The 57,671-nt window shown below is 47.7% G+C and carries 54 protein-coding genes and 1 riboswitch (2 of these 55 running past the window's edge); of the genes, 36 read left to right on the forward strand and 18 right to left on the reverse strand.

All coding sequences use genetic code 11. From position 1 onward, the window contains the following. The 8 genes from MKZ13_RS03270 to MKZ13_RS03305 form a co-directional block, all read left to right on the forward strand. Positions 1-160: the final stretch of a GNAT family N-acetyltransferase gene (locus tag MKZ13_RS03270; protein WP_017690782.1), read on the forward strand. It extends 266 nt beyond the left edge of the window; 160 of the gene's 426 nt are visible here — the last part of the coding sequence; the start codon falls outside the window, past its left edge; it ends in the stop codon at positions 158-160. Between the two features lie 325 nt (positions 161-485). After that, complete coding sequence (gene lepB / locus MKZ13_RS03275; RefSeq protein WP_339181728.1) at positions 486-1,091, forward strand: signal peptidase I; 606 nt, start codon at positions 486-488, stop codon at positions 1,089-1,091. Between the two features lie 171 nt (positions 1,092-1,262). Next, positions 1,263-3,143, forward strand: a complete 1,881-nt coding sequence (gene queG, locus MKZ13_RS03280; RefSeq protein WP_339181730.1) for a tRNA epoxyqueuosine(34) reductase QueG — start codon at positions 1,263-1,265, stop codon at positions 3,141-3,143. Between the two features lie 15 nt (positions 3,144-3,158). Next, entirely contained in the window at positions 3,159-4,190 is a 1,032-nt protein-coding gene (locus tag MKZ13_RS03285) for an HD domain-containing phosphohydrolase (RefSeq protein ID WP_017690779.1), read from the forward strand. A 166-nt stretch (positions 4,191-4,356) separates the two neighbouring features. Next, positions 4,357-4,620 (forward strand): YneF family protein, encoded by a 264-nt coding sequence (locus MKZ13_RS03290; RefSeq protein ID WP_017690778.1) that lies wholly within the window; start codon positions 4,357-4,359, stop codon positions 4,618-4,620. A 232-nt stretch (positions 4,621-4,852) separates the two neighbouring features. Beyond that, positions 4,853-5,446, forward strand: a complete 594-nt coding sequence (gene folE, locus MKZ13_RS03295) for a GTP cyclohydrolase I FolE (RefSeq protein WP_036668229.1) — start codon at positions 4,853-4,855, stop codon at positions 5,444-5,446. Positions 5,447-5,637: 191 nt separating this feature from the next. Then, complete coding sequence (locus tag MKZ13_RS03300) at positions 5,638-6,492, forward strand: lipoate--protein ligase family protein (protein ID WP_339181732.1); 855 nt, start codon at positions 5,638-5,640, stop codon at positions 6,490-6,492. A gap of 70 nt (positions 6,493-6,562) precedes the next feature. Then, entirely contained in the window at positions 6,563-6,787 is a 225-nt protein-coding gene (locus tag MKZ13_RS03305) for a hypothetical protein (protein ID WP_036614132.1), read from the forward strand. Between the two features lie 147 nt (positions 6,788-6,934). Here MKZ13_RS03305 and MKZ13_RS03310 read toward each other — a convergent pair whose 3' ends face one another. Together MKZ13_RS03310 and MKZ13_RS03315 are read right to left on the reverse strand one after the other, a co-directional pair. Next, complete coding sequence (locus tag MKZ13_RS03310) at positions 6,935-8,215, reverse strand: Fe-Mn family superoxide dismutase (protein ID WP_339181734.1); 1,281 nt, start codon at positions 8,213-8,215, stop codon at positions 6,935-6,937. A gap of 152 nt (positions 8,216-8,367) precedes the next feature. After that, the gene (locus tag MKZ13_RS03315; protein WP_237178465.1) at positions 8,368-9,393 is read right to left on the reverse strand and encodes an alpha/beta hydrolase; all 1,026 of its coding nucleotides are present in this window, start codon (positions 9,391-9,393) and stop codon (positions 8,368-8,370) included. Between the two features lie 359 nt (positions 9,394-9,752). On the opposite strand from MKZ13_RS03315, the gene MKZ13_RS03320 reads away from it, so the two are divergent. Together MKZ13_RS03320 and thiC are read left to right on the forward strand one after the other, a co-directional pair. Beyond that, entirely contained in the window at positions 9,753-10,496 is a 744-nt protein-coding gene (locus MKZ13_RS03320) for an IclR family transcriptional regulator (RefSeq protein ID WP_221818682.1), read from the forward strand. A gap of 148 nt (positions 10,497-10,644) precedes the next feature. Continuing rightward, positions 10,645-10,758: riboswitch (TPP riboswitch) on the forward strand. Between the two features lie 422 nt (positions 10,759-11,180). Beyond that, positions 11,181-12,965: a phosphomethylpyrimidine synthase ThiC gene (gene thiC / locus MKZ13_RS03325; protein ID WP_339185317.1), complete on the forward strand. Its 1,785-nt coding sequence runs from the start codon at positions 11,181-11,183 to the stop codon at positions 12,963-12,965. 383 nt (positions 12,966-13,348) lie between these two features. On the opposite strand, the gene MKZ13_RS03330 is transcribed toward thiC, so the two are convergent. The 4 genes from MKZ13_RS03330 to MKZ13_RS03345 all read right to left on the reverse strand — a co-directional run bounded on the left by MKZ13_RS03330 (position 13,349) and on the right by MKZ13_RS03345 (position 16,687). Next, entirely contained in the window at positions 13,349-14,035 is a 687-nt protein-coding gene (locus MKZ13_RS03330) for a hypothetical protein (RefSeq protein ID WP_339181736.1), read from the reverse strand. Positions 14,036-14,209: 174 nt separating this feature from the next. Continuing rightward, the gene (locus MKZ13_RS03335) at positions 14,210-14,377 is read right to left on the reverse strand and encodes a hypothetical protein (protein WP_167483866.1); all 168 of its coding nucleotides are present in this window, start codon (positions 14,375-14,377) and stop codon (positions 14,210-14,212) included. 467 nt (positions 14,378-14,844) lie between these two features. Continuing rightward, positions 14,845-15,663, reverse strand: coding sequence for a zinc ribbon domain-containing protein (locus MKZ13_RS03340; RefSeq protein WP_339181738.1), 819 nt, complete (start codon positions 15,661-15,663; stop codon positions 14,845-14,847). Positions 15,664-15,736: 73 nt separating this feature from the next. Next, positions 15,737-16,687, reverse strand: a complete 951-nt coding sequence (locus tag MKZ13_RS03345; RefSeq protein WP_339181739.1) for a YafY family protein — start codon at positions 16,685-16,687, stop codon at positions 15,737-15,739. 84 nt (positions 16,688-16,771) lie between these two features. On the opposite strand from MKZ13_RS03345, the gene MKZ13_RS03350 reads away from it, so the two are divergent. The 7 genes from MKZ13_RS03350 (at position 16,772) to MKZ13_RS03380 (ending at position 21,288) form a co-directional block, all read left to right on the forward strand. Continuing rightward, complete coding sequence (locus tag MKZ13_RS03350) at positions 16,772-17,467, forward strand: response regulator transcription factor (RefSeq protein WP_036614121.1); 696 nt, start codon at positions 16,772-16,774, stop codon at positions 17,465-17,467. Beyond that, the gene (locus tag MKZ13_RS03355) at positions 17,460-18,548 is read left to right on the forward strand and encodes a HAMP domain-containing sensor histidine kinase (protein WP_221818687.1); all 1,089 of its coding nucleotides are present in this window, start codon (positions 17,460-17,462) and stop codon (positions 18,546-18,548) included. Before MKZ13_RS03350 ends, MKZ13_RS03355 begins: the two co-directional genes overlap by 8 nt. A 99-nt stretch (positions 18,549-18,647) precedes the next feature. Further along, on the forward strand, positions 18,648-19,511 hold the full coding sequence (locus tag MKZ13_RS03360; protein WP_221818688.1) for a M15 family metallopeptidase: 864 nt from the start codon (positions 18,648-18,650) through the stop codon (positions 19,509-19,511). A gap of 28 nt (positions 19,512-19,539) precedes the next feature. Next, positions 19,540-20,100, forward strand: a complete 561-nt coding sequence (locus MKZ13_RS03365; RefSeq protein WP_221818689.1) for a VanZ family protein — start codon at positions 19,540-19,542, stop codon at positions 20,098-20,100. 13 nt (positions 20,101-20,113) lie between these two features. Beyond that, positions 20,114-20,323 carry a hypothetical protein gene (locus tag MKZ13_RS03370; RefSeq protein ID WP_076216726.1) on the forward strand — a complete coding sequence of 70 codons (210 nt, stop codon included), beginning with the start codon at positions 20,114-20,116 and terminating at the stop codon, positions 20,321-20,323. A gap of 216 nt (positions 20,324-20,539) precedes the next feature. After that, positions 20,540-20,938, forward strand: a complete 399-nt coding sequence (locus MKZ13_RS03375; RefSeq protein WP_221818690.1) for a hypothetical protein — start codon at positions 20,540-20,542, stop codon at positions 20,936-20,938. Between the two features lie 35 nt (positions 20,939-20,973). Then, positions 20,974-21,288 (forward strand): hypothetical protein, encoded by a 315-nt coding sequence (locus MKZ13_RS03380; protein WP_221818691.1) that lies wholly within the window; start codon positions 20,974-20,976, stop codon positions 21,286-21,288. A 108-nt stretch (positions 21,289-21,396) separates the two neighbouring features. On the opposite strand, the gene acnA is transcribed toward MKZ13_RS03380, so the two are convergent. Further along, entirely contained in the window at positions 21,397-24,111 is a 2,715-nt protein-coding gene (acnA, locus tag MKZ13_RS03385) for an aconitate hydratase AcnA (protein WP_076216727.1), read from the reverse strand. A gap of 377 nt (positions 24,112-24,488) precedes the next feature. Between acnA and MKZ13_RS03390 the strand changes: the two genes are divergently transcribed. The 14 genes from MKZ13_RS03390 (at position 24,489) to MKZ13_RS03455 (ending at position 40,695) form a co-directional block, all read left to right on the forward strand. Continuing rightward, positions 24,489-25,493, forward strand: a complete 1,005-nt coding sequence (locus MKZ13_RS03390; protein WP_036614248.1) for an amidase domain-containing protein — start codon at positions 24,489-24,491, stop codon at positions 25,491-25,493. A 137-nt stretch (positions 25,494-25,630) separates the two neighbouring features. Further along, positions 25,631-26,731, forward strand: a complete 1,101-nt coding sequence (locus tag MKZ13_RS03395; RefSeq protein WP_339181741.1) for a D-alanine--D-alanine ligase — start codon at positions 25,631-25,633, stop codon at positions 26,729-26,731. Between the two features lie 30 nt (positions 26,732-26,761). Further along, positions 26,762-27,085 carry a hypothetical protein gene (locus tag MKZ13_RS03400; RefSeq protein WP_036614107.1) on the forward strand — a complete coding sequence of 108 codons (324 nt, stop codon included), beginning with the start codon at positions 26,762-26,764 and terminating at the stop codon, positions 27,083-27,085. A gap of 155 nt (positions 27,086-27,240) precedes the next feature. Continuing rightward, a complete protein-coding gene (gene uvsE / locus MKZ13_RS03405; RefSeq protein ID WP_339181744.1) occupies positions 27,241-28,242 on the forward strand; it encodes a UV DNA damage repair endonuclease UvsE in 1,002 nt (333 codons plus the stop codon). A gap of 98 nt (positions 28,243-28,340) precedes the next feature. Next, on the forward strand, positions 28,341-29,213 hold the full coding sequence (locus tag MKZ13_RS03410) for an inositol monophosphatase family protein (protein WP_036614103.1): 873 nt from the start codon (positions 28,341-28,343) through the stop codon (positions 29,211-29,213). Positions 29,214-29,443: 230 nt separating this feature from the next. After that, on the forward strand, positions 29,444-29,734 hold the full coding sequence (locus MKZ13_RS03415; RefSeq protein ID WP_338590718.1) for a hypothetical protein: 291 nt from the start codon (positions 29,444-29,446) through the stop codon (positions 29,732-29,734). Between the two features lie 387 nt (positions 29,735-30,121). Then, positions 30,122-31,444: a stalk domain-containing protein gene (locus MKZ13_RS03420; RefSeq protein WP_339181747.1), complete on the forward strand. Its 1,323-nt coding sequence runs from the start codon at positions 30,122-30,124 to the stop codon at positions 31,442-31,444. Positions 31,445-31,693: 249 nt separating this feature from the next. Beyond that, the gene (locus MKZ13_RS03425) at positions 31,694-33,481 is read left to right on the forward strand and encodes a histidine kinase (protein ID WP_339181749.1); all 1,788 of its coding nucleotides are present in this window, start codon (positions 31,694-31,696) and stop codon (positions 33,479-33,481) included. Further along, entirely contained in the window at positions 33,456-35,009 is a 1,554-nt protein-coding gene (locus tag MKZ13_RS03430) for a response regulator (RefSeq protein ID WP_339181752.1), read from the forward strand. Before MKZ13_RS03425 ends, MKZ13_RS03430 begins: the two co-directional genes overlap by 26 nt. A 220-nt stretch (positions 35,010-35,229) precedes the next feature. After that, a complete protein-coding gene (locus MKZ13_RS03435) occupies positions 35,230-36,513 on the forward strand; it encodes a sugar ABC transporter substrate-binding protein (protein WP_339181754.1) in 1,284 nt (427 codons plus the stop codon). 145 nt (positions 36,514-36,658) lie between these two features. After that, positions 36,659-37,561, forward strand: coding sequence for a sugar ABC transporter permease (locus tag MKZ13_RS03440; protein WP_047841423.1), 903 nt, complete (start codon positions 36,659-36,661; stop codon positions 37,559-37,561). A gap of 2 nt (positions 37,562-37,563) precedes the next feature. Next, a complete protein-coding gene (locus MKZ13_RS03445) occupies positions 37,564-38,403 on the forward strand; it encodes a carbohydrate ABC transporter permease (protein WP_091039044.1) in 840 nt (279 codons plus the stop codon). Positions 38,404-38,476: 73 nt separating this feature from the next. Further along, entirely contained in the window at positions 38,477-39,718 is a 1,242-nt protein-coding gene (locus MKZ13_RS03450) for a rhamnogalacturonan acetylesterase (RefSeq protein WP_339181759.1), read from the forward strand. Positions 39,719-40,278: 560 nt separating this feature from the next. After that, complete coding sequence (locus tag MKZ13_RS03455) at positions 40,279-40,695, forward strand: sensory rhodopsin transducer (protein ID WP_339181761.1); 417 nt, start codon at positions 40,279-40,281, stop codon at positions 40,693-40,695. A gap of 86 nt (positions 40,696-40,781) precedes the next feature. On the opposite strand, the gene MKZ13_RS03460 is transcribed toward MKZ13_RS03455, so the two are convergent. The 4 genes from MKZ13_RS03460 to MKZ13_RS03475 form a co-directional block, all read right to left on the reverse strand. Further along, entirely contained in the window at positions 40,782-41,939 is a 1,158-nt protein-coding gene (locus MKZ13_RS03460) for a Ger(x)C family spore germination protein (RefSeq protein WP_221825750.1), read from the reverse strand. Beyond that, a complete protein-coding gene (locus MKZ13_RS03465; protein WP_339181765.1) occupies positions 41,936-43,405 on the reverse strand; it encodes a spore germination protein in 1,470 nt (489 codons plus the stop codon). Before MKZ13_RS03465 ends, MKZ13_RS03460 begins: the two co-directional genes overlap by 4 nt. Further along, the gene (locus tag MKZ13_RS03470; RefSeq protein ID WP_221825755.1) at positions 43,386-44,492 is read right to left on the reverse strand and encodes an endospore germination permease; all 1,107 of its coding nucleotides are present in this window, start codon (positions 44,490-44,492) and stop codon (positions 43,386-43,388) included. The genes MKZ13_RS03465 and MKZ13_RS03470 overlap by 20 nt, the downstream gene beginning before the upstream one ends. 167 nt (positions 44,493-44,659) lie before the next feature. Beyond that, the gene (locus MKZ13_RS03475; RefSeq protein ID WP_221825758.1) at positions 44,660-45,595 is read right to left on the reverse strand and encodes a DMT family transporter; all 936 of its coding nucleotides are present in this window, start codon (positions 45,593-45,595) and stop codon (positions 44,660-44,662) included. 168 nt (positions 45,596-45,763) lie between these two features. On the opposite strand from MKZ13_RS03475, the gene MKZ13_RS03480 reads away from it, so the two are divergent. Beyond that, the gene (locus MKZ13_RS03480; RefSeq protein WP_313771533.1) at positions 45,764-47,149 is read left to right on the forward strand and encodes a PLP-dependent aminotransferase family protein; all 1,386 of its coding nucleotides are present in this window, start codon (positions 45,764-45,766) and stop codon (positions 47,147-47,149) included. A gap of 137 nt (positions 47,150-47,286) precedes the next feature. On the opposite strand, the gene MKZ13_RS03485 is transcribed toward MKZ13_RS03480, so the two are convergent. After that, a complete protein-coding gene (locus tag MKZ13_RS03485; RefSeq protein WP_339181769.1) occupies positions 47,287-48,606 on the reverse strand; it encodes a glutamate-1-semialdehyde 2,1-aminomutase in 1,320 nt (439 codons plus the stop codon). 131 nt (positions 48,607-48,737) lie between these two features. Further along, a complete protein-coding gene (locus MKZ13_RS03490) occupies positions 48,738-49,781 on the reverse strand; it encodes an LCP family protein (RefSeq protein WP_237178444.1) in 1,044 nt (347 codons plus the stop codon). 215 nt (positions 49,782-49,996) lie between these two features. Between MKZ13_RS03490 and MKZ13_RS03495 the strand changes: the two genes are divergently transcribed. Genes MKZ13_RS03495 through bcp form a run of 4 tightly spaced genes read left to right on the forward strand, consistent with a single transcriptional unit; the run spans position 49,997 to position 53,140 of the window. After that, the gene (locus MKZ13_RS03495; RefSeq protein WP_036614079.1) at positions 49,997-51,043 is read left to right on the forward strand and encodes an ABC transporter ATP-binding protein; all 1,047 of its coding nucleotides are present in this window, start codon (positions 49,997-49,999) and stop codon (positions 51,041-51,043) included. Position 51,044: 1 nt separating this feature from the next. Continuing rightward, entirely contained in the window at positions 51,045-51,839 is a 795-nt protein-coding gene (locus MKZ13_RS03500; RefSeq protein ID WP_036614077.1) for an ABC-2 family transporter protein, read from the forward strand. Between the two features lie 5 nt (positions 51,840-51,844). Continuing rightward, a complete protein-coding gene (locus MKZ13_RS03505; RefSeq protein ID WP_221825763.1) occupies positions 51,845-52,630 on the forward strand; it encodes an ABC-2 family transporter protein in 786 nt (261 codons plus the stop codon). 45 nt (positions 52,631-52,675) lie between these two features. Then, on the forward strand, positions 52,676-53,140 hold the full coding sequence (gene bcp / locus MKZ13_RS03510; protein WP_339181776.1) for a thioredoxin-dependent thiol peroxidase: 465 nt from the start codon (positions 52,676-52,678) through the stop codon (positions 53,138-53,140). A 93-nt stretch (positions 53,141-53,233) separates the two neighbouring features. Here bcp and MKZ13_RS03515 read toward each other — a convergent pair whose 3' ends face one another. The 5 genes in view from MKZ13_RS03515 to MKZ13_RS03535 are tightly spaced (at most 54 nt apart) and all read right to left on the reverse strand, a layout consistent with a single transcriptional unit that may run on beyond the window. Beyond that, on the reverse strand, positions 53,234-54,331 hold the full coding sequence (locus tag MKZ13_RS03515) for an endospore germination permease (RefSeq protein WP_339181779.1): 1,098 nt from the start codon (positions 54,329-54,331) through the stop codon (positions 53,234-53,236). Positions 54,332-54,385: 54 nt separating this feature from the next. Further along, positions 54,386-55,510, reverse strand: coding sequence for an endospore germination permease (locus MKZ13_RS03520; RefSeq protein ID WP_339181782.1), 1,125 nt, complete (start codon positions 55,508-55,510; stop codon positions 54,386-54,388). A gap of 20 nt (positions 55,511-55,530) precedes the next feature. Then, positions 55,531-55,767 carry a hypothetical protein gene (locus MKZ13_RS03525; RefSeq protein WP_221825770.1) on the reverse strand — a complete coding sequence of 79 codons (237 nt, stop codon included), beginning with the start codon at positions 55,765-55,767 and terminating at the stop codon, positions 55,531-55,533. A gap of 7 nt (positions 55,768-55,774) precedes the next feature. After that, positions 55,775-56,977: a Ger(x)C family spore germination protein gene (locus tag MKZ13_RS03530; RefSeq protein WP_339181785.1), complete on the reverse strand. Its 1,203-nt coding sequence runs from the start codon at positions 56,975-56,977 to the stop codon at positions 55,775-55,777. Positions 56,978-56,997: 20 nt separating this feature from the next. Further along, positions 56,998-57,671 carry the 3' end of a spore germination protein gene (locus MKZ13_RS03535; protein WP_339181789.1) on the reverse strand. The gene runs 841 nt beyond the window's last position, so the window shows 674 of its 1,515 coding nt (coding positions 842-1,515); the start codon falls outside the window, past its right edge; the stop codon is at positions 56,998-57,000.

Consider the following 57,671-nt stretch of genomic DNA (forward strand, 5'->3'; position numbering starts at 1 on the left):
GGCTATGGAACAGCGGTTCCAGCAGCGTAAAGTCAGCCAAGTATGGGTGGCGGGTGATGAGCACAACAAAGTAGCCATGCCTCTATATGAAGCAATGGGTTACGGTGCCAATCAGATTATGAGCGCTTTCCAGACTCTTAGTATTTTGTCCAAAGCTTAGTTTGCATGTTTAAAAAGAAATAAAAAAAGATTTTCATTTCATATTAGGCATATCTCTTTAACGTGTAAGAACGTGAGGGATGTGCCTTTCTATTTATATGAGTGTTCTTCGCGTCATATTCCTCTGATTTCCTCATTTTATGAACATGCTTCAAAATCTCCGAATTTTATTTAAATCACCACGACTATCCCGGCTGTATTCACGCTAACCAGGGTATTGGTGCTCATAACCAATTGTTTCACTCTCCCAAATGAAGTAGACTGAAAGGGAGTATGGTCACCAGGTTACAAGTTTAATTTAACTATTTAATAAATGAGGTGTCCCTTTGAATTCCAATAATCATTCAATGGAACATGTGACTTCCGAGCAACGTAATGAACCTTCAAAGCCTGAACTACCGGGGAAATCCTGGGTTGTCGAGCTGTGGGACTGGGTCAAAACGATTGTTGTTGCTTTTGTAATTATGATGCTGCTGAACCTCTTTGTGTTCAATCTGTCGATGGTCAAGGGACAGTCCATGCAGCCGACACTGGTTGAGCGAGATCGCCTTTTCGTCAACAAAATTGTATACCATCTGGGTACTCCTTCCCGATCAGATGTGATCGTACTTCGTGATCCAAGTGAAGGTGTAGAGAAGAAAGATTTTCTGGTGAAACGGATCGTTGGACTTCCGGGAGATACAATTGAAGTTAGGGATCACCATCTATATGTGAACGGCGAGCAACAAGCGGAAACGTACACCGATATTGAGGTGCAGGACCCGGATTTTGGTCCAATCACACTGGAGCCGGATCATTTCTTCGTGATGGGGGATAATCGTCATGAAGGCAAAAGTAAGGATAGCCGAGTGTTTGGCAGTATTACATCCGATCAGATTGTAGGCAAGGCTGAATTTATTTTCTGGCCGTTTTCTGAATTGAAGAAATTGTAAAATGCTGACAGGACAACAACTTCAGACTGCATTTTGCGTTAAACCATATAGACTCGTTCCGTTTGAATTCAAGTATGTAAGGCATATATAGAAATTAGCGCCTGTCCTCTTACCGTGAGGCGGGCGTTCACTATTTACGGAATAAGTGTCGGAAGAAGAGAGGGAAGAGAAATGACGAGCGTACAGACCGGGGCAGCACAGGATGCCTCCGTATGGGAGAAGTTAAAACAGGAGATCAAGGCAGCTGGCCCCGGACTGGGCATTGATGATATCGGATTTGCTTCGGCTGATCCCTTTGTTTCCCTGAAGTCGCTGCTGGAGCAGTCGCGGGATAAGGGGTATGCTTCAGGTTTTGAAGAGCCGGATATTGAAAAAAGGGTGCACCCTGCCTTAAAAGATGGCGAACCCGCTTCACTGATCGCAATAGCTGTGGCATACCCATCCAAAATGGTAAATCCGCCGAAATCGGAGCCTGGTGCATATCGGGGTATTTTTGCCCGTTCGGCTTGGGGCCAGGATTATCATCAGGTCCTGCGTGCAGCGATGGACAAGCTGGTGAACTTTATACGTGAACGTGTACCTGAGGCCATGATCGAAAGCATGGTAGACACCGGAGCACTGGTGGATCGTGCGGTGTCCCAGCGTGCGGGGATTGGTTTTAGCGCCAAAAACTGTGCGATTATATCACCCAAATTCGGTTCATGGATTTTTCTCGGAGAACTGGTAACGAATATTCCTTTTCAACCAGACACACCTGTGACCGAAGACTGCGGTGAATGTACAAAATGTATCGATGCCTGTCCTACAGGAGCATTGGTGGGGCCTGGGCAGTTGAATGCACAGCGTTGTATTTCTTTTGTAACCCAGACGAAAGGGTTCGTGGATGAAGAATTTATGCTGAAAATAGGCAACCGTCTGTACGGTTGTGACACGTGTCAGATTGTCTGTCCGAAGAACCGGGGCAAGAACTGGGATCACCATCCTGAGTTTCATCCCGATCCGGAGATTGTGAAGCCACTCCTGCTGCCGCTACTGGACATTGGTAACCGGGAATTCAAGGAACGTTTCGGTCAGAGTTCCGCCGCTTGGCGGGGCAAGAAGCCGATTCAACGCAACGCCGTTATTGCCCTGGGCAATTTCAAAGACAAAAGTGCTGTACCCAAACTTACAGAAGTACTAAAACGTGATCCGCGCCCCGAGTTGCGGGGAACCGCAGCTTGGGCGTTAAGCAGAATTGGAGGAGAAGACGCCATGAGAGCAATTGGGGAAGCTGCCGCTAACGAACAAGATGGGAACGTACTAAGCATGCTGCAGAAGGCCGAGGAGCGACTGAGTTCGTCCGAGACCTTACCCAAACAGCCACAGGCTGGGCAAGTGAGTGAGAAGCAGCAAGAGGAACAGAATAACGAGAACAAGGCCTTACGTGCGTTACAACAGGATTTGAAAATGGAAGCCGGGATTGAACCGGGTAGTGAGCAGTCTGCACAACCTGCCAAACCGGAAGCCGCAGCGTGGAAACCTTCAGCCGTTACGGGTCTTCATGGCAAGCCCGTATACTACGATGAGATACTGACACCGATTGGTACTCTTACGTTATGCGCGACGGATGAAGGACTGTGTCACATTGATTTTGGCGCCTTCCACGTGCGCGAAGCTCATCTGCAACAATGGGCCCGCATCTGGATTGGCGAGTATCGATATGAGAAGAATGAAGAGAAGCTCAGCGAAGCTGCAAAGCAGTTAAAGGAGTATTTTGCAGGGGAGAGAAAAACGTTCGACTTGCAGCTTGATCGGCTTGGAACACCATTCCAGCTACAAGTATGGCAAGTTCTGTCCGATATATCTTATGGAGAGGCCTCATCACACCAACAGGTTGCGGAAATCATCGGCAGACCCAAGGCTGTTCGTGCAGTTCTGGACGCCATTAGCAAGAATCCGATTCCGATTATTATTCCCTGTCACCGTATCAGTGGTAAAGACGGTACCCTGGTGGGTTATGTAGGCGGTCTGCAAACCAAGGAGCAATTGCTCGCATTGGAGCAGCTATCGTAAGAGCGGGGGACGTTCATGAAGTATGTAAACGTGGAGAGCGTGGAAGCGGGGGAGCTTCTGGGCAAGACGGTATATTCCAGTAACGGCACAGTATTGCTGTCTGCCGGAGTCCAGCTCACCGTATACATGGTCAATACGCTGAAGCGTATTGGCGTGACCATGTTATACATCCAGGATGAAGCGTATAAAGATGTGGATGCAGAAGACATTCTGGATGAAACCACGAAACGGGCAATAATTAACGAAATGAGTGTCACACTCGAATCCATTCGATCCGGGAAAGACTGGAGTCCGAGAAAAGTTGCCCTCAGTATAGAGAAGTTGCTGAATGATGTACTGAACGGGCGTGAAATGCTTGTGCAGCTCACCGATATTCGTACCAAAGACAATGCACAGTATGTTCATGCGATGAATGTATGTTTGTTGTCTTCGGTCATCGGACTGAATATGGGACTCAATTATAATCAACTGAAGGACCTTGCTGTGGGGGCATTATTGCATGATATAGGCAAAGTGGGGGAACCTCCGGGCAGTGGCTCTGCTGCGAATTCTTCGCTGCACCATACATGGCGTGGATTCGAAGTGATTAAGAACAAACGGGAGTTCAGTCTGTTGGTCGCTCATACAGCCCTGCAACATCATGAGCATGTAGATGGTACAGGCATGCCGAGAGGGATCAAGGGGAGTGACATTCATCTGTTTGCGAGAATCGTTAGTGTGGCTAATATCTATGATAATCTCATTAATGGTTTATCCAAGGACAGTTTGATGCCACATGAGGCCTGTGAAGAGATGATGGCGTTGTCTGGTACAAAGCTGGATCGGGACATTCTGATTGAGTTCAACAAGAGTGTATCCGTGTATCCCAATGGTACAGCGGTACGACTGTCCACCAAAGAGACTGGAGTCATTGTGCGTCAACATCGGGGATTGCCCGGCAGACCTGTAATCAGGGTGGCGCGCGGAAGTACGCGTTATTCTCTGGATGTGGTTGAAATCGATCTGGCTCAGCATACAACCGTTTTCATTGAAGCTGTCATGACGTAGCTTGTGTACGGTTCAACTGGAAAATCCGTTTGCTCAAGGCGTGCGGAAATGCTATGATACTTTCAGGAAATCCGGTCTGTGTCAGGCTTGCAACATATGTGTCGAACATCATGAAGTTTACACGGATTATCAGGCTTTTTAGAATGCATACAGAGGTGTCTAAGAGATGGATATTGTTATACCGATTATTACATTGATTGTTGGTCTGGTCGGGGGATTTTTCATCGGGGTGTTCTACTTGCGTAAACAACTTGAGAAAATGCAAAGCAATCCGGACATGCTTCAGAAAATGGCGAAGCAAATGGGCTACAACCTGAATGGCAAGCAAATGCAGCGTGCCCAGCAGATGATGAAGAATCAGCAGCCAGGAGCGAAAATGCCTCAGCCGCAACAGCATCCTGCGCGTAAAAGTTCGGGCCGCCGAAAATAATAGCAGGGAATAACTGCTTAAAGTGCGTGTTCAAAAAGTTGGGTTTTCAGTACCGAGAAGATGGGATGAAGCTAGAAATGGAGTAGCGGAGCGTAGTGAACTACGTGAGCAACGGACATTTCGGCTGAATTTCATATTCGACGTTGATGATGCCGCTAGGCATCCTTCGTAATCAAAAGCGGACTTTTTGAACAACCTCTTACAGTAGTGGTTCGAAAGGAGGCGTTTGGCAGTGGCTGGCGTTAAAGATTATTTGAATTCAAAAGTATCCGACAATCGGGAAAAGATCGAGTATCATGTAGAGCAGATCCTGAAATTGATCGGAGAAGATAGTACACGTGAAGGGCTGCTTGAAACGCCTGCACGTGTGACCCGAATGTATGAAGAAATTTTTGGTGGATATGAAGTAGACCCGCGCGATGTGCTCGGTGTCACGTTTGACGAGAATCACGAAGAACTGGTTATCGTCAAGGATATTGTCTACTACAGTCAATGTGAGCACCATATGGCACCGTTCTTCGGTAAGGTGCACATTGGATATGTACCAAGCGGCAAGATCGTTGGTCTGAGCAAAATGGCTCGGCTGGTCGAAGCCGTAACACGTCGCCTTCAAGTTCAGGAACGTATTACTTCACAGATCGCTGACATTCTGACAGAGGCCGTTGAACCTCATGGAGTTATGGTCGTTGTGGAAGGCGAGCACTTGTGCATGTGTTCCCGCGGCGTGAAGAAACCGGGAAGCAAGACGGTAACGTCTGCTGTACGTGGTTCTTTCCGTGAGAATCCGGCACAACGTGCGGAGTTCTTGTCTTTGGTGAAAGATTAAGGTCAGGTATGTCCACTCGCTGGACAAGCCGGATGAGTAAGTTCCTTTGGTTTTGGAAGCAGCAGTTTCTAGGCCATAGGATATGATATGAATAAGCCGTGTTCCCTGGGGAACCGGCTTATTTACATATGGCATTGTCATTCCTGTATACTGAATACATATGAATTCGTTAAGCCGGAGGTAATGGAACGATGAGTGTACCTTCCCATTCAGATCAACCGGTTCAGCCGGAAAAGGGACTACAGGCAGATCAACAGGCTACATTGCGTCTGCAAATCTGGGAGACACCACTCATGCGACAAGGTAGTAGTGTACTCGAAGCTTTTGCTTGGGAAGAAGTTATGTGCAGGCGGGTTGGGGCAGGGCATCTGCCTGTTGCACATATATGGAGGCACCCAGATGCCTTTGTAGCGGGTCTGCGTGACCGCAGGTTGCCACAGGCTGTAGAAGCGATGGAACGGATAAGAAGCCAAGGGACAGCGGTCTGTGTTCGGCCTTCCGGTGGAGCGGCAGTACCCTTGAATCCAGGGGTAGTTAATGTGTCATTGATTCTGCCTAATCCCGGACATGCCATCAATATTCATGATGATTTCCGGGAGATGGCTTCGATTATTGCCGAGTCGCTAACGCCGTGGTCGAATCAGGCGCAGACAGGCGAGGTTCATGGTGCTTTTTGCCCGGGAGATTATGATGTCAGTGTAGGTGGGCTGAAATTCTGTGGTATTGCCCAGCGCAGGCAGGCAAAGGCATATATCATTACGGCTTTTATCATCGTGGACGGTCAGGGTGATCAATTGGCAGCAGATGTGCGACAATTCTATCAGCATGCAGCAGGCGGGGCGAGTGAAGGATATCCCGATGTTCAGCCCGGCACGATGGCAAGTCTGAAAGAATTGGCAGGTGTACCTTCAGCTGCGGCATATACTGCGGCTTTGGTTCGAACACTGCGCGATCGCTATCCGCAGGCGGAGACCAGCAGGGTGCTTAGCGTTGGCTCTGAAGAAGTACGCCTGACAGCTGAGCAGATGAAGCTGCGCTACGATTAACACTTTTTACTAGGGCTTGGAATTGGTTAATAGAGATGATATGATGTGATTTCGGAAGGAGAGTGTTAGGATGGACACATTGAGATATACGTATTTATATGAGGTTGTATCAACAGGCGAAAAATCCGAGTTCAGCCAAATGGCAACAAGCAAGGAAGAGGCTGCTGCACTGATCGTTGCACGTATAGCCGATCTGGAGTTTACAGATGAGTCTGATATCAAGCTGGGCGATCTGATCTCCATTAGCAAACAGGTTGGCGACAACTATGTGGCGTGCGAGGGCTGTGCTTCTTAAGTGAACATTTAGAAATAGGAAGTCTCTCAAAATACAAGCAAGTCTCTTTTTACAAGAGGCTTGCTTTTTTGTATACACCAAAAGAGATATCGTTCAGTCATTCGGCTGGAGATATCTCTTTTCTCTCTAATCCATCTGACTCCAAGTTTAATAAGGCGGCCACAACAACTTGCGTGTCGTTTCGTAACGCTCAGCCACAGCGGGCCAGTAGACAACGTTCCACCAATCCTCGATATACTTTTTGCGTTCATTCTGATGTTTCAGATAGTAGGCATGTTCCCACACATCCAGTGGCAGAAGCGGTACGATATCGGACTGGGACAGGTTCTGGTGTTTCTCCGCCTGCAAAATCTCCAAACGATGTGCTCTCGGGCTCCAGACAAGCATCGCCCAGCCACTGCCTTCCACCTTGTTCGCGGCTTCCGTGAATTGATTCTTAAACGCTTCATAACTCCCGAAATCTCGCTTGATCTGCTCTGCGAGCATACCGGAAGGTTTACCGCCGCCAGCAGGGTTCATAATTGTCCAGAAGATCGTATGCAGGTAGTGGCCTGCCCCGTTGAAGGCGAGTTCACGTTCCCAATGTTTGATGAGTTCAAAGTTATTCTTTTTTCGCGATTCCGCCAGCTTCTTCTCTGCTACATTTAGTCCGTCCACATAAGATTGATGGTGTTTGTCATGATGGATACGCATCGTCAGCTCATCAATATGTGGCTCCAGCGCATTGTACGCATAGGGAAGGGGAGGCAGTGTGTGTCCTCCAATGGGAACCGGCTTTTCTTTTACATGAGGTGCTGTAGAGCTGGGTGTGGCTTGTGTTGTTCCGATAGAAGGCGGTTGAACGGTTGCGGATTGGATCTGAGCTGATGCGGCAGGTGCATTTACATTCCCCTCTGGAGAAGTTGGAGCTTCTGAAGCTTGGCGATGGATGCTTCCTGGCCCTGACGTATGCAGCGCATTTTCCAGAAAAAGTGATGGCTCCGAATCCGTTTCGCGCAAGATGCCAGGTTGGCCAAGTGTATCCAATACGCCTAGAAAATACTCCGACTCGCGGATAAAATGCAGAATAAGTACTTTGGCAAGCGGAACAGCTTGCACAGCAGCACTTTGCTCCAGAAGAACGTATAGCTGTTTGATGAACTCTCTCGATTGCTGCCGAGCTGCCAACACAAGTTGATCGATACAACGAACGATGTAGGGAGCAGGCGGATGGGTTCCAGGCAATAGTTGTTTTAAAAGCTGATTGGCTACTCGCTCACTGTTTGCAAAGGTAACCTCCCATTCCTCCAGTAGCTTGACGTATGGGGGCTCCAGATCAGGAACCAGGGCACGAATGACGAGTGTATGTTCTTTCTCCTGCTCTTTCCAGAAACGGATTTCCTCCAATGTCCGCAGAGGCAGCAGGTGACCATATCCATACCAGTTCATCTTTATTTTGAACCTCCTTCAGATGAAATTCATTGCATGCAGACCGTCTGTTCATGCGTCCCAAGAGTATATTCCGCGAGCTTGTTGTCCTATGAGTGCAAAAAAAAGAGCCCCTGAGGGCTCTGGAAAAAATTCGGATGATTGGAATTTGGTTATTCTCCACTATTCGTGTTCTGTACATCGTCACTGCTTGTTTTCGTTACATGACTCAGGAAAGTTGAGACACGGCGTAGATATTCCTTCGGATGCTCCCGGAAGATCAACTCATGATGCGCGTCCTGGACAATCCATTCATCGGAGTACGGATTGGTCTGGTTGGCGGCGAGTTGCTCCGCAATTGGATAAGGCGCCTTCTCGTCCTCTGTGCCATGGATGAAGAAAATCGGGAACGGATAATCTTCCTTTTTCACTTCCTGGTATGGAATCTGTTGTAATCCGGTACCATTCAGAACAGGGAACAACAGATTCATGATCTCGAGTGTCGGTTGACGCGGGAGATCGATCTGGTTATGAATGTTGTGGTACAGCGTATCCGGTTCAAGCAGGAACGTACTGTCCAGAATCATCGCATCCACTTCCTGGGTAATCAGTCCGGTTTGAAGCGCTGTACCGGCACCCATGGAGAAACCCCAGACAACCAGTTCCTGCGCACCTCGCTGCTTGGCGAACTGGATGGCACCCAGCAATTGCTGTGACTCAGCTTTGCCACCTGTGGCTACAGCTTTGTTCACCTGTGAGGCGAAGCCATAATCGAACATGACCACGTTGAACCCAAGTTGATGGGCATAGTGTGCCAGGTCATACATGGGTACCCATGTTTCTTCACGATTGGCACCATAGCCGTGACTGAAAATAATCGTTTTGCTTGCAGCATTGTCAGCAGGTATATACCATCCCTGCATCGTCCGGCTGCCATCTGCTGCCGGGAACGTGATGTCTTCGTACTTCATGTTCTTGGCCTGCATTGGATTGGAGAAGACCGGCGCTACCGTTGGATTGGATAATACCCATGCGATGTAACCATGCAGTGCAATAAAACAAAACAGTAGAAAAAATACAACGGAGAGCAGCAACGCTACGATAATATGTTTGAACCGAATCAGCCTCGGTGATAGGGAAGAGGGCAGATCGGACACTTTTGTTTGCAGCGGGGCTTCGCTCTGGGATGTTGGATACATGAATGCCCCTCCTTTGAAGTTCAGTTGAAGATAACAACGACATGAAAAGAGAATTGCGTCGATTTCAGAGCCTGCTTCAGAGCGATATCTTAATGTAATATATCTTTATCGTATGTTCCAATATAGTCAAAGTCAATTGATTGAGGGCATTTGTTACGCAATTGTTATATAGTTCTTAAGATATATGGGTAACATTACCTTAGTGTGTAAATTACAGGGGATTAAGTCTTATAAAAAGGAAAAATTTGCACGTTATACTATTTATATTTTGGCTCTTTTTGGTTTACAGATGAGACCGTTTCTCATATAATTTATGTAACCAAGTTTCATGTGATGAAACATGAGGAGGGCATTATGCCATGGAAGATCGCAAGTTAACCGTCCGGGCTGTGGAACGGGCGCTGGATATATTATTATGTTTTACCACACGCAGTGATCTGGGACTCACCGAAATTGCCAGCCAGATCGGCCTGCACAAAAGTACAGTGCACCGTTTGATGGCTACGCTGGAGGATCGAGGGTTCGTGATCCGCGATGCAGCAACAGAGAAGTACCGACTTGGCATCCGAATCTGGGAGCTGTCAGCTCATATGTCCCGCAGTGATGATCCCGCTATTCTGCTGCTTCCTGCGATGGAGCGACTGAGAGATCGATTGGGGGAGACCGTGAGTCTGTACCTGCGTGATGGCAGTGAACGGATTCGGATTCAGGCTGTGCAAAGTGATCAGGCAATTCGCCGAGTTGCTCCCGTTGGTGTTAGACTGCCGCTGTCTGTGGGTGCTTCCAGCAAAGTCCTGATGGCGTTTGCCACGGACGAGGATCGTGAAGAATTGATGAATGGTCCTGAATGGCCGGTATTTATCGATCCAGCGGTGTATTTGGCGCAAATGGTAGACATTCGGGATAACGGATATGCGACGAGTTATGAGGAACGTGAGCCGGGAGCTGCCGCGGTATCGGTACCGATTATGGATCGCAGAGGCAATATTGCAGCCGCACTCTCGGTCTCAGGGCCTGTCAGCCGACTCTCACAGGAGACATTGCATGAATACGCACCTGTGCTAAAGGAAGCTGCTACGCAGATGGGGCTCATGTTATCCTGATGTTGAGGTAAGGTTTTTCTCCAATTGAGTTGGTGTTCTGGAATATAAAGGTTGTTTTTATGTTCCGGTTGCGCTACTCTGTTATGGACGGCCCAGCGGGGCCAGCATCATTGAATATGAACTGCGGCATGTGTATGCCGCAACTTGTTAACGTTACTGGGGGAGTCCGAACTGTCCGGACTGAGACGGAATCGCATGAGATTCCGGACCCTTTGCACCTGATCTGGATCATACCAGCGTAGGGAAGTAATCGGCGATATGACCACAACCACCACATGATGTGACCCTTGTAGGGCTCCGTTAAGGAGCTGCATAAAGGTGCATTATTGGTGATGGACATTAAAAGTCGGTTCCTTCGGGGACCGGCTTTTTTATATACAGTGAACAGGCGGTATAGCGCGGATTCTATGGGCCTCTTTTTCAATAACCTGCGAAAGTGGGCTTGGATGAATAGAGAATGCACCATAGATCCATGATCTGTGGCAGCCTCCGTCTGTTGTTAACTGTACATGAAAACTGTCTCCCCTGGTCTGGAGTAGGATCGCTCTTTCTTCTCTGCATTGCGCATGATTTGGGACAGGTACGTAAGTGAGCTAATGATGATGCCAACCCAAAACCAAGCGAACGAACAATGAGGAGGAGACAAGCGACATGAGTGCAGGAAATCAAACGGGACAACAAGCGATGGAACAGGAACATACCAGTCATCAGGTGGAAAAGGAAACAGGAGCGGCCGGACGTGTTCAGCCCTTTCCGGGCAGCCGCAAAGTCTACATTCAGGGCTCACGGCCGGACATTGCTGTACCGGAGCGTGAGATAGCCCTTCATGACACGAATACTCCCCAAGGGGTGGAGTATAATGAACCGCTGCGTGTCTACGATACGAGCGGCCCCATGACCGATCCCGCATTTCATGCGGATATCCGTGCAGGTCTGCCATCCCTGCGCACCCGTTGGATCACAGAGCGCCGCGATGTGGAAGCTTATCAGGGCCGTACGGTTAAACCGGAGGATAACGGACTGAAGCCCGGAGGGAAGAGAGCTGGCGCCGAAGAGTACCCCGGATTACGTGGCAAACCAATGCGGGCACAGCCAGGACGCTGTGTGACCCAGATGCACTACGCGAGGCAAGGAGTCATTACGGCAGAGATGGAGTTTGCCGCCATTCGTGAGGGCGTGGAACCGGAATTTGTACGGCAGGAGCTGGCGAGTGGACGGGCCATCCTGCCGTCTAACATCAATCACCCGGAGAGTGAGCCGATGTTGATCGGTCGTCATTTTCATGTGAAGATCAATGCCAACATTGGCAACTCTGCTGTATCTTCTTCCATCGAGGAAGAGGTCGAGAAGATGGCCTGGGCGGTACGCTGGGGATCGGATACCGTAATGGATCTGTCCACAGGCAAAAACATTCATACCACCCGGGAATGGATTATCCGCAATTCACCTGTGCCGATTGGTACGGTACCGCTGTATCAGGCGCTGGAGAAGGTGAATGGCGAAGCGGAAGCGCTGACCTGGGAGTTGTACCGTGACACACTCATTGAGCAGGCAGAGCAGGGCGTGGACTACTTTACGATTCATGCAGGTGTACTGTTGCGATATATCCCGATGACGGCCAAGCGGATGACAGGCATTGTGTCTCGCGGTGGGTCCATTATGGCAGCATGGTGCCTTGCGCATCATCAGGAGAATTTTTTGTACACTCATTTTGAAGAAATCTGCGAGATTATGAAAAGGTATGATGTAGCGTTTTCGCTGGGAGATGGACTCCGTCCAGGCAGTATCTACGATGCCAATGACGAAGCTCAGATGGCGGAACTGGCTACGCTTGGGGAACTGACGCAGATCGCGTGGAAGCATGATGTGCAGGTGATGATCGAAGGTCCAGGGCATGTGCCGATGCATAAGATCAAGGAGAATGTGGACTTGCAGATGGAGATCTGTAAAGAAGCACCGTTCTATACGCTGGGGCCGCTGACGACCGACATTGCCCCGGGTTACGATCACATCACATCCGCCATTGGTGCGGCCATGATTGGCTGGTTTGGCACGTCCATGCTCTGTTATGTTACGCCAAAAGAACATTTGGGCCTGCCCAACAAGGATGATGTGCGGGAAGGGGTCATCGCCTACAAGATCGCAGCTCATGCCGCCGATCTGGCTAAAGGCCATCCGCGTGCTCAGCGCCGCGATGACGCATTGTCCAAGGCACGTTTCGAGTTCCGCTGGCGTGACCAGTTTAACCTGTCACTGGACCCTGAACGTGCGCTGTCCTACCATGATGAGACACTGCCAGCAGAAGGAGCCAAAGAAGCTCATTTCTGCTCGATGTGCGGACCGAAGTTCTGTAGCATGCGCATCACGCAGGACATTCGGGCCTTTGCCGCGGATAAAGGATTGTCCGAGAATGAGGCTGTAGCTGCCGGGATGCAGGAAAAGGCCGAGGAATATCGGACACGTTCCTAGGCGCTGATACAGCGCAAGCTGGGCAGTCTGAAATAGAGATAAAGCCGTTTCTCTCTGTCATTGCAGAGAAGAACGGCTTTTTTTAGTGTTATGTCATGTGTGTATTCTTAACCGTACTCAGCCTTTATCAGAATTAGCTTTGTGACTGTGTGTGGTCCATATTTTATACAGAATTCCTGCGATAACGAATAAAAGAGCGTCACTGAGTTTTGGTGATCCTCCGTATAGAAATGCGGAACAGGAAAAACCTACTATAAACAGTAAAACAATATAGAGGAAACGCATATTAGTTCACCTCGTTAATTTGTGGTGTTACTAAGTAAGTGAGTTCATAGTTGCATAGTTCAGATAGAACCTGTTACTTCACTCCAAATCCGCTACTATTATCGAGCCACGCCTAAATTCTTCTCCAAATACGCCGCAAGCAATGCCAGCGGGCTATGGATTGGAATACCGCGATCTATTGTAACCTGTGCAGCAGCGGGAGCCATAGACAGTTGGGCTGCCACTACCGTTTTACCCGGATAATGCTCAGCAATCTGCTGTAATCCTTCACGTACTGCTTCGAGATACCCTTGCTGATCTCCACGCATAATCAACTCAAATGTCCCAGGGATGCACACCGCATCCGTCTGAGATGTCTTGGCAACGTGTAGTTGCCCATTCTCATCCTCTTGCTGTAATGCCTGATTCACCCGTGCCATCGTTCCTTCAATAGTTGCCGGGTTGGTGAATGCTATTATGTAATCTCCTGGTACTCGCCGCATCTCCTGCAATAACGGATCATCTATGCCGATCACAGGCACAGGGACCTGTGTGGCTTCCTGCTCCAGTACTGTCGCAAAGAGGGTACATGTGACCAGAATGGCATCGGCATGACACTCGGCGATCCATTGGAGCGTCTGGGCTACTTTCTGGTGAATGACGATCTCGGAAAAGTCAGCGTCATGTTTAAGACGGTCCAGACCTGGATCGACGTAATGGACCAATTCAACTTCATAAGGAGCAAGCGTCTCTTCAATTAAGGCGATGTTGGAATAATGAGCGTGAAAACAACCAATGATGATCATGTGCTAAGTCCCCTTTTACAGTTCGTATATGTCATGGATCTTGTAGATATTTAAACCATTATAGAAACACACCTGAGAACTGTACAGCTGTATATTGCTCAACGCCAATAACCGCCCTTCCGCCAAACTGCGGAAAGACGGTTGATAACCGTACTAATTGGTTCTGGTGTCATTTTATCGAAGGGAAGGAGAAGTGCTCTTCTTCGCCATTTTTTGCTGCAGAATTTCATGAAAGGATAGACCTTGAGTGTTCTCATTCTCCTTTTTAGGAGCAGTGGTCGCCGTGTTGCGCGGATATTGGTGGTGGTACGGGATCATTTGCTGAATAGGCATGCGGATCATCTTGGTTCCTCCTTTAATGCATTTTTTTTAAATTATGTATTTCGACTGGTTATGTTGCCAGGTGCACATATAGGTACATATGACTTGTTAGACGAAATAAATGACTTTAGAATATAAATCCAATTGGATTGTAGTGATTTTACCCGGTTTTAAGGAGATGTAAACGGTTTTAGGGAAATTCAGGAGTAAAGAACCTGATATGAGAGGTTTGAGATGGGAGGATCGAATCGGTTGTTATGTGAATAGTCCCAATTCTAAGGAAGTCAATGGTACCGACATATGAGGCATATTATCTGGTTAAATGATGCAAAGCATGCTAACTAACTTGGTACCATGGTCGGGTTGTTTAGGTGGTTATGTAGTTCCGGATATAACAAAAAGACTGCCGAGCGAACCCGGCAGCTTGCGTGATATGAAAAAGGATGCGAGGAAACTTTGATCCTGTCTGAGGTGGCATTGTGTTGGTTTTATCTATTTTGATGAACAGCGATGTATATATCTACTTGTACACTTTCGGGATTCAGGCTGCGTTCATCATACAATTCAAAATCCCCGGTGAACGTACGATCGCTTTGTTTCTCCCATGCCCACACGGCTCCCCAAGCTTCGCCAACAACCTTTGCCATCGGTCCTTTTCTGGAAGTGAATACGGCGTAAGTTGCAGGAGGGAGTAAAATGTCGTCCAATCCTTCAGGCAATGATTCGTTCGGACTGACCTCATGCCCTACCAGTATGGTGTATTCACCGGTTATGCCATCGGAGTAATCCGTGTAACAGCCATAGCGGGCGGCTTCAGGTGCAGGGAGGTGATCTGAGGCAAAATAATTGTTCCAGAGTCCCTGAATACAGCCTTTGCCACTGATCTCAATGGCGTTGGTTGTGCGGGCGGATACGCCAGCAAGACGTTTGCCTGGGAGCGTGACATAACGAACGGGCTGGGCAGAGAACGAATGATCTGTAGTTACCTGACCAGGATTAGCGGAAACAGTAGAGTTTTCCACAAGAGATTGAGCATGTTGATCCGTTGTATTCGTGCGCCAACGTTTCAAAAAAGGAAGCTGATTACGCAGCATCGAACGAGCGGATTCCTCGTCCATGCCCTCGTCCTTCAGAATGGCAGTGCACATCTCGGTCATGCCTTCCAGTGACATACCTGGCTGCTCGAACTGACCTTCTTTGTAACAATAAATACAGTACTCACGGGTTGTGCTTCCATCTGCTTCCGTTCCGAATTGGGCAGGGGTTGTGAGCGGCATGCCGCAGCTTTGACATACAGTGACGTTCATGATTAGTTCCTCCTTATATAGGTACTGATTGAATATATCTGAAGTATACGGGGAGGAACTGGACAGCTGTCTGTCAGGTTTGAGTCGGGGAGATATAATTTTGTACAATTTGCTCCGCGATACGGCAGATCTCGTCTCGAATATGCTGAGGTTCCAATACTTCAACGTCCGCGCCGAAGCCCAGGATGAACCCATATAACCAGCCATCCTCGGGAAAAGCAACTTGGCTAATATAATACCCAGTCCCATCAGGCATGACGTTCTCGATCCCAAACCATTCTTCCGCAATATGACGGACGCGAGGATGGAATTTCAAGGTTAACCTGGCTTGATTGTCCGGACGGCTCCATTCCTGTTGCCAGGGTCTGTCCTGTGGGTTGATGACTTTACGCTCGAATTGCTCATTAGCAAGCGTGACATCTTGCATACGCACAAGCTTGAACATGCGAAATTGATTCCGCTCGTGGCAAAAAGCATACAGATACCAGGAATGTTTCTTGAGTACGATGGTATGAGGGTCGGCAGTTCGGTGAGTCTGGATACCTTCCGCACTGCAGTAGGTAAAGGTTACGGGTCGTAATTGATCCATACCCTGTTCGATAAGTTCAAGCTTGATTTTCAGCGCTTCTGGATGCGTCCAGGTTGAATAATCCACGATGAATCGATTGGTATTGGCCTGAAAATCGTCATTTTTGGATTCAGGTACGATACTGCTGAGTTTTTCGACCAGAAGCTCTCGCGCCGCATTAGCATGGGAAGTGGATACACTGCGCAGTGCAGTGACGATAGAGGCGAGGTCCTTGTCTGTTAATACGTTTCGATCCAGACGGTAACCCTCTGCCAGACCAATCCCGCCGCTTGCTCCCTGATACGTCACCACAGGGATACCTGATTGACCCAATGTATCGATGTCTCGGTAGATGGTCCGGATCGATACTTCGAACATATCTGCCAGGTCTTTGGCTTGGACTCGCCCACGATTGATTAGCAGCACGACGATGGCTAATAAACGCTCCAGTTTCATATGTATGGATTCCTTTCATTGGTTTATCTGTTGGATTCAAATATGTTATATTGTTGAGCATCACACATAGGAGTGGAATAAGCAATGAAGCGAATTACGATTCTGATCGCAGACGATGAAGTTGAGATCGCTGATCTGGTTGCTTTACATCTACAAAAAGAAGGATATCACACCATCAAGGCCTTTGACGGGAAGGCGGCGGTTCAAGCTGTTCAGACCCAAGCGATAGATTTGGCGATTCTGGACATTATGATGCCCGGCATGGATGGGTATGAGGTGACCCGCAAAATTCGGGAGCAGCATCATTTACCGATCATTTTCCTGAGTGCCAAAACGTCAGATATGGACAAAATTACGGGACTTGTGATGGGTGCGGATGATTACATGACCAAACCGTTCAATCCGATGGAGCTTGTTGCCCGGGTGAATTCCCAGTTGCGTCGTTCTCTGCAATTCAGCCAGTCTGCGCCTGTTCAGAGGTCCATTCTGGAGAAGGGCGGGCTCATCATCACGCCAGATCAACATCGCGTTACACTCTACGGCAAACCAGTGGAACTAACACCGAAGGAGTTCGACATTTTGTATCTGCTCGCGAGCCACCCCAAGCAGGTGTTCAGTGCAGAAAATATTTTTGAACAGGTATGGGGAGAAGCCTATTACGAGAGTGGGAATACCGTGATGGTCCACATTCGAACCCTGCGCAAAAAGCTGGGGGAAGATGTGAACAAGAACAAGTTTATCAAAACCATCTGGGGCGTGGGGTACACGTTTAATGACTAAAAGAAGAAGTTTTCGCACAACCATGATTATGTTGTTAGGGTTAAGCATGCTTGCCTCTGGCGCAATCACTTATGGGATTTACAAGCTTTTACAAGCCTATTATTCGGGTGTCCGTGCAGAAGATCAGCTTGCTGAATATCGTCATTTTATGAAAAGTATCGGAGATATTTATTTCTTCCTGATTTTATTTATCCCACTGGCCATTCTGTTTTTCTTCTGGTTTACCAAGCCTTACGCGACGTATTTCAAGGACATTTCTACAGGGATCAGACATTTGGCCAATGGCGACTTTCAGCATCGTGTGCAGATCTCCTCGAAGGACGAGTTAGGTACGATTGCGGAGGATGTGAACCTGGCAAGTGAGAAGTTAAGGGAAGCGGTGGAACGAGGGGATTTTGCTGAAAATAGTAAGGACCAGCTTGTTGTCAATCTGGCACATGACCTGCGAACACCGCTGACGTCTGTGCTTGGATATCTGGATCTGCTCATGAAGGATGATCAGCTAACGGAGGAGCAGGTACGGCACTTTACGTCGATTGCATTCACCAAATCACAGCGTCTGGAGAAGCTGATTGATGATTTGTTCGAAATAACCCGCATGAATTATGGCATGCTGCCTATAAACAAGACACGGCTGGATCTTAGCGAACTGCTGAAGCAGATGAACGAAGAGCTCTATCCTGTATTTGAAAAGAACCAACTAGTCGCCCGACTAAAAATAGACACTGACCTTACGGTCTCCGGTGATGGCGAGCTGCTGGCTCGTGTGTTCGAGAATCTGCTAATTAACGCTGCACGGCATGGCAAGGATGGTATGTACGTAGATATTAATGGATATCGGGATGCAGAACAGGTCATCATTCAGGTAATTAACTATGGTGGACATATTCGTCCGGAGGAATTGCCACATATCTTCGATATGTATTACACCGGAGATCGTGCTCGGACTCCTCAGGAGGGTGGGACAGGCCTCGGCCTATTTATCGCTCGCAATATTGTGGAGCAACATGACGGTACAATTTCGGCCCAGAGCGACGTGGTACGGACGCAGTTCGAAGTTCGTTTGCCCGTATTTCAATGAGGTCTGATATCAAATTTAAGAAAAACTTTAAAATTGCCCTGCTTTTTCTTTAACTTGTGTTGTCTATCCTTGATGCATGAGGTAAAAGGAGGAGCAAGCATGAAAAAGTGGGGCTTTTTGATATGTATCATTTTGATCGGATATATCGTTACGCAATCACCGGGATGGATTCAGCAGAAGGATGAGTTGCCCATCGAGATTCAGAATACGCGTGAGAATCCCGCAGGTTACACCGTATCCGTCACCGGAAACATTCAGGATCAGGTACATAAGGGCAACTTGTTACTGGTGGATAAGCAATACCCCGTTCACCCGGAAGGGGTTAAATCCGATATTGTATATGTGGCACATGAGGATGATCTGCTTCGTGGATATGGAATACTGGATCAGAAAATCATGTTATCACGGCAGGTGGCGCAGGAATTTCAGAGGATGGTTGAAGCAGCAGGCGAAGAGGGAGTCAGATATTTTCTCGTCAGCAGCGGATACCGGGATTTTACGAAGCAGGACGAGTTATATCGGGAAAAGGGTTCAGACTATGCACTTCCTGCGGGTCACAGTGAGCACAATCTTGGGTTATCCCTGGATATTGGCTCCAGTCTGGCTGCGATGAATGAAGCACCAGAGGGTGCATGGCTGGAGAAGAATGCATGGAAATACGGATTTATTTTACGTTACCCAAAGGATAAAGTGCGCATCACGGGTATTCAGTATGAACCATGGCACTTTCGATATGTAGGGCTGCCGCACAGTGCTGTCATGTATAAGAATAATCTGGTGCTGGAAGAGTATCTCGATATGCTTAAAGAGAAAGAGAACATTACTGTGGAAGTAGAGGAAGAGCAGTATCACATCCGCTATTATCGGGCCACCAGAGACACAACCGTTTACATACCTGAGCAAGGCCAAACTGAAATATCGGGTGATAACATGGGTGGCGTCATCGTCACCGTAAAGAAATAACAGGGCAACACAAGGGAGGCGAAACAACATGAAGCACAACAACCAGAATAGAAGCAAACATTACATCCTTTGGATTGCCGTTTTCATTATCTATTTATATCTGCTGACTAAGCTGATCCTGTTCAAAGGAAACCCAGTCGATTTTGGCATCGTGAAGGATCGACTGATGGCGTTCTTGCAACAACCGGATCTGGTCCATAACCGAACCGTCAACCTGACACCATTTCAGGAAATCTCACGAGACTGGAACAGCCTGTCGTTACATCGTCCTGGCACCGCAATCCATCTGGTAGGCAATATACTGGCCTTTATCCCTCTGGGCATCTTCATCCCTGTGTTGACGGGCAACAAGTTATTCTCTGGAGTAAAGGTACTCTTGCTGTCTCTGCTGCTCAGTCTGGGTTATGAAGTGACACAATTATTGACTGGCATGGGGATATTCGATGTGGATGATCTGATGCTTAATACACTCGGCGGCTTCATTGGATATATTGTTTTCACTATGGCTCTGGGTCTGAAAAAGGTGTTGGTGGGAGGAGAATCCCGCATGACGACGAAAAAGTTAAATTCTAAGGAAAGTCACGTGTAAGGAGGGGAACAACTTGATTATAATGGCTGTACTGTTCATTAGCGCAGGGCTAATGTTTCTCGTTTATCCACACAAGGTAACGGATGCTTCGGAAAAACAGATTGCGGAGCGAGTGATCATGTCTAGATGGGTTGGAGGCTCGTTAATTGCTCTGTCGTGTCTGTTTCTGATCATGGGTACGATTCAACTGTTAGATCAAGCCTCACATCACATTGGGCATTAAAAGGAAGTTTGGCCTCGAAGCAACGGAGAATACACACATACTGAAACCATAGCTCCTCGTAACGTGCAGATTGCACGTTACGGGGAGCTTTTTTTATTGTTTCATAAGGTATCGAATTTAGCATAGGACCAGTGAACTTTGCGAGTAACATCGCAAATGAGGTAAAGTAGAGATGATGCGTTAGTACCTATCCCTTATAAAAAAGGAGGACATACATTGTATTCATTAGCTATACAACTAGCAGGAACAATGAAAGCCATTATGCAAATTGAAACTGAAATTGCTGAAGCTAAGATTGATCAACAGGCTGAAGAGATCATACTTGGTATGGAAAAGAGAAGATCAGCTTTAATAAATAGTGTCACACGTGATGAATTAATGGTCATCCAAACAGTGATGAACGTAGGAAGGTCAGAAAGAGGGTATCGTTATCATTTTAATTCGGAAGACGTTGAGATTATTAACCTTCCCATTGAGTTAGACGAGCATGAGTTGATGCAGAAATATTCCTACTATCTGATACATAAAACCAAAGAGGAATTAGCATATGGAATTGAATATCATACGCTTGTCTCATCATTTCTAAAAGAAGGTATAGAAATTTTGAAACTCTAGACCGTTACCCGACATACTGATAGGAGGTCTGCAAGATGATAATGAAAATTTCGTATTATACACCAGATGGATTCTACTATTATGTCCCCGATCAATATGCAGAGAAGATGGAAGAGTGGAGAATTGAATTTTCAGATTTTTTGCAGAGTATAGAGGGGAAACATCCATTCACAGAATACATAGAGTCCATTAATTATGAGGGTGAGCTGGAATATGCCGTTTTTGTAAGATGCTACGGAGGAGATGAGTTTGTAGACTGGATTAACGTAGAGAAACTAAACTGCAGAGGTATATATCGTATAGCTGAGCCACCTGATGATTCGGAAGTTGGCTTGAAAATTGATTTTTAAACGTATCCCGATTATAAAAAGCAAAGCCAAAAAAGCTCCCCACCACGTGCACTAGCACGTGGTGGGGAGCTTTTTTGGATAACTTCATCACATTAATGATTTATATCATTAAGCTTTTTTCATCATTTGACGCAATACAGTTTGCAGGATACCGCCGTTATGGTAGTAATCCACGTCAACCATGCTGTCCAGACGAGCGATAACAGGGAAGTCGAACTGTGTACCGTCTTCACGAGTTACGGTAACTTTCAACTCTTGTCCTGGCTTCACATCATTGCTGAGGCCAGTAATGTCATACGTTTCACGTCCGTTCAGACCAAGGCTGGACCAGCCGTGACCTTCCTGGAATTGCAATGGCATTACGCCCATGCCGACCAGGTTACTACGGTGAATCCGCTCGAAGCTTTCTGCGATAACGGCTTTGACGCCGAGCAGGAATGTTCCTTTTGCCGCCCAGTCACGGGAGCTTCCTGTACCATACTCTTTACCAGCGATAACGATCAGGTTCTGTCCTTCATCCTGATACTTCATGGAAGCATCGTAGATGGACATTTCTTCGTCCGTTGGCAGGTACTTCGTGATGCCGCCCTCGGTGCCCGGAGCCACCTGGTTACGAATACGAATGTTGGCGAATGTACCACGCATCATTACTTCATGGTTACCACGGCGTGAACCGTAGGAGTTGAAGTCTTTGCGCTCTACGCCATGTTCTTTCAGGTATAATCCAGCCGGGCTGGATGGTGCAATATTACCTGCTGGCGAGATGTGATCCGTTGTTACGGAATCTGCAAGCAATGCCATAACACGTGCAGAACGGATATCTGCGATATCGTTCAACTTGTCGCCAAGCTCTTGGAAGAATGGAGGATTCTGAATGTACGTGGAGTTCGGGTCCCACTCGTACAATTCGCCTTCCGGTACAGAAATTGAATTCCAACGCTCATTGGCTGTAAATACATTCTCGTACTTGTTGCGGAACATCTGAGCGTTCAGGGAACTTGCGATGGTATCCTTGATTTCCTCGGATGTAGGCCAGAGGTCTTTCAGGAATACAGGCTCATTGTTCGTATCATAACCGATTGGATCGGTTTCAAAGTCAATATTCACTGTACCCGCAAGTGCATATGCCACAACGAGTGGTGGTGATGCCAGGTAGTTGGCTTTAACCTGTGCATGCACACGGCCTTCGAAGTTACGGTTACCGGACAATACAGCCGCTACGGTCATATCGTTCTCAGCAATAGCTTCGCTCACTTCGTCCGGCAGTGGGCCGGAGTTACCGATACATGTTGCACAACCGTAGCCGGCAACATTGAATCCGAGTTTGTCGAGATACGTGATCAGACCTGCTTTTTCCAGATACTCGGTAACCACAAGGGAACCTGGTGTCAGACTGCTTTTCACATATCCTGGTTTGGTCAGGCCGCGTTCAACTGCTTTTTTCGCCAGTAGTCCCGCTCCAACCATAACACTTGGATTCGAAGTGTTCGTACAACTTGTGATCGCCGCGATCACAACAGCGCCTGCCTTCAGTTCACTGTTGGAACCGTCCGGATGCTTCACAGGTACGGATTGTTCGATTTTCTCATCGCTCAGACCGTAGCCGCCTTTATCTACAGGTGTGCGAATGATGCTGTTGAAGCTTTCTTTCATTTGTGTCAGCTCGATGCGATCCTGTGGACGTTTTGGTCCGGCAAGACTTGGTACAACAGAGCCGAGATCCAGTTCAATCACATCTGTGAATTCAGGATCAACGGTGCTTGAAGTACGGAACATGCCTTGAGCTTTGTAATAAGCTTCAACCAATTCAACCTGCTCGTCAGGACGGCCAGTGTTACGCAGATAGTTCAACGTTTCACTATCAACAGGGAAGAAACCGATGGTAGCGCCATACTCTGGTGCCATGTTGGCTACTGTTGCACGGTCAGCCAGACCGATGTTGGCAAGACCTGGTCCGTAGAACTCTACGAATTTACCAACAACGCCTTTTTTACGAAGCAATTGGGTAACGGTGAGTGCCAGATCCGTTGCTGTTGCGCCTTCACTCAGGCTGCCTGTCAGTTTGAAACCGATAACGTCTGGTGTTACAAAATAAAGCGGTTGGCCCAGCATACCTGCTTCGGCCTCGATTCCACCAACACCCCAACCAACAACACCAAGTCCGTTGATCATGGTGGTGTGGGAGTCTGTACCTACGAGGGAATCCGGGAATACAACGGTTTCGCCGTCAACGGTTTTTGTTGCTGCCACAGAAGCCAGATACTCCAGGTTAACCTGGTGAACGATCCCTGTGGATGGTGGAACTGCACGGAAGTTGTTGAACGCCGTTTGCGCCCAACGCAAGAAACGGTAACGCTCTTCATTACGCTCAAACTCAACTTTGATATTGTAATCAAGTGCATCGTTGGTACCAAAAGCATCAACCATAACGGAGTGGTCGATAACGAGATCGACGGGTACGAGCGGGTTGATCTGTTTTGGATCGCCGCCTGCTTTTTTCACAGTATCACGCATTGCAGCGAGGTCAACGACAACCGGTACACCGGTGAAATCCTGCAGAACGATACGTGCAGGGATGAATGGAATTTCCTTGTTATTGTCACGGCCATCTGCCCAGCCGGTCAGTTGTTTTACGTGTTCTTCGGTGATGGCACGTCCGTCGAATTGACGAATTGCTGCTTCAAGCAACACTTTAATGGAGAAAGGGAGCCTGGAAAGATCGCCGTGGCCGTTTTCCTGAAGAGCATCGAGACTGTAGTAGCGGTAAGACTTGCCTCCAACCTCAAGACTGCGAGCGGCGGAGAAATGATTCTTTGCTGACATACATGTACCTCCTTGGGATGTGTCGGTGAGATGAAGAAAACGTTCATTTAGGTGAAGAACAGGCCTTCATCGTTCCGTGTTCTTGTGTGTTAGTTTCATCAGATGAAACGTAATTTCATAATCATAACTTTAGTTTTAAGTATACCGTTTTCACCTCCGTACGTAAAGGTCTTTTTGCCTGATCAAGCAAGCTTTTGGACCAATGAAGGCGTTTTCGTGAAGTGAGCAGGAATAAGATATCTCGTGTACCTGTATTTGCCGAATTTCGGATCTCCCTCCTGAGCCGTGTACATACAACCGAAGACCCTTTCATATGAATAGTAGGAGTTTATATACGCAATGAAATATTCCAGACAGAACTTATGCCAAAGGGGGACATAGGCTTGGAACGGGAATGGAAGAGTGCCTTATATACTTACGTGAACCAGTACAATCGCTGTGAGATCGACTACCGTCCACAGACCAGCGAACGGATTGTTACCGATCCTGACTTCGTGGTGGAACGGGGAGAGCGTATGGCAAGGCTGGACGAATGGTATCGTAAACGGCGCGCCGTGCCTCTTCGCAGCGAGACCAGCGCCAAGCTTGTGCGCACGCTTATGGATGGCCAGGAAGAAGCGGTGGTGGATGTACAATTGTACAGCAGACTGTTCTACGAGAAGAGCGGGATCACCCACCGGGAGGACCGGATTGAGCGGGAGCGGTTAACCTTTCTGCGGCAGAGTGGTGGATGGATCATTGGGCGGGTCGAGCGAGAAGTGCCGGAGCGTCGCCCTGCTGGGGAAGGACGTCCGTTTCAACAAGCTGATTTTGTACAGGCGATGAATCGGCCGCTGCTGAATCGGGAAGTGTTGGGTCAAGGAAGAAGCTCACGGCAACAGTCATATCGCAGAGATCTGGCAGTTGCCTATGCAGATCGGTGGTGGAATGCGGGGAATCCGGCATTTGAGGAATTTGATGTGGATTGTACCAATTACGTGTCCCAATGCCTCTTTGCAGGGGGCGCACCCATCCACTATACTGGTAGAAGAGAAGCCGGCTGGTGGTATAAAGGGTATGTGAACGGCTCCGAAATGTGGAGTTACAGTTGGGCAGTTTCCAACAGTCTGGAGCGTTATTTGTCAGGCAGCAGCTGGGGTCTGACCGCGACAGAAGTGGAGCGTCCTGAGCAGCTGATGCTCGGCGATGTTATTCTCTACGATTGGGATGGAGACGGACGATTTCAGCATAGCACCGTTGTGACCGCGTTTGATGCGGGCGGCATGCCGCTTGTTAACGCACATACGGTTAGCAGCCGTCACCGATTTTGGGATTACCGGGATTCTTACGCTTGGACGGAGCGGACGGTATACCGGCTTTTTCATATTGCAGATGAGTTTTGATGACGAAAGATTTTCGGGATGCGGTGACGCAGACATCCAGTTCCGTGTAAAATAAGACCAGATAACGCAAGCAGAATAACAAGGGTGCTGAGCATGCAAACATGACAGCATCAGGCACAGATAATCGGAGGGTACACATGAGTATGGATAAATTAAAAGTAGGCGTCGTGTACGGCGGAAAATCGGGCGAGCATGAGGTGTCGCTGCAAACGGCGTTTGCTGTAACAAACGCATTTGATTATGAAAAGTATGAACTGGTTCCTTTTTATATCTCCAAGCAGGGGACGTGGAAAAAAGGACCTGTCATGCATGCGCCGTTCGCGCAGATTGAAGATCTGAAGCTGGAGCAATCGGCGGGTGGAACACAGGATGCGCTGAACGCCCTGTTTGGCCGTTTGTATGGTGGAGCAGAAGCGCTGGACGTGATGTTCCCTCTGCTGCATGGTACGTTTGGAGAGGATGGCACCATTCAGGGCATGTTTGAGATGGCGGATATGCCATATGTAGGTGCAGGTGTACTGGCTTCGGCTGGCGGCATGGACAAAGTGGTCATGAAAAAGCTGTTTGCACAGGCTGGCATTGACCAATGTGCCTTTACGTATTTTAACGCGACACAATGGAAACAGACAGAGCACGAAATGATCGTGCAGGTCGAAGATCAGCTGGGGTATCCATGTTTTATCAAACCGGCGAATCTGGGCTCCAGTGTAGGCATCTCCAAAGCACGTAACCGCGATGAACTGAAGACAGCTGTCGAGTTCGCACTTCGGTATGATACGAAGGTTGTCATTGAGGAGTTCGTTGAAGCCCGCGAAGTTGAGGTCAGCGTCCTCGGCAATGACGAGCCCATGGCTTCCGTTCCAGGCGAGATTGTATCCTCTGGTGAGTATTATGACTATGCAGCCAAGTATATTGATGGTCAATCACAGATGCTGATTCCAGCTCCACTGGACCCAGAGGCCGCAGACCGCATTCGCGAGGCAGCTTTGCAGGCGTTCCGTGCGATTGAAGGTAACGGTATTTCACGTGCCGACTTCTTCATTCGGAAAAATGACGGCGCCTTGCTTATTAATGAAGTCAACACCATGCCTGGTTTCACACCATACAGCATGTATCCACTTCTTTGGCGTGAGACAGGTGTATCGTATGCCGAACTGCTGGATCGCATGATTGAGCTGGCACTGGAGCGTTACAACCGCAAGCAGGCACTGAATTACGAGAACGGCGTACAGGTGTAGCCTGCGACCACAAGATCAGGAGGGATATGCATGGGATTTCAGACTGAATTCAATTCCGTATGCAAGTTCAAGAATGAGCAGGAGCTGTTCGAACTGCTTGAATACGGACGCGGTAAAATGGTCAAACAGGGCTTCCGGGTATTTCCTACCGGCCAGAAAGTGATTGCATACACACCGGATAACGTGGCTGTAGCCATCGTCAAGATCGTGGTTTCCATTGCGGAGATCAACTTCCAGGGGCAAGAGGTAACCGAGGTGGAGATGCAACTCATCCGCAAATTGACTGAGGAAGAATCACGCATCCAGACTGCCCTTGCGGATGAGATGTTCTTTGGAGAGCAAGCACAGGAGTAGTTGTTGACTGTAAGTGCGGGTCGGAAGGACGGATTTGCCAGAATACGATTATGGTCACTCTTTTAGGGTAAAACTTGGTTATATACAGTGACGGTACATCCTGACGGCTGAATATGCCGTGCGGGTTCTCCGCCCTAATAGAGAGGAAGAGATTCATGCTCGTACGCTTTGGTTACGTGGCAATGTCCGTGCTTATAGAGAATGCCTCGCCTTCCCGGACCATGACCATGTCGAGTTTTAACAAAATCGATGACAGGGAAGCAGCGATCCGCAAGCTCGAACGGATTGCAGCCGAGAACCTGCACAATACATTACGTTTGCTCAGGCACAACAAGGGTAGCCATATTCATGTATATCGCTTCTCTTCCAAATTGATTCCACTGGCAACACACGAGGACCTGAATGACTGGGACCCGTTCCCGGCACTGAAGCAGGACTTTGCGGCCATTGGTGATTTTGTGAAGGAAAATCATATGCGTGTGTCCTTTCATCCGGATCATTTTACCGTACTTAGTACCCCCCGCGAGCAAGTTCTGTACAACTCGATTCGCGACCTTCGTCATCATGTTCGGATGCTGGATGCCATGGGGCTGAATGCCACTGCCAAGAACAATATACATATTGGTGGTGCATACGGGGACAAGCCTTCGGCGGCGCTTCGTTTTGAAGAAAACTTTTTGAAGCTGGATCGGGACATTCAGGAGCGGCTCACACTCGAAAATGATGACAAAACGTTCAATGCGCCTGAGACACTAGCCGTGTGCCAGCGCTTGGGATTGCCCATGGTACTGGATATCCATCACCATTGGGTGAACAACGAAGGAGAACAGGCATGGGATCTGTGGCCTGATATTCTAACGACCTGGCAGTCGCCGCTTGCCCAGGCAGATTCACCGGCTGATCACCCATTGCCACCCAAAATCCATGTCTCCAGTCCAAAGAGTGAGAAGGATCTGCGAGGTCATGCCGATGGGGTAGAGGTAGAGCCGGTGCTCGACTTCTTGCGTCATATCGCAGCAGATACCCCAAGGATTGACGTGATGATCGAGGCTAAACGCAAGGATGAGGCACTTGTACAACTGATGCAGAAGCTGGCATTCTATCACGAAGAGGGTGTGGAGTGGGTGGACGAGTCTACCGTCATCATTCATCCGTAGTGCCAAAAGGGGCCTGGGCAACGAGAAACTTTACGACCTGTGGGGCGTATACTTTTAACAAGTATTTCAACTTTTCGTAGATTGATATAGAAAGTAGAGTGAACGCTTTGAATGAGAAGGAAAAGACACCTTATGTCGTGACAAGCAAAAGCTATACTGCCGTTGCCATTAATGCAGCTTCCAAAGCTGGGGAATGGATCAAAAGCCGTCTTGGGACGGTAGCTGAACTTGGCACCAAATATTCACCCCAAGATCTGGTGACCGAAGTGGATAAAGGAGCGGAGCAGATGATCCGCCGCCTGATTCTTACGCATTTTCCCCACCATGCCATTCTGGGTGAAGAAGGCGTCGAACCGGGACCGGAAGCTTCGGCAAAAGCACTGAAAGAGGCTGAGGAAGAAGAATTTCTGTGGATTGTTGATCCTGTGGATGGAACGACGAACTTTGTACACGGATTCCCGTTTTATTCGGTGTCCATCGCATTGGCTCACAATGGTGAAGTCATTGTTGGCGTGATCTACGATCCTTCCCGTGATGAGATGTTTGTTGCGGAAAAAGGGAAAGGAGCATATGTTCACGGAAACCGGATGCTTGTATCTGGTGAACAGGAACTGGCTCAGAGCCTGATTGCGGTTGGATTCCCGGCAGACACAACCTTTGCGTTGCCACTGAATATGGCCGCTGTGCAGGCGCTTGCTCCGCAAGTTCGTAACTTGCGTGCTGGTGGATCAGCCGCCCTTCATCTGGCGTATGTTGCAGCAGGACGTCTCAGCGCCTACACCGAAGTTGGATTAAAACCGTGGGATATTGCAGCAGGTGCGCTGCTGGTTGAAGAATCAGGTGGCAAGGTGACGGATACCATCGGAACGCCTTACCAACTGTCTGTGAACCATGTCGTTGCCAGCAATGGCAAAATCCATGATGCACTGACGGATGTACTGAAGGAAGCGAAAGCAACCGGTCTGGAGTGAGTTTATTCAACTCATCCATGCTTTAATTACTTTTAATTGTACATTAACGGAGGGGACAGAAAGCATCTGAAGAAGCGGAGCGCTCGCCTTTATCACCGGATTTCTACCTTGGAAAAGGGAATCAAAGAAATCTGGGGATAACAGCGATCGAAAGATGGTTCTGTACACGAAGTGAAAGTACAATAGTAATAATTAACACAAGTATGACTTTAATTAAAGGAGCGAGAACAATGGATGAATCCAAAGAACTGGAACGACGGCTCAGTGATATGCTGACGGAAGGGGACATGGAAGAGTCCGGCGACACCGATCAGCGTGAACGCCAGCTGATTCCTCCCAAATATGAAGTGCGAATCCAGACAGAACGTGATCCAATTGTCGAGGAAACGTTAAAGTACCGGAAGATGGCACGCGAAGTGGATGATCGTTATGATCGGTATCTGGAGCGAGCTACCGGGAACAAACCGGAGAGTGACAAGGGTCATTCGATCGCTGAAGATTCGAATAAGCCGCAATCTTAACGAATCACTGAACGTCATAGCTGAGCTTAACCAGTAACAGGCTCCCCACCAGGGAGTCTGTTATTTCATGTGTGCTCTTAGTAGAGAGGACAACACCTACTTTAAAATGATAGAATAGAGTAACACCAACCAATGTCATTGGAATGACCAATGTACTATATATTAGTGAGGTTGTTCAAAAAGTCCGCTTTTGATTACGAAGGATGCCTAACGGCATCATCAGCATCGAATATGGAATTCAGCCGAAATGTCCGTTGCTCACGTAGTTTTCCTACGCTCCGCTACTCCATTTCTAGCTTCATCCCATCTTCTCGGTACTGAAAACCGACCTTTTTGAACACGTACATTTAGTGTAATTATAGATTCACGAGAAGGAGTGTTACCTGAATGAAGCGTAAAAGTCTATGGGAAAATACAGCTGCCGGTTTAACGGTAAGCATGTTGGCAGGAGTGCTGCTCTTCACATCTTCTGCATTACCTGCACACGCGGCTGACACCAAAACCGGTGTATTGCCAGCGGGTACAAACGAGACTTCGCTGACAGCGAAGAAAGATGCAGTAGCCGTAACTAAGGAGTTCCGCATCGTCACATTGGGAGATTCCATAACGGTAGGTTATGAGCCCAACACAAAAGAATTGCCTTATGGTTATGTAGAACGTCTGTATGAGCAGGGTTTGCTGCATGGACGTACACAGGTGGACAACTACGGGATTGCCGGTTTGAAAACCAGTGGTCTGAAAAATTTCACTACTGCAATTAAGGATGGTAAAACGCTGACTTCTGAAGCCATTCAACCAAGTCTTCCTGATCCAAGAGCGGGACAGATCGGAGCCAATACTGCTGCAATCCGTGAGAGTGTAGCACAGGCCAATCTGGTTGCAATTACCATTGGGGGAAATGATGTATCGGAGCTTCTCGGTACAGCAGACAAACTGAGTGATCAGGAACTGCAAGTGAAGGTAAAAGAATTACTCGCAACCTATACAGCCAATGTTAGTGCAACGATTAATGATATCCATGAAATTAACCCGACAGCTACAATTGTCATCGCCGACCAGTATCAACCGATGCCAGAAGTAGCAGGCAAAGCACTCTATGCCAAACTGATGGAGGCATCTCAAGGTTTCACACAGACCATTGATGGTATTGCAGCACAATTCACTGCTCAGGGTACCGATGTCAAAGTCGCACACGTGGCCAAGGAGTTTGTTGGTGGTGAAGGCACGATGACACATATGATCAAAGATCGTGATTTCCACCCGAACCAATTTGGATATGCGGCCATTGCCGAAGTATTTGCCAAAACGATCTGGGGAGATTACACCAAGCTGACTGCACCTGCCACAGGTGAACCAATGAATATTATCGTGAGTGGCAAAACACTAAATACACCGTACAAACCGATTATCCGTAACGGCAAAAACTTTGTGGCGATTCAAGACATCGTAAACGCTGTAGGTGCTACTACGGTGTGGGATAATAAAACTTCAACCGCAACCATTACATATGGAGACCGAAAGGTTGCTGTGAAGATTGGTGCCAATGCTGTGAAGGTAAATGGAGCATCGGTTACTGTGGATACACCTGCATTCCTGAACAAGGTAGGCAAAGAGTCCAAAACATATGTACCACTTGCCATGGTGGCTGAAGGTCTTGGCTTTGATGTGCAATATGTAGCGAAGCTGAAAACTGTTTTTGTTAATCCGTAAATTGTATTTCATGCTTTAACATGATGTTATTTAACGGCCAGAATGCCTTGATCTGTTCAAGGTATTCTGGCCGTTTTGTGTTCTTTTTGCGTTGCTGACACAGATGCATACCTTCTCTAATGACCTGAAATGTTGCATAAATATATCTTGTCAGATGACCAATGGATGTGTAAATATGAAAATAACTTACAATAAAACCACTAACGCATCGTATGACAGCACCCTTCGCAACCCAAAGGAGCGCTTAGGATGAACAAAATTAAGAACGCTTTCACAACACTACCGATTCATCACAAAACGATTCTTCTCATCGGACTTTTGATGTTAATCAGCTTTACGTTTTATGCGTCCGTACTGCGTTATGTGTTCAGTATCTATGACCGTCAGATCTATGAGAAATCCTCGCAGGTCCTCAATATGTCTTCGGTAGGTATTGAGAATCAACTTCGTGAAATTTCTAATCTTTCCTTCAAGGTAATGTCGGACGAGCCGCTTCAGCAATATCTGCTCCAACTGAAAAAGGCCGAAACGGGTTACGAGAAAAATGGATTACGTAAAAAAATTACCAACAGGTTAGTCGCTTATGCCGGTTCCGAAAAATACGTCTATTCCATGCTATTTATCGATAATGATAATAACGTTATGGCCGCAGGCAATCGGGAGGGAATTTCGGAGTCGAAGCAAAAGGAACTGGTTGCACTGGGACAGCAATACTCGGGCTCCAATGCCTGGCATACCAGTGGGGATAAACAGTCCAGGCTTTTGTCGGTCCGACAGGTGAAATCCTTTATTGGCGGAGCATTTACATTGGAGGAACTCGGCACACTGATCATCCGCGTCCGGCTGGACCGAATTGTACAGGACCAGATGCAAGAACCGGCTGAGGACTCCCAATTACTCATTACGGATGGAAAAGAAGTGATCTATCCAACAGAATCAGCCGTCAGTGAAGCCGAGATTGAGTCTGAACTGAAGCGCACCCAGCCCTACGGAATTGCCATGTTTGAGCATGGGAGACACTTTGTAGCTCGTGCGCATTCTTCCTATACGGATTGGACCTATCTGTATACAACCCCGTTTGACCAGATGTTTAAACAGATCCAGTTTGTCAAACAGTTGGTCACGGTGATCTTCATCATGATCTTTCTGGCGGCGCTTATCATTGGAGCGAGATTCTCTCGCAGTATTACCCATCCGATTGCGCAGTTGATCAAAAAGATGCGTAATATCGAAAAAGGTGATCTGGATAAGCTGGAGGAGGCAGCCCTTGGCAATGTTCCGATATCTCCACAGAATGAGGTTGGGCTGCTGCATCGCACATTCAAGATGATGCTTCAACGAATACGTGAATTGATTGATGAGAATTATGCCAAGCAATTGGTGATTCGTGAGACTGAGTTGAAAGCGCTTCAGGCGCAGATTAATCCACATTTTCTATACAACACGCTTGAATCCATTAACTGGCTGGCTAAAGTACAGAAGCAACGACAGATCTCGGAAATGGTTGAGGCTCTCGGATTTCTGCTGCGTAGCTCTGTGAATATGTCCGAGAAGTGGATCACGCTGGAAAGAGAGCTGGATATTGTCCGCAGTTACGTGACAATTCAGCGCACACGTTTTGAGGAAAGACTGGATTTCGACATGGAAATTGCCCCAGAGGTAGGAACGGCGCGGATACCGAAGTTAACATTACAGCCGTTGGTGGAGAACGCCATACATTATGCACTCGAACCAAGCATTGACCCTTGCCGGATTCGTATTCGGGCGAGAGCAGATGGAGACAAGGTGATTATTGAAGTCGAGGATGACGGTCCGGGGATGACACCGGAATTCCTGGAACAACTACACGAAGGACGTATTCAGACAAGAGGACAGGGCATTGGGTTATCTAACATCCAGGAACGAATCAGACTGACCTTCGGCGATGAAGGTGGAATGGTGATGAGCAGCAAGCCCGGATCAGGAACTGTAGTATCGATCAGCATACCTTGGATCAGAGAGGACGATGACGATGTACAAAGTGATGCTCGTAGATGACGAACGTGTCATTCTGGAGGGGATTTCCCAAGTGGTCGATTGGGCCGCAGCAGGTACGGAATTGGTGGGTACGGCGAGGAACGGGATCGAAGCATTGGACAAAATTGGGCAGTCAAGACCCGATATTATTATTACGGATATTTCCATGCCAGGTCTGGATGGTCTCGGACTCATAGAGAAGGCATCCGAAGCATACCCGGGAGTACGTTTCATTATGTTATCCGGCTACAAGGAGTTCGAATATGCCCGGAGAGCGATGCAATATGGTGTGAAGCATTATTTGCTGAAGCCCTGCAACGAGAATCAGATCCATGATGCGTTAATTGAACTGCTGCAGGAGCATCAGGATGCCCAGGTCAAGGAGCATGTTGCGGGTGAGATGAAACAGCGATTGCAGCGTGTTCTTCCACATGTGAAGGAGCAATTTCTGCTGGAGTTCATGACCAACCGCACCTATGGGCCGGTTGATCTGGAGTATTATCAGGAGCTGTTTGATCTGGAGCTTGAAGAGAACGCAGTTCGGTTACTGTTGTTCCGAATTGTAGATGAACATGATTACAGTCACTTATTTGCGATCAAAAACATTGCCAGTGACCTGCTCCCACATGTCCTTTTAAGCACGACCATTGAAGGCAAACTCCTCATCCTGCTTGCGGATTCAGCTGATCCGGCCGGACTGAAAGAAAGTATTGAAGAGGTTCGGGCTGCATTCACCAGACTATATAAATTGGAAGTGACCGCTGCGCTGAGTGAAGCAGATCGAATGATCCAGTCCCGGCGGTTGTTTCGTGAGGCATTGCAGTATCTGAACCATCGCTTTTTTATCGGTGAAGGCAAGCTGATCACGAAGAATGATCTGGTACTGGCGGGAGAATGCGACGGCGTGCACGTAGAGCAGGATGCGGAGCAACTGTGTCAGTTGATCAAATCGGGCAATACCGAGGAAACAGCGGTAGAGGTGGATCGTCTGTTTGATCTATTATCACGTCAGCAGCTGGAAATTGAAGTGACTCGCTCTTACGTAGTGCAGCTATACTCGGCGATGGTTCATGTCTGTCCACCTGAGGAGGCAACGGAATTCACCCAGCGTATGGCAGAACTGCCGCATATCGATACGTTATCTGGTTTGAAGTCTTTTGTTGCAAGCAGTGCAGCCCGATTAACTTCCGGTTATTACAAAAACCATATCAGTCGCCAGTCTTCTGCCGTGGAGAAGATGATGGATATCGTGGATCGTCATTATGGAGAGGCAGATCTCTCGCTCAATGGAGTCGCCCATCAGATGTTGTATATGAATCCAGATTATCTGGGTAAGATTTTCAAAAAAGTCACAGGCGAGAATTTCTCCAATTACGTGAATCGTCTGCGCATTGAACGCGCATGTGACCATATTCGCAGAGGCGGGGATGTGAAAGTATTCGAGCTTGCTGAATTGTTCGGATTCGGTGGGAATTCACAATATTTCAGTCAGGTGTTCAAAAAGTGGACCGGTATGACACCTACGGAATTCCGCAGAATCGGCATATAACAATGGACTACCAATCATGTAATTCATGTCTGGGGAGGACGAACAGCGCCGAGAGGAGGCTGTTGTCCTCCTCTGTTTTTTGAACCAACAAGACGGTTTTGTGTATTCAACTCTGGTCGTACATTTGCGAAAATGACATTAACAAGTTTGTGAAAGCGTTATCAGAAACAAAAGGATAACTCGTTCACACAACCATATCAACATAAAAGGGGAGATTGGCATGGTGAAAAAGGCAATATTCCTGATGATGGCTGCTTTGCTCGTGTTTACAGCGGCATGTAGCTCAGGTGGAGGAACTGAAGGAGCATCTGGAGATGACTCAGTTACCCTGCGGATCGCTTGGTGGGGCTCGGATGCACGGCATGAATATACACAGAAGGTCATTGACCTGTACAAATCGAAAAACCCGAATGTCAAAATCGACGTGGAATATGCTTCATTTGATGATTACTGGAAAAAGCTTGCACCACAAGCAGCTGCAAATCAGTTGCCTGACATCGTTCAGATGGATATTTCCTACATCAGCCAATATGCACAGAATGGTCAGCTTGAGGATCTAGCGCCTTATCTGGGCAATCAGATCAAAGTGGACGATGTGTCCGAGAACGTTATTAGCACAGGTGTAATTAACGGCAAACAATACGGCGTACCTGCCGGTGTTAACGTTCTGGGCTTCCAATATGACCCTGCTTTGCTTCAAAAAGCGGGAGCAGAAGCTATGCCTGAAAATATGACATGGGAATCATACGAAGCACTGGGCAAACAAGCCGCAGAGAAAGGCCTGTATTTGGATGGAGGGGTAGCTCCTGATATCTTCTTCCATTACTTCCTGCGTACCAAAGGACATTCGCTTTACAATGCAGAAGGAACTGGCCTTGGTTATGATGATGACCAATTGTTTGTGGAGTTCTTCGGACTTATGCGCCGCATGATCGAGCAGGGTGCAGCACCTACGCCGGATGTAGCCAACCAAACCAAAGGCATTATTGAGGAATCAGATCTCGTGAAGGAAAAAGGAATTGGCGTATGGCAATGGTCCAACCAGTTCGTAGCCTTGCAACAGGTGGCGAACCGTCCACTCGAAATCGCTCCAATGCCAGGACCGGATATGGAAAAAGGACTATATATGCAACCAAGTATGTATTGGGGTGTAACGTCCAACTCCAAAGTGAAGGAAGAAGCGGCTAAATTCATTGATTTCTGGGTGAATGACGTAGAAGCGAACAAACTGATCAAAGGTGAGCGCGGTGTGCCAATTTCAGGAGCAATCAAAGAAGCCATCGCACCTGAGCTGAGTGACGCAACAAAACAGGTCTTTGAATTCGTAGCAGCCATGGAGCCAAAGGCTTCACCAATGAGTTCTCCGCCACCGGTTGGTTCACCTGAAGTAATCTCTGCTCTGGCAGATGTGGCTGAAGAGTTGAACTTTGGCAAAATTACACCTGAACAGGCAGCAGAAACATTCCGCAAGAACGCCGAATCTGTACTTGCGAACAATAAATAACAGTTGAATTGAATGATGGCTTGCTCGTCCCACTTCAGGGATGGTCGGGAATGGGGCTACTCGCGAATGCGAGGGCCTTTCCCCGTCCAGATAACCCGAAGCAAGGATGGGGGAGCAAGCTGATCCATGAAGGAGGTTCGTTCCATTGAGGCAGTATTCGTCGTTACGTAGAAACTTAACTGGATATGCGTTCATAAGCCCGTTTATTATTGGATTCCTGGGCTTCACACTCATCCCCATGTTTGTGTCCTTATATATGTCGTTCACGAGTTATAACTTATTCACTTCTCCGCGGTGGATTGGGCTTGATAACTACACCAAAATGTTTTTTGATGACCCGAAATATTGGAACTCGGTCAAAGTGACGTTTCTGTATGTATTCATTGGGGTACCGTTAAGGTTGATCTTTGCCCTCTTCGTAGCGATGGTCCTAAACACTGGCTCTCGTATGATTGGAACGTACCGGACGCTGTATTACCTGCCATCCATTATCGGTGGTAGTGTGGCCGTATCCATTATGTGGCGTAACCTCTTCAGTAATGAGGGTGTTATCAACAGTGCTCTAACGGCAATCGGGATCGGGCCAATCAGCTGGTTTGGTGACCCGAATGCGTCCCTGGTTATGCTCATCTCACTGTCTGTATGGCAGTTTGGTTCGTCCATGCTGATCTTCCTGGCTGGTCTCAAAAATATCCCTACTGAGATGTACGAGGCAGCAGGTGTGGATGGCGCGAATCCTATACGGAAATTTTTCAGCATCACCTTGCCACTGCTTAGCCCGATCGTCCTGTTCAATATGATTATGCAGACGATTGGAGCATTCATGACGTTTGTACCTGCCTATATTATCTCCAAAGGCGAAGGCGGTCCAATGGACGGTACGATGCTGTACTCCCTGTATCTGTTCCGTCAGGCGTTTATGTTTAACAACATGGGTTATGCTTCGGCAATGGCCTGGATCATGCTCATCATGATCGGTATACTCACGGTAGCTGTCTTCCTGACATCCAAGTACTGGGTGTTCTACGAATCTGAAGGAGGGAAGTAACGATGGTTTGGAGAAATGTAAAGTGGCCCGTTTATCACCTGTTCGTTGCAGCTCTTGCCCTCCTGATGCTCTATCCGGTCCTATGGATGCTATTCAGTTCATTCAAGGAAAGCCGTACGATCTTTGTCACAGCGGATACCCTGTTTCCTGCGGAGTGGATCTGGAGCAACTATGTGGATGGCTGGAAAGGCACAGCTGGAAGACCATTTATGGATTACATCACCAACTCACTTGTAATCGTAGTGATATCTACCATCGGTGCTGTGATATCGTCATCGCTGATCGCTTTCGGTTTTGCCAGACTTAATTTCAAGGGACGTACATTCTGGTTCTCCTTGATGATGTTAACACTGATGTTGCCACATGACGTGGTATTGGTTCCTCAGTACATCATTTTCACGAAGCTCGGCTGGCTGAACACTATCTTGCCAATTGTTGTACCTACATTCTTCGGAATGCCGTTCTTCATCTTCCTGATGGTACAGTTCATTCGAACGATTCCGAAGGAACTGGATGAGGCAGCAACCATCGATGGATGTAACAAATTCAGACTGTATATCCAGATTATTATGCCGCTGATCAAGTCTTCTCTGGCGACTGCAGCCATCTTCTCCTTCTACTGGAGATGGGAGGATCTGCTCGGTCCGGTATTGTACCTGAACTCGCCTGATAAATACACCGTGTCGATGGCGCTGAAAATGTTCCTCGATAGCGAATCTGCTTCCAACTGGGGCGCAATGTTTGCGATGTCCATCGTCAGTCTGGTTCCGGTTGTAGCTGTGTTCTTCATCTTCCAAAAACAAATTGTTCAAGGGATGAGCACCAGCGGATTGAAAGGATAAGCCGGATTCACTGTATCTTCGTATCTTCGCCCGAATGAACGTTTACAAAAGTTAACCAAGGAGGTTATCGCTTTTGAATAAAGCTCAAGGTAGTCAGGCCGTTGCCATGGGGGCAGCGGCAGAGAGCCAGGCAGTGTCCGTGACCAGCTGGAAGTTTAACTTTGGACCGGACTCGGGAAGAGCAGATGAGACAGGGGATTATCTGAAAGTAACTGCAACCACCGCATATGAGGAACGCGGAGGATACGGATTCGAGGCAGGATCTCTGGTGTATGAGAAACAACGCATTCGTTATGACGATGTGTCGGATCCCACGAAACAACATCATATCAATCCGGGGCAGACAACCATGTCTGCCCGATTGCGTTCAGGCTTCTGTATTCCGCTCAAAGCATCGTTCATCGTGGATGTTCCCGACGGAACCTACCAAGTATTACTTGTTGCAGGGGATGAATTGGCTGAGACAGTGACCCGCGTGAAAGCTGGTGAAGGCAGGCTTGTACTGCCAACCATTCGCACACTTCCCGGACAATACGCAGAGGTTAGATTCTCGGTTGTTGTTCGCGGCGGCAGACTTCGTCTGTCATTCTCCGGTCCTGCACCGAGAATCAATGCGTTAGAGATTACTCTTGCGAATCAGACCATGACCGTATTTCTTGCGGGGGATTCAACCGTAACAGATCAGCCGGAAAGCGGATATCCGTATTGCGGTTGGGGCCAGTTATTGCCAGCACAGTTCAAACATGATGTGGCAGTGGATAATCACGCCCAGTCAGGGCGCAGTTCCCGCAGCTTTATTAATGAAGGCAGATTAAGCGCCATTCTGGAGCGAATCAAGCCCGAAGCTTTTCTGTTTATTCAATTTGGACATAACGATGAGAAGCCGGACCCTGAACGTGGGACGGACCCATTCACAACATATAAGGAATATTTGAAAAAGTATATCGACGCTGCACGCGAAGCCAAGGCTCGTCCGGTGCTCATCACCCCGGTGCATCGGCGCTATTTTGCGGATGATGGCACATTGACCGATACCCACGGGGATTATATCATCGCCGTGCGTGAGCTTGCCGAAGAGGAAGATGTTCCGCTGATCGATCTGGCTGAGCGTAGCCGTCTTCTGTTCGAGCAGGCGGGCGTTGAAGGCACCAAGGATGACTTTATGTGGGTACTTCCAGGCGAGTATGTGAACTTCCCCTCAGGCATGGAGGATAACACGCATTTTCAGGAACGAGGCGCCTGCCGCCTTGCCCAGCAGGTGGCAGAAGCCATACGCGAGTTGCAATTGCAACCGTTGCAGATGTATCTGCGGTAGGTTCATGCCATTAATAATTAAGCGAGTTAAACGAAGTAACGAGCCAACAAAAGTTGCCCAGCGAAGAGCGAAGGCAATAATCTTTTAAAAGCCAATGGCGAGCGTAGCAGCGGAGGAGGGCGGAATCGGGTAGAGGGAGCGAAGCGTCCGCCTTTGGAGCGGGATTTCCCCTGCTGAGGGGGAATAGAAGAAATCCCGAGCCAACAGCGGCCCACAGCCCGATCCGTCCGCCAAAGCGGCTGCCCTGCGAGCTATTCAGGGTTTAAAAGCTGTAGCGAGTTAAACGAAGTAACGAGCCAACAAAAGTTGCCCAGCGAAGAGCGAAGGCAATAATCTTTTAAAAGCCAATGGCGAGCGTAGCAGCGGAGGAGGGCGGAATCGGGTAAAGGGAGCGAAGCGTCCGCCTTTGGAGCGGGATTTCCCCTGCTGAGGGGGAATTGAATAGAAATCCCGAGCCAACAGCGGCCCACAGCCCGATCCGTCCGACGAAGCGACTGCCCCGCGAGCCCACGGATTTTTAACCTATATTGCACTCGTGAAAAAAAGGAGGATGTATTTCAATGACACCTGACCAGACAGAATCAGACACATCTGCCCGTAAGAATGTTTTAGCAGCTACAGGTCACACCTACTGGGTTATTCCTGATGGTTACATTCCCCCGGAGAGCCGGGGCACATTGGAGAGTCATGAGAGCATCTGTGTACTGAACACCAGTGCCGCGGATGCGGAGCTGCACATCACGATTTATTTTGAAGACAGAGAACCACTCGAAGGTATGGTCGCTGAAGTGCCAGCAAGAAGGACGAAGCATATTCGGACTGCATCGCTACGATCCGGGGAGCAGTCTATTCCGCCGGGCGTGCCTTATGCGATTACGGTTTCGAGCAACATCCCCGTTATCGTCCAGTACAGCCGTTTGGACACGACCCAGCCTGAATTGGCTTTGATGAGTGTCATGGCGTATCCATTAGGATAACTTCCCCAATCGACAGCATAGTTGGAGATGGCAAGAAGCCCCGTAACCTTGCATTCAATGCAGGTACGGGGCTTCTTTTCTTCATTTTATTTACCGTATTTGTACGTGCTCGCATTCAGGATATCCACGTGGACCTCCACTTTACCAAGTTTAAAACGTTTGAGTGGATCCGCCCGGTTATCGACTTCCTGTTTCCATAAGGGAAGGTTGTGGCGATATAAGTGTTCCACAAGACCATAGGAATCAATCATGCGCGACTTGTTTTTTTCGAACGTATCTCGGATTTGGGATTCGATCTGTTTCTCGGCTTCTTGTTCCATGGCATCTGGAGACCGAGGAGCCCCATGATCTTCAGTGATGGTACCTTTGGCCGAGGTAACCAGATCAAATGTGACGCCATCTCCTTGTTTCCTCGCCTTGATTTTTGTCTTGGGATGATGAAGCAACAAGGTTAAATCAGGAGTTTTTCCACCATTCCCATATACGTATAGTGGGTACTGATGTACTCGCTCATAATTTACGTATCGTGTACCATCTGCTTCTGCTCCCCCAACTCTACCCTGACTTTTGCTTTTGGAAATGACATAAAATCCATCCATTTTAACAAGGGGTGGCGTCTTATCGCCGTTGAACCAGGTCTCATTCCTTGTTGAAACCGAAGGTAAAAGAACGACGGAAGCCGGTTCCCGTAGTCCATCGAGAAGCTGATGGAGCCGGATAGGTTCGTAACTTGAATGCTGTTTGTATAACCTCATGGGCTCAAATATCTCGATCGTCTGGGCGGATTGATTCAGCAAGACCGAAGGAGAGAGCACTTCAGGAATGTCCTGCTCTGTAGCGTAGATCCATGGTGTATATCTCAACTGACCGGAATGCAACAGTGTATTAAAAGTATCTTCGAGTCGTCCGTTCAGCACATTTTTGGATAAAACAATGGCTTTGACATGGGTCCACAGTGTTTGCTGTTGTGAAGTCTCATATAGATCATTAATAGCCATACTGAGTGTTGTGCCTTCTCCCCGCCCAATCCAGATATCCTTTGCCTCCCGAGAAGTTGGTGCTTCCTGTTTAGCAATACTGGAGAAATCAATCAGTTGAGCGTAAGTAATATATCGATCATCCTTATAGTCTATCCCTACCGCCGTAATAAAGTTAATGCTCTGTACCTCTTTGGAGTCCCAGCACCCCGTTAACAGGATCAAGCAACATACAATTAGACCGCTCAAGGATGCCCATCTTGTCAAGGACGTTTTCTCCGACGGGTGGAGTCCTGGGTATGAAGTGCGGCTGGGCGCTTGGTTCGTTTCATCGAGGAATGCATGGATACGGCTTGGGTGAAGTCTTCGGGAATGTAGGGAGACACCGGGGCCAGATAGGATACACCATAACACTCCAGTGATACGATGTGGACCAGTAGAGCAAATAATCCAATCATAAAACCAAATAGTCCAAGTATGGAGGATATGGCAAGCATTGCGATGCGGATATGAGCTGTCGCACCACTCAGAACATTATTCACCAGTATATAGCTGGAAATAACAGAGATCGCTACCGTTACAATAATGGTAGGAGACGTTATTCCTGCACGGATGGCCGCATCACCGATAATTAGTCCACCAACTACGCTGACCGTCTGTCCCAAGGCGCGTGGGAGTCTACGGCCGGCTTCATTAAACAGTTCGAACATGAAGATCATCAGGAATGCCTCCAATGTTACCGGCAGGGGTAAGCCCATACGTGTTCCGGTAATAGTTGCGAGAAGAGGCAGAGGAATCTGTTCCACATTGAAGCTGGTCAGGCCAATATAAAAGCCTGGGAAGAAACAGGCGATCAGCAGTCCGGAAATACGTAATATCCGTTCAAAAGTTACGATAAAAAAAGGCGTACTTTCGTCCTCCGGAGACTTCAATTGATTGAAAAGTGTAGTTGGCGCAATGACTGCTACAGGAGAACCTTCGATCAAAACGGCAAAACGACCGTTTAACAGGGAATCGACGACAAAATCGGGACGCTCGGTATTATCTGTAAGTGGAAAGATACTCCTAATCCCTCCCATGACAGCTCGCTCCATGATTGAGGTGCCCAGAATGCCGTCAATCTCAATTTGATCCAGATTGTGCCGAGCTTCTTTCAGAATGTCTGGATTGATAATATCTTTTACATATAGAAGTCCAATGGCTGTCTGTGTACGTCCGCCTTTTACATACTTTTCATAACACATTGAAGAGGTTTTCATTCGTTTACGGATAAGGGCAATATTTACGGATAGTTCTTCTGTAAATCCGTCGCGTGGCCCTTTTACTGATGACTCCAAGGCAGACTCTTCCGGGCTTCGACCTGGAATGCTTGCGATATCCAGACTGCACGCGTGGTCTCCATTCCCGAAAATCAGTAGCAGTTGTCCGCTAAAAATTAATAAATTCAGATTGTCGGTGTCATTTAAATCTTCTACCGGATTCATGGCTAGTTTCATTTCTTTGGGATGTGTCTCTTCCAAATGCATGGAATGCTGTTCAAGACGAGGGATAATAAACTGATTGATTTGTTTTGCATCGACTAAGCCTTCGCAATATAGTGCAATCACTTGCAGGCCGTTTTCACTTTTGGCAGGAAAAGTTTGAAGAACGACATCGGCGCACGGATCAAATTGATCTTGTAATGAGGCCAGCAGTGTTTCATGGGACGTGGTGTCAATCTTCTGATGCTCCATGATGTTTCCTCCTCTGATGACGTGAGTGAATAAAGGCAACTGCCGTTGCTATAATCGCAAGTCCGCTCAGATACGCGAGATTGAACGGAAATATGTATTCGACCAGAAGCTTTTCGAAGGTCATATCATCCAGAGGATACAACATGGTTAGAATAAAGAACACACCTAACGAGATACAACTGATGAGCTTTCTGGTGGAGCTCTTAATATTCCATATTTCTACTATAATATACATGGCGAGACTAATCCGGGTGAACGAGCCTGCGAGCCATTGGTAGATGGAAAAGAAGTCGGTCTGGGCAATGTATTTACCCAAGGAGGCAATTCGCCATTCTTCAAAGGCGGGATATCGCATTTTGGCAGCTTCAAAAGGATCAAATTCCACAATGGCCCCAATGAGTGGGCCGACAGTCAGCCCCACAATAATGAGTGCCAGCATGAGGTACTGCCATACACGTATACGTTTGGTGAGGTGGGGTTGGATGTACCAGATGAACAGCAGTTCAAACATGCCTGCAAGACTGTATACCATGCCATTAAGTACAGGATGCCATCCGTGTTCAAGAACGGGCAGCAGACGGCTGTAATTCTTGTATTGAGTATTCACGATAGAGACATAGAACCCTAATAACACCACCAGTGGCAGGATCAATCCAGCTGTAAAAGCAAGTGAGCGAATACCTTTATACGCAGCGTAAGCACAGAGGGACATCAATGCAATACTGGTTACCAAAACAGGTGTCTCTGTCAGGTAGTTTGTTTTGGCCCAAGTCGTTGTATCGTGCAGGGTGAAATAAATTACGCTCAGAAAAAAAAGACTGTTTCCAACTCGAAAGAACAGGCCAATGGGTTTGCCGAGACGGGATGATAACCATTCATGCAGGGTTTGATGCTGGAGGAAGCGAGAGACATAGGCGAGCATTAGCGCAAATACGAGAAATGGTCCGGTTGATAATAGGACGGAAATCCAAGAATCCCTTTTGGCCGCAGCCAAAAGGGCAGGAATAATCAGAACATGGCTGATCAAGCCAACGGATAACATGATCAACATCATAGCTTGTAAAAATGAAGGTTGTGTTCGTTTCATGCTGAGGGGTCCCCTTTTTCCAATAGACTGTCCTCAGCAGTGTTAACGTGAATGGAGCGCTTCATACCGTCAGTGGAAATAACGAGTGCCCATGGCTTCTCGTATCTTTAGCATCGTTTCCCGGGCGATCTTTCTGGCTTCACGAGTCCCTTCGATAAGAATCTCTTTCACGCTTTGATCATATTAACCAGCCTCTGTTTGCGACCGCTCATATTGGTGCCAAGCACACCAGCGATAATCAACAATGCACCAATATAGTGGTAGTATCCCACTGGTTCATGCAATATCCATGCACCCCCAACTATGGAAATAAGCGTGGACAGATTGCTGAATACACTCATTTGCGAAGCCTCCAGATGAGTCAAAGCATAGCTCGCGAGCAAGGTGGAGATCATCGTGGAGAGGATTGCCAGATAAGCGAGTGCACCCAGATAGGATGTATCTCCAAGCGGTTTGATGTAGTCCATCATGGAACCGCTGGACGCATGCCGGATCAGGGAAGCGGCGTTAAATACGATACAGCCAACCATCAGTGTGACCCAGGTTAATTCCAACGGTTTATACCTCTGGGTCAGTGGTCTCGCAAGCACACCATAACCTGCAAAGCAGACCGTGGATAACAGCAATAATGCAATGCCCTTCAGGTTACCTATAGACATACCGCTTCCTTGCATGATGAAAATAAAGACCACTCCAGCAACAGATAGAAGCAGGAACAGCTTCTGCATCGTGGATGTGCGTTCCTTCAGGAAGACTGAAGCGAGAACGAGTGTGAATACAGGGGCCATGGCCTGTATTATACCCGCTTCCGATGAGTTGGAAGAGACAAGTCCAAAGGCTTGAAAGGCAAAAAATAAGACGGGAGATAAAAGCCCCAGTGGAATGATTCGCCACAGATCACGAAGGCTCAGTCGGATTTTGATCCAGCCAAAAATGACAGGAATGCTGACAACGATCAGCGACAGCGCGAATCGGTGGGCAAGCACATCAATGGGATGTGCAACAGTGACGGTCATTTTAACAAATAGAAAAGATAGACCGATAATGGCTGCGTACAATACAGCTGCGATATAAGTGTATCCCCGAGTGTGTGTTGTGTTCATGAATGCTCCTCCAATACAGTAGTCATAGCGCTTTTATCTTTCATTATCCTGAATTATGTCAGGTTCGAGGCATGTGCTGGCCTTATTCAATATACTGCCAGGTGTATCGTGCTACAATAGATAAAAGGGTAAACTGTAACGGTACAATTGTGGGAGAGGGATGGTGCAGTGAGAAAATACGAAGTGATTGCCGAAGCATTAAAGCAGTGGATTCAGGAACAGATGCTGCAGCAGGATCGTCGCCAGTGGGCAGATAAGGGCATCCGTCTTCCAGCCGTTCGAGTTGTAGCAGAACAATATCAATGCAGTGTAAGCACAGCAATTCGTGCATATGAGTGGCTGGAGCAGCGGCATTTGGTGTATGCCATACCTCAATCCGGTTATTATGCCGTACAGAACGGGACAGGTGCTCAGGACATGGACTGGCAGGGAGCGTTGGACTTTGCTTCAGCGGCTCCCGATCCAAAGGTGTTCCCTTATGCAGACTTTCGTCATTGTGTGGATCAGGCGATGGAGAAGAAGCAAGCAGAGTTATTTATGTATGGCACAGATCAGGGATTACCTTCGCTTATCATGTTGTTGCAGAAGCAGTTTGCAGATTATCAGGTGTTTGCGAGAACAGAGCAGTTCTTTATCACGTCAGGTGTGCAACAGGCACTGGCTGTACTTGCATTGATGCCTTTCCCCAATGGAAAGAGAAAAGTACTGCTTGAACTACCGACCTATCACAATATGCCCTCGCTACTGAGTGGATTGAATGTGCCGATTGTCGGTGTGAGACGTGCCCTGGATGGGCTGGACTGGGCATCGCTTGAACATCAGTTTGCTGAAGGAGATATCAAGTTTTTCTATGTCATGCCGCGCTTTCACAATCCGATTGGCATATCGTTGACTGTTGCTGACAAGAAGAGACTGATCCGGCTTGCACAGCGGTACGATGTCTATCTGGTGGAGGACGATTATCTGGCCGATCTGGAGGACAGTACGAAACAGGACCCGCTATGGTCCTATGATACCGAAGGCCGGGTCATCTATCTGAAGAGTTATTCCAAAATTTTGTTTCCAGGCTTGCGCATTGGTGTAGCTGTTCTGCCCTCACCTCTAATTCAATCTTTTGGTGCTTACAAAAAAATGCTCGATATCGACACGTCCGTCCTGTCTCAAGCTGCTCTGGAGATCTATGTCCACAGCGGAATGTTTGCTCATCACAGGAAAGTGATTCGTAACCGCTATGCTGCCCGGATGCACACGGTGCATGAGCAACTGGACACATATCCAGACTTTGCTCCATTTATGGAGGCTCCTCGAACAGGAGGCGAGCATACCGTATTGCCTTTGGCGGGTGATCTGCCACTTCGTGTTCTGTTGTCCCGGCTTCAAAAGCGCGGAGTGATCGTTGATACGACTGAACGGTATTATCCGGAGGGAACATATCAGGTGCATCAGGATCAGATGCTGCGCTTGAACATCTCCAATGTGCCGAAGCAGCGAATCGAGGAAGGGATGCAGAAGATCCGGGAGGAAATTTTGAAACTTCAGATCAGGCAGAAATAAATTGAAGAATCGGAATGTTGTCCGTATATAACAAAAGGCGTCCACACAAGTTAATCACTTGTTGGACGCCTTTTCCATGAATTGTTAACCATCTACACTACAGCTTGTACGCTATAGTGTGGTGGAAATAATCCGATTTATTCCTGAGCCATCGCCTTGAAGGAAGCTTCTGCGGCTTCCAATGTAGCCTGAACATCCTCATCTGTATGAGCCGTGGTCAGGAACCAGGCCTCATATTTGGATGGAGCCAGGTTAATGCCACGGTCAAGCATATGACGGAAGAAGGAAGCAAACAGCTCTCCATCTGTGTCTTGAGCATGATCGTAGTTCGTCACCGGATGATTACAGAAATGGGTGGAGAACGCACCACGAATCCGGTTGATTGTCAGTGCAATCCCGTGACGGTCAGCAGAAGCTTGCAGACCTGCCGTCAGGTCGATAGCAAGGCGTTCCATCTCTTCGTATACACCCTCGCCTTGCAGGACCTCCAGACATGCGATACCAGCCGAGATGGATGCAGGGTTACCAGCCATCGTGCCCGCCTGATAAGCCGGTCCGAGCGGAGCAACCTGCTCCATAACATGTTTGCGTCCGCCGTAAGCACCGATTGGCAGGCCGCCACCAATAATTTTACCAAGAGCCGTCAGATCGGGTTCAATCTCCGCATGGTTATCGAGTCCGGCATACGTCTGAGTAGAACCGTAATGGAAACGGAAAGCCGTAATGACCTCGTCATAGATAACCAGTGAGCCGTTAGCACGTGTCATGGCACAGAGGCCTTCCAGGAAGCCAGGCTCCGGCATAACCATACCAAAGTTACCCACGATCGGTTCAACCATGACCGCGGCAACATCATCCCCCCAGCGCTCCAAAGCATCTTTCAGGGCTTCCAGATCATTGTAGGGCACAGTAATGACTTCTTGTGCAATACTGGCTGGAACTCCCGCACTGTCAGGAATTCCGAGCGTGGACGGGCCTGAACCGGCAGCGACAAGCACTAGATCGGAGTGACCATGGTAACATCCGGCGAATTTTACGATCTTGTTGCGTTTGGTGTAGGCACGAGCGACCCGAATCGTAGTCATGACCGCCTCTGTACCGGAGTTTACAAAACGAACTTTATCCATGGAAGGAATGGCTTCCTTCAGCATTTTGGCGAGCTTGATTTCAAGCTCTGTTGGGGTACCGTACAGCACGCCATTTGCTGCTGCTTCCGTAATGGCCTGTGTAATATGCGGGTGAGCATGTCCTGTAACAATCGGACCGTAAGCGGCCAGATAATCAATATAACGGTTGTCATCGACATCCCAGAAGTGGGCCCCTTGGGCTTTTTTCATAAATACAGGTGAACCGCCACCAACGGCTTTGAACGAGCGTGAAGGGCTGTTAACACCTCCTACAATATGTTCAAGTGCTTCTGCGTATAGAAGTTCGGAACGGGAACGTGATGTATTCATAAGATAACTTCCTTTCGTCATTCAAAATATGATAAAGAAACAAGCCACAGAAAGATATGATGATTTTCTCATAATAGTATAGCCGGGCACAACGAGAGGGCAGCGTAATGGCTGCCCTCTGCATATTTAGATTACTGAGCCGGTTGCTCTGACTTCTGATCGTCACCACTGGCTGTTTTATCTTCGGTGCTGGTCGTACTATCATCCGTTGTAGCAGGCGGGTGAATAATATCCTGAATATGCTGCTTCAATTTCTCTTCATTGGTAACCGTCAATACTTGCGCACCGCCTGCTGTACGTTCTTCTTTCAGCAGGTTCATTGGCGGAATCTGCTCACTGCCGTTCATGCTGCTCTGATATCCGAGTCCACCCAGCTTCCACATGTCGGAGAGTGTCAGATTCGTATCCACATAAGGATTAACCTGTTCCAGAATGGAGGGAAGTTTGGCAATGGTTGTTGTGGATTGCATTTTCGCTGTGACAGCTTTCAGCAACTCACGCTGACGCTCGGAACGAGCGAAATCCGACATCGCATCATGACGGAAACGAACGTACATGAGCGCTGTCTCGCCATCCAGATGCTGATACCCTTTTTTGAGATCAATATCGTATTCGTTATTGTCTGCTTTACTTGTATAGTGCATGTCTTTCTCCACATCAAAATCCACGCCGCCAACGGCATCCACCAATTTGATGAATCCTTGGAAATCCGTATACACATAATACTGTACAGGAATGCCGAGCAGGTCGCCTGCAGCTTGCATTGCTGCGTTAGGGCCATGCGTGATCGCGGTGTTGATCCGCTCCTTACCGTACCCGTCAATATTGACGTAAGTGTCACGCAGAATGGAGAACAGATTAATTTTTTTGGTGAGTGGGTCGAGCGATACAACCATCATGCTGTCGGAGCGAGGAACTTCACCTTTTTTCAATCCACGTGCATCGACACCCATAACGAGAATATTTACCGTTTCTGTGCCTTCCCATTTGGGTGGGTCAGGAGTATTTACTTTCTCCACATTTTCGATACCTGCGAATGGTGATTCGTCACCGTCTTTTGCCAAACCGTCCAACTGATTGAGAATAGAACCGAAATAATATGTCGCTGCTCCTCCGATAATTAACACGAAGGCGGCAAGAGAAATCCAGATGGTTCTCTTCGTCTTTCTGGTCATGCTAGCTCTCCTTTGTATTTGAGATAAAATATAAAATAAGTCCAAAGTTGTTTCTGTTATAATCTAGCCGAAGCTTTCCGCTCACGTCTCCATCGTCATCAGGCACAGGACGCGGCTCCAGACTATTTTTAAAGCTTGCTGAATTTTGACTGATACCATTATAATTTCTTTTTGGGCTACAAGCAATTTCAACAAAATCCAAGTGAGGTATAATCATGCTGGCGATTGATGTCAAAGATTTGCGCAAGTCGTTTAGCGTCCAGAAAAGCCGAGGTGGGCTGAAGGGCGCGTTTCAGGACCTGTTTGCACGTCAATACCAAGAGGTATTGGCTGTAAATGATATTTCATTTCAGATTCCGCAAGGCGAAATATGCGGATATATTGGGGAGAACGGTGCCGGTAAATCAACAACGATCAAGATGTTGACCGGCATTTTGGTGCCTACTTCAGGGCAAATATCGGTTGGTGGATATGTTCCGTATCAGGAACGGGAGAAGTTTGTACAGAATATTGGTGTTGTTTTTGGTCAGCGCAGTCAATTGTGGTGGGATATTGGCGTGATCGAATCCTTCCATTTATTGCGCAAAGTATATCGTGTCGGAGAGGTCGATTTCCGCAAACGGCTGGATGAACTAGTTGAGCGGTTGCAGCTTCAGGATTTGTTAAGTCGTCCGGTGCGGAAGCTCAGTCTTGGTCAGCGTATGCGCTGCGAGTTAGTGGCAGCCTTGTTGCATAATCCGAGTATTGTTTTCCTGGACGAGCCAACCATTGGTTTGGATATTGTGGTGAAGTCGGAAATTCGGGATTTCTTGAAAGACATGAACAAGGAGCATGGAACAACCATACTGCTCACAACCCATGATTTGCAGGACATTGAGGCCCTGTGTTCCCGGGTGATCATGCTTGATGCAGGCAACATTATCTATGATGGAGGTCTGGATCATCTCAAGTCCCAGTGGGGTAAGGAGCGCGAGATCCGCTTCAAGTTTGGTTCAGCTCACAACATCAGTCAGATGCAGGAATGGACTGCTGCGTTGCCTGTCCGTTGGACGGTAGAGAATGAATTGTCCGCATCTGTATGGATTCCGCTGGAACTGAATGTCTCGGATGTACTCGGACGTGTCGTTGGACAGGCTGATATTACCGATATTCAGATTATCGAGATTAACACGGATGAGATTGTGCGCAGTATTTACCAATCCGGTTCCGCCGAGCGTCCAGAGATTGTGGGAGCAGGGAAAGAAGCGGTGGGTGTATCCTGAGATGAATAGTGCATTTATTGATTTTATGCGCATCCGTTTTCTAACGATGCTGGCATACCGGGTGAATTATTACTCCGGCATTTTGATATATACGCTGAATATCGGCGTGTATTACTTTACCTGGCAAGCCATTTACGGTAGCAGTGGTGAACTCGGCGGCTTCACGGCAGCGCAGATGACCACTTACATCGCTGTATCCTGGATGGCACGTGCCTTTTATTTTAACAACCTGGACCGGGAGATTGCCGCAGATATACGGGATGGCTCCATTGCAATTCAATTCATCAGACCGATCAATTACGTTATGGTCAAAATGATGCAGGGTCTTGGGGAAGGTATTTTCCGCTTTCTGCTTCTCATGATTCCGGGAATGCTCATTGCCATTCTGCTGTTCCCGGTTGAATTGCCTACGGCGCCATCGGCGTGGATTGGCTTTCTCGTCATGCTGTTCTTCAGTTTCCTCATTAATTCCCAGATTAATGTGATAACAGGACTGGCGGCATTCTTTGTGGAAAACAATGAAGGCATGATGCGTATGAAACGCGTCGTGGTTGATTTGTTCTCCGGTCTAATCATCCCGATCAGCCTGTATCCAGGCTGGATGTCCGCAGTGATGAAAGTATTGCCTTTTCAGGCCATTACGTATCTGCCCGGTTCCGTCTTCACTGGAAGAGTGGAAGGTACCGCCATCTGGAGTGTACTCGGTATTCAGGTGTTCTGGTTTGCCGTACTGCTGCTTCCGATGGTATTGATCTGGCGTAAGGCGCGCAAGCGTCTGTTCGTGCAAGGGGGATAACAGATATGTACTATATGGGTCTGGTCTGGGAATATTTGAAAAATTACATGAAAACACGACTTACGTACCGCGCCGATTTCTGGGTGGAGATCCTATCGGATCTGCTGTTCCAGGCAACCAACCTGATCTTTATCTTTGTGGTCTTCCGCCACACGGATAACCTGGGCGGCTGGAGTGAGAGTGAAGTGCTCTTTGTTTATGGATATTTTATGGTGCCCTATGGCATCTTCAGTTGTTTTATCAATCTGTGGGGATTCAGTGAGCGGTACATCGTCAAAGGTGAGATGGATCGGATCCTGACACGTCCTGCACATAATCTGTTCCAAATATTGCTTGAAAATGTGGATCCGCCTGCACTCGTGGGCTCATTTATCGGCCTGATCATCATGATCTTCAGTGGAGCAGAGATGGGTCTGATGCTGGAGTGGTGGCATATCCCTGCCTTAATTATTTTGGCACTCAGCTCAGTCATGATCTATGCCGGAATCTACACCACATTGACTTCACTATCCTTTTATTCGGACGCGCCAACAGGTATCCTGCCGTTGATGTATAACATTCAAGGATATGGACGCTACCCTGTCACGATCTATAACCGTGCCATTCAGGTGCTGTTAACCTGGATCATTCCGTTTGCCTTCGTGGGGATCTATCCCGCAGCCTTGTTCCTGGAAAGGTCCGAGATGCATCGCATGGCGCTGCTTACACCTGTGATGGGATTGGTGTTTGGTTCTATGGGATTGCTTCTGTGGAATTTTGGCGTGAAGCGGTATCGCGGAGCAGGTTCATAATAACGCCCTATAGTAATTCATGGGGGAGATTAGGGAGGAACTGACATGACGTTAAAAGTAGGCGAATTGGCACCGGATTTTGAGCTTCCGTCCAGTACGGGAGAATCGGTAAAGCTTTCGGATTACCGCGGACAGCGGGTGCTGCTTTATTTTTATCCCAAAGATATGACCTCGTCCTGTACACAACAGGCTTGTGATTTCCGGGATCGACATGCTGAATTTGAAGGGCTGAACACGGTCATTCTCGGAATCAGCACCGATCCGATGAAACAACATGACAAGTTTATTGCCAAATATGGACTGCCGTTTACCTTGTTATCGGATGAAGAGCACGTTGTAGCCGAGCAATACGGTGTATGGCATCTGAAGAAAATGTATGGCAAGGAGTACATGGGGGTGGTTCGCTCCACTTTTCTGATTGATGAAGAGGGGAAATTGATCAAGGACTGGTCCAAAGTTCGGGTCAAAGGACATATCGAGGCAGCACTTGAGGCGCTGAAGTCCATATAAGCTGCTCCGGCAACATATAATTAACAATATAAAGGCTGTGTTCGCGGAATTTGTCGTGAACACAGCCTTTTGCATATGCGGATTTCCAGCCCTTTATAACTGTTGCTTATGCTTGCATGAACGAATGCGATATACCAGCAAGAGGAACAATGGAATGATGAAGCTGACGGTGATATTCCAGTCTACCCATACAGGCATGATCGTATCCGTATAGAAAATAACATTTGGAGCAAGCAGTACACCCAGGGCAAATAACAGCAGGGAAGAAGGCAAGATGAGAGGCTTATACGTCTTTAAACGAAATAATTGTGCTGTTCCCAGCACAAAGGCAAATAGATACAGCAGACTTTTGAAATAGGTCGAAATTAACCAGGCGATAGCCATGAATGCTTCGATTCGTTCGAAGAAATTACCTATATTAATCTTTTGTGAAAGAGCGTATGAGATATAGATACTGTGCTGCGTCAGTGTAGGTCCCATCACCATGAGTGAGAGCAGCAATAACAAGCTTAATAGTAATCCCCCAAAGAAGGTAGCCAGCAAGAAATCCCGTTTGAGATGAGGCCCGGGGTTCACGTAGGGGAGAAATACGGAAAGAACAATAAGTTCACCAAAGGAAGTAAATGCACCACGGATGACAGAGTCTGCTAAATGTATCCAGGGAATATCAAAGAAAGGCTGAAGATTAGCAGTCTTGGCTTGAGGAAGAAGCCCCAGAAAGAGAAAAGCTATAAAGACCACAACGATTGGGGCTAACAGTTCGGAGCTTAAACCTATCGTACGAAAACCATGGATAAGTCCCCAGGCCAAAGAGCAAATGATCATCAGAATAATGACCCGAATGGGGGTCTTGAGATAGATCTGGGTTGTCATGAAGTCACCGACCTCACGAACACATGTGGCTGCACCTATAGCGAAATAGAATAGATAGGCAACTGAAAGCACGGAACCAACCCAAGTCCTAAGTAACTTGTTACATATTTCGAAAAGGGACAACTGAGGATATGTTCGATGCAGTTTATATAGAACCCAGATGATGCCAAGACCGATTGGCAGACCAACGAGAGAACAGAACCATGCGTCCTGTTTGCCTACTGCGGTAACAAGTGAAGGGTAGATCAGAACCATATCTCCGATCATAACCAGGAAAGTGAGCAAGGTGAACTGCCGAATTGTGAGTTTTTCCTTCATCAACATGCCCTTCTGCTCCTTTCCATGGTTTGACGTCTAAAGCACCCTTCAGAGTTAACCTTCTGTGGTTGGCTGAGATTGCGAATTGGATTTTCTGCGGGATTTCACTGACGCGATAAGAATCAGCATAGCGGGAAGAATGATCCCTAGCGTGGTATCCCAATCCACCCAGTACGGAACAATGGTGATGATGATAAACGTCAGACTGGGTGCAACGAGATTGGCCATGCCATAAACGAGCAATGTCGATGGTAAAATGAGCATCTTGAAATGCTTAAGTTTGAACAGTTCTGCGCATCCAACAATAAAGGCATATAAGTAGATCGCCGCTTTGAAGTAGGTAGAGATAAACCACGAGCAAGCCATGATCACCTCAATTCGTTCAAAGATTCCACCGATGCTAATCTTTTGAGACAAGACAAACGAAGCGTATATATTATGTTGGGTAAGGAAAGGACCGAGAACGAGCATGGATATGGTAACTAGAATGGCAAGGATCAGATTGCCGAGCCCTGCTGAAATGACAATGTCACGCATGCGGTGGGCACTGTTTGCGACATAGGGAAGGATCATTAAAATGGGGATAGTTTCACCGACGGGATATATGATACTCACCAGAATACCCTGCGCAATAGAGACAACACCGGTGTCTGTTACTGGCTTCAGATTACTGGTTTCAACCTGTGGAAGTAGACAGAAGGCGAGTACCATTGTGAAAAGAATGACGATTGGTATCAGCAGTTCACTTGTTCTTGCAATCGTCTCTAGGCCATGGTACACACCCCATCCTATAGCAATAACAAACATAAGAATGATGACACGTATAGGAGTGTACTGAAAGATCTGGGAAGTCATGAAATCCCCGACTTCCCGGGTGTATGTGGATGTACCAATGATGAAAAAAAATAAGTAGAAACAGGAGAAAAAGGTGCCTGGCCAAAAGCCCAAAATACTTCGGGCAATCTGTACCAGATTCTTTCCCGGATGCATACTTCCCAATTTCATAATCATGGCCATGAGAGCCATTCCGAGTGGAATGCCAATAAGAGCACAGATCCAGGCATCTTGCTTGGCATAGGACGTAATAACGGAGGGGTAGATCAGCATCATATCTCCAACCACCAACATAAATGTAAGGGTGGATAATTGTCTTGTTCCGATCCGTCCCTTTTCCAGCATGATATACCCTCCCTTGTCTCCTAAGTTCCAGTCAGTCGTGCTAATATATGGTTCACAGGGTCATAGATCCACATGATGATATAGAGTGGACTAGGGAACTCCCACAGATTGGAAGCAATAATGCCGAACACCGTAGCAGTGAGAAGCATTCCACTGTATACGGCTGTTTCTCGCCATTCTTTCCGGTGAATGAGGCCAGGCAGATCGATCCAGCCAATACTAGCTGCTACGACGATAACCGCAAGTGTAATCAGCACGCTTCAATCACTCCTTTAATTCGTTTCTGAATGAATCATCCAGTGTACCGACACGTTTAATCTGCACATTGGTTTTGTACTTGATGTCCAGTTCTTCAAAATGTTTATCCCACTCATTTTCTATCTTCTTGAAGAACTTGGGATCTGCATGGTACACTTCCTGTCCAAAACCAAATATATCGACATGGAATTTGCGTTTTACTGCATTGACAGAGTTCTGCATCAGTTCAATTAATCGTTCTTCACTATCGGCTTCAAGTTCTTTGAGAACTTTCATCGAACCAATCTTGATCCCGCATTCAACTGCACCGATGGAGGAAACATTCTTGACATCGATGTGGATTACGGGCTTATCATTTACGATTTCTGCCTTTCTTTTCGTTGTTGTACGGAGGGCCTTAAACGTCACGTTGCCTTGCTTGCGACAAGGCATATGGTTGACCGTTGATTCTACATTGTCACGGATATAATTGTAGCCTTTGGATTCATCCTCCGTTAACCAACCAATCAGCTTGTCTTTCTTGAACACGCTCAGTCCCGTCGTATTGAGGCGAGCTGGTGAGCGAATGGTCGATATATTCTCTTTATTCCCGCTTTGACCTTTGGGACCGAGGATCTCTACACCTGTAATGACGGGCTGGATGCCAGGCGATATCATGAACTCCAGTAATTCATCCCCGGTGACCGTGGTAGTGGGAGACCAGGTCGTAGAAGATATATCGAGAGAATTATACATTTTTTCAGCTGGAGTATTATCTAAAGGTGTAAGTACGTCAAGCAGCTGGGAAGCAGTAGTATTCTTAGCAACCAAGACGTAATAATCAGGTCTTGCTGTAGGTTCGCGCATTAACGCCTCAATAACATCATATATTCCGTTTTTACGTGCATATTCTTCACCAAATACCAGAACCCGGATATGTGCAAGGAAGATTCTGCGCGGGCTTGTCTCCGTTAATTTTTGAATGGCTTCAAACAAGGTTGTAGCCGACGCTTCGTACTGTGTAACGGGTGTCCCTTTCCCTCCCGCTGCTTTGGAAGATACCTCATTTGGAACAACGACCTGAGCACTTACTTTGATCAGATCTCCATCTTTGTCCACACCGAGACCCAACATAATGCCAAGTTCATTCAATTCCTGCCGATCCCAGCATCCGGTAAGGAGAGGAAGCAGAATGACACAGGATAATATTAAGCGTAAGCATCTATGCATGGTGTGCGCTCCTTACCGAATTACCGCTTCGTTTTTTTGGTGGATTGTCTAACTTCATTTGTTGTGCTGGTAGAGAGTGGACGAGTCTTCATACGAGACCAGGGTACACGAAAGATCGTGTCTTTGAGATCCTTCTGAATAAAGGGTGCAAAAGGAGACATATAAGGTACCCCGAAAGAACGCAAGCTGCAAAGATGCGTTATGGTAATTAACAATACAATCAGGATGCCATAAAATCCGAAGGCAGCGGCCAGGATCATCAGAACGAACCGCAACATGCGTACCGAGATGGAGAGCCCATTTTCAGGAATGACATAACTGGATATCGCAGTGATGGATACGATGATGACCATTGCAGCAGATACAACTCCAGCATCCACCGCGGCTTGACCAATAACAAGCGTACCCACAATGGACACAGCCTGACCGACCGTCTTTGGTATCCGAATGCCCGCTTCTCGCAAAATTTCATAAGTTAGCTCCATCAGCAGGGCTTCAATAAAGGCGGGGAAAGGAACGCCTTCTCGCTGAGCTGCCAAACTGATTAGAAGGTTGGTAGGAAGCATCTCCTGGTGGAAAGTGGTAATGGCAATATAAAAGGAAGGAGAGAGCAACGCGATAAAAAAAGCCAGATATCGGATCAATCGAATCAGTGTACTGATATCAGCTCGCTGGTAATAATCCTCAGGTGACT

The sequence above is a fragment of the Paenibacillus sp. FSL R5-0701 genome, from assembly GCF_037973995.1.
Taxonomy (GTDB): domain Bacteria; phylum Bacillota; class Bacilli; order Paenibacillales; family Paenibacillaceae; genus Paenibacillus.

What these genes read in the sequence shown, in the direction of transcription:
- MKZ13_RS03435 (WP_339181754.1), top strand. Translation starts at nt 35,230, where the DNA reads ATGGTGAAAAAGGCAATATTCCTGATGATGGCTGCTTTGCTCGTGTTT.
- MKZ13_RS03500 (WP_036614077.1), top strand. Translation starts at nt 51,045, where the DNA reads ATGAATAGTGCATTTATTGATTTTATGCGCATCCGTTTTCTAACGATG.
- uvsE (WP_339181744.1), top strand. Translation starts at nt 27,241, where the DNA reads ATGCTCGTACGCTTTGGTTACGTGGCAATGTCCGTGCTTATAGAGAAT.
- acnA (WP_076216727.1), bottom strand. Translation starts at nt 24,111, where the DNA reads ATGTCAGCAAAGAATCATTTCTCCGCCGCTCGCAGTCTTGAGGTTGGA.
- MKZ13_RS03315 (WP_237178465.1), bottom strand. Translation starts at nt 9,393, where the DNA reads ATGTATCCAACATCCCAGAGCGAAGCCCCGCTGCAAACAAAAGTGTCC.
- MKZ13_RS03320 (WP_221818682.1), top strand. Translation starts at nt 9,753, where the DNA reads ATGGAAGATCGCAAGTTAACCGTCCGGGCTGTGGAACGGGCGCTGGAT.
- MKZ13_RS03305 (WP_036614132.1), top strand. Translation starts at nt 6,563, where the DNA reads ATGGACACATTGAGATATACGTATTTATATGAGGTTGTATCAACAGGC.
- MKZ13_RS03520 (WP_339181782.1), bottom strand. Translation starts at nt 55,510, where the DNA reads ATGCTGGAAAAGGGACGGATCGGAACAAGACAATTATCCACCCTTACA.
- MKZ13_RS03530 (WP_339181785.1), bottom strand. Translation starts at nt 56,977, where the DNA reads ATGCATAGATGCTTACGCTTAATATTATCCTGTGTCATTCTGCTTCCT.
- MKZ13_RS03430 (WP_339181752.1), top strand. Translation starts at nt 33,456, where the DNA reads ATGTACAAAGTGATGCTCGTAGATGACGAACGTGTCATTCTGGAGGGG.
- MKZ13_RS03425 (WP_339181749.1), top strand. Translation starts at nt 31,694, where the DNA reads ATGAACAAAATTAAGAACGCTTTCACAACACTACCGATTCATCACAAA.
- MKZ13_RS03395 (WP_339181741.1), top strand. Translation starts at nt 25,631, where the DNA reads ATGAGTATGGATAAATTAAAAGTAGGCGTCGTGTACGGCGGAAAATCG.
- MKZ13_RS03380 (WP_221818691.1), top strand. Translation starts at nt 20,974, where the DNA reads ATGATAATGAAAATTTCGTATTATACACCAGATGGATTCTACTATTAT.
- MKZ13_RS03345 (WP_339181739.1), bottom strand. Translation starts at nt 16,687, where the DNA reads ATGAAACTGGAGCGTTTATTAGCCATCGTCGTGCTGCTAATCAATCGT.
- MKZ13_RS03475 (WP_221825758.1), bottom strand. Translation starts at nt 45,595, where the DNA reads ATGAACACAACACACACTCGGGGATACACTTATATCGCAGCTGTATTG.
- MKZ13_RS03465 (WP_339181765.1), bottom strand. Translation starts at nt 43,405, where the DNA reads ATGGAGCATCAGAAGATTGACACCACGTCCCATGAAACACTGCTGGCC.
- MKZ13_RS03415 (WP_338590718.1), top strand. Translation starts at nt 29,444, where the DNA reads ATGGATGAATCCAAAGAACTGGAACGACGGCTCAGTGATATGCTGACG.
- MKZ13_RS03355 (WP_221818687.1), top strand. Translation starts at nt 17,460, where the DNA reads ATGACTAAAAGAAGAAGTTTTCGCACAACCATGATTATGTTGTTAGGG.
- thiC (WP_339185317.1), top strand. Translation starts at nt 11,181, where the DNA reads ATGGAACAGGAACATACCAGTCATCAGGTGGAAAAGGAAACAGGAGCG.
- bcp (WP_339181776.1), top strand. Translation starts at nt 52,676, where the DNA reads ATGACGTTAAAAGTAGGCGAATTGGCACCGGATTTTGAGCTTCCGTCC.
- MKZ13_RS03505 (WP_221825763.1), top strand. Translation starts at nt 51,845, where the DNA reads ATGTACTATATGGGTCTGGTCTGGGAATATTTGAAAAATTACATGAAA.
- MKZ13_RS03350 (WP_036614121.1), top strand. Translation starts at nt 16,772, where the DNA reads ATGAAGCGAATTACGATTCTGATCGCAGACGATGAAGTTGAGATCGCT.
- MKZ13_RS03485 (WP_339181769.1), bottom strand. Translation starts at nt 48,606, where the DNA reads ATGAATACATCACGTTCCCGTTCCGAACTTCTATACGCAGAAGCACTT.
- MKZ13_RS03310 (WP_339181734.1), bottom strand. Translation starts at nt 8,215, where the DNA reads ATGAACTGGTATGGATATGGTCACCTGCTGCCTCTGCGGACATTGGAG.
- MKZ13_RS03300 (WP_339181732.1), top strand. Translation starts at nt 5,638, where the DNA reads ATGAGTGTACCTTCCCATTCAGATCAACCGGTTCAGCCGGAAAAGGGA.
- MKZ13_RS03400 (WP_036614107.1), top strand. Translation starts at nt 26,762, where the DNA reads ATGGGATTTCAGACTGAATTCAATTCCGTATGCAAGTTCAAGAATGAG.
- MKZ13_RS03495 (WP_036614079.1), top strand. Translation starts at nt 49,997, where the DNA reads ATGCTGGCGATTGATGTCAAAGATTTGCGCAAGTCGTTTAGCGTCCAG.
- queG (WP_339181730.1), top strand. Translation starts at nt 1,263, where the DNA reads ATGACGAGCGTACAGACCGGGGCAGCACAGGATGCCTCCGTATGGGAG.
- MKZ13_RS03360 (WP_221818688.1), top strand. Translation starts at nt 18,648, where the DNA reads ATGAAAAAGTGGGGCTTTTTGATATGTATCATTTTGATCGGATATATC.
- MKZ13_RS03330 (WP_339181736.1), bottom strand. Translation starts at nt 14,035, where the DNA reads ATGATCATCATTGGTTGTTTTCACGCTCATTATTCCAACATCGCCTTA.
- MKZ13_RS03340 (WP_339181738.1), bottom strand. Translation starts at nt 15,663, where the DNA reads ATGAACGTCACTGTATGTCAAAGCTGCGGCATGCCGCTCACAACCCCT.
- MKZ13_RS03365 (WP_221818689.1), top strand. Translation starts at nt 19,540, where the DNA reads ATGAAGCACAACAACCAGAATAGAAGCAAACATTACATCCTTTGGATT.
- MKZ13_RS03420 (WP_339181747.1), top strand. Translation starts at nt 30,122, where the DNA reads ATGAAGCGTAAAAGTCTATGGGAAAATACAGCTGCCGGTTTAACGGTA.
- MKZ13_RS03490 (WP_237178444.1), bottom strand. Translation starts at nt 49,781, where the DNA reads ATGACCAGAAAGACGAAGAGAACCATCTGGATTTCTCTTGCCGCCTTC.
- MKZ13_RS03445 (WP_091039044.1), top strand. Translation starts at nt 37,564, where the DNA reads ATGGTTTGGAGAAATGTAAAGTGGCCCGTTTATCACCTGTTCGTTGCA.
- MKZ13_RS03515 (WP_339181779.1), bottom strand. Translation starts at nt 54,331, where the DNA reads ATGAAGGAAAAACTCACAATTCGGCAGTTCACCTTGCTCACTTTCCTG.
- MKZ13_RS03470 (WP_221825755.1), bottom strand. Translation starts at nt 44,492, where the DNA reads ATGAAACGAACACAACCTTCATTTTTACAAGCTATGATGTTGATCATG.
- MKZ13_RS03335 (WP_167483866.1), bottom strand. Translation starts at nt 14,377, where the DNA reads ATGATCCGCATGCCTATTCAGCAAATGATCCCGTACCACCACCAATAT.
- MKZ13_RS03455 (WP_339181761.1), top strand. Translation starts at nt 40,279, where the DNA reads ATGACACCTGACCAGACAGAATCAGACACATCTGCCCGTAAGAATGTT.
- MKZ13_RS03285 (WP_017690779.1), top strand. Translation starts at nt 3,159, where the DNA reads ATGAAGTATGTAAACGTGGAGAGCGTGGAAGCGGGGGAGCTTCTGGGC.
- MKZ13_RS03290 (WP_017690778.1), top strand. Translation starts at nt 4,357, where the DNA reads ATGGATATTGTTATACCGATTATTACATTGATTGTTGGTCTGGTCGGG.